45 protein-coding genes, 4 pseudogenes and 1 riboswitch (1 of these 50 cut by a window edge) are annotated in these 56425 nt (G+C 73.7%); of the genes and pseudogenes, 21 read left to right on the top strand and 28 right to left on the bottom strand.

The genetic code is table 11. The annotated features are described in order from the left end of the window. The 3 genes from ACJ6WD_RS20095 to ACJ6WD_RS20085 all read right to left on the bottom strand — a co-directional run. Window positions 1-154, bottom strand: the start of a protein-coding gene (locus ACJ6WD_RS20095; protein ID WP_233657500.1) for an NAD(P)/FAD-dependent oxidoreductase. 1241 nt of this gene lie to the left of the window's left edge; only the first 154 of its 1395 coding nucleotides appear in the window; the start codon lies at window positions 152-154; the stop codon falls past the left edge of the window. After that, the gene (locus ACJ6WD_RS20090) at window positions 144-377 is read right to left on the bottom strand and encodes a ferredoxin (RefSeq protein ID WP_020929174.1); all 234 of its coding nucleotides are present in this window, start codon (window positions 375-377) and stop codon (window positions 144-146) included. The genes ACJ6WD_RS20095 and ACJ6WD_RS20090 overlap by 11 nt, the downstream gene beginning before the upstream one ends. A 238-nt stretch (window positions 378-615) precedes the next feature. Continuing rightward, a complete protein-coding gene (locus ACJ6WD_RS20085; RefSeq protein ID WP_331246369.1) occupies window positions 616-3339 on the bottom strand; it encodes a SpoIIE family protein phosphatase in 2724 nt (907 codons plus the stop codon). A 573-nt stretch (window positions 3340-3912) separates the two neighbouring features. Here ACJ6WD_RS20085 and ACJ6WD_RS20080 point away from each other — a divergent pair. Beyond that, entirely contained in the window at window positions 3913-5142 is a 1230-nt protein-coding gene (locus ACJ6WD_RS20080) for a cytochrome P450 (protein WP_233657498.1), read from the top strand. Window positions 5143-5204: 62 nt separating this feature from the next. Here ACJ6WD_RS20080 and ACJ6WD_RS20075 read toward each other — a convergent pair whose 3' ends face one another. Then, the gene (locus ACJ6WD_RS20075) at window positions 5205-6731 is read right to left on the bottom strand and encodes a glycoside hydrolase family 3 N-terminal domain-containing protein (RefSeq protein WP_407616278.1); all 1527 of its coding nucleotides are present in this window, start codon (window positions 6729-6731) and stop codon (window positions 5205-5207) included. Window positions 6732-7307: 576 nt separating this feature from the next. Between ACJ6WD_RS20075 and ACJ6WD_RS20070 the strand changes: the two genes are divergently transcribed. The 5 genes from ACJ6WD_RS20070 to ACJ6WD_RS20050 are packed head-to-tail and all read left to right on the top strand — an operon-like array spanning window position 7308 to window position 12726. Next, on the top strand, window positions 7308-8372 hold the full coding sequence (locus ACJ6WD_RS20070; RefSeq protein ID WP_407616277.1) for a phytanoyl-CoA dioxygenase family protein: 1065 nt from the start codon (window positions 7308-7310) through the stop codon (window positions 8370-8372). Next, a complete protein-coding gene (locus ACJ6WD_RS20065; protein WP_407616276.1) occupies window positions 8354-9685 on the top strand; it encodes a DUF6271 family protein in 1332 nt (443 codons plus the stop codon). The genes ACJ6WD_RS20070 and ACJ6WD_RS20065 overlap by 19 nt, the downstream gene beginning before the upstream one ends. Then, the gene (locus ACJ6WD_RS20060; protein ID WP_233657494.1) at window positions 9682-10920 is read left to right on the top strand and encodes a type III PLP-dependent enzyme; all 1239 of its coding nucleotides are present in this window, start codon (window positions 9682-9684) and stop codon (window positions 10918-10920) included. Before ACJ6WD_RS20065 ends, ACJ6WD_RS20060 begins: the two co-directional genes overlap by 4 nt. Beyond that, window positions 10921-11529 (top strand): GNAT family N-acetyltransferase, encoded by a 609-nt coding sequence (locus ACJ6WD_RS20055; protein WP_233657493.1) that lies wholly within the window; start codon window positions 10921-10923, stop codon window positions 11527-11529. It abuts the gene before it with no gap. Window positions 11530-11535: 6 nt separating this feature from the next. After that, window positions 11536-12726, top strand: coding sequence for an MFS transporter (locus ACJ6WD_RS20050; protein ID WP_233657492.1), 1191 nt, complete (start codon window positions 11536-11538; stop codon window positions 12724-12726). A 72-nt stretch (window positions 12727-12798) separates the two neighbouring features. Here ACJ6WD_RS20050 and ACJ6WD_RS20045 read toward each other — a convergent pair whose 3' ends face one another. The 4 genes from ACJ6WD_RS20045 to ACJ6WD_RS20030 all read right to left on the bottom strand — a co-directional run bounded on the left by ACJ6WD_RS20045 (window position 12799) and on the right by ACJ6WD_RS20030 (window position 19495). Beyond that, entirely contained in the window at window positions 12799-14322 is a 1524-nt protein-coding gene (locus tag ACJ6WD_RS20045) for a glycosyl hydrolase family 18 protein (RefSeq protein WP_407616275.1), read from the bottom strand. Window positions 14323-14603: 281 nt separating this feature from the next. After that, window positions 14604-15839 carry a cytochrome P450 gene (locus ACJ6WD_RS20040; protein WP_376447264.1) on the bottom strand — a complete coding sequence of 412 codons (1236 nt, stop codon included), beginning with the start codon at window positions 15837-15839 and terminating at the stop codon, window positions 14604-14606. A gap of 408 nt (window positions 15840-16247) precedes the next feature. Continuing rightward, complete coding sequence (locus ACJ6WD_RS20035; RefSeq protein ID WP_407616274.1) at window positions 16248-17885, bottom strand: amidohydrolase; 1638 nt, start codon at window positions 17883-17885, stop codon at window positions 16248-16250. Window positions 17886-17986: 101 nt separating this feature from the next. Next, complete coding sequence (locus ACJ6WD_RS20030; protein ID WP_407616273.1) at window positions 17987-19495, bottom strand: APC family permease; 1509 nt, start codon at window positions 19493-19495, stop codon at window positions 17987-17989. Window positions 19496-19603: 108 nt separating this feature from the next. Between ACJ6WD_RS20030 and ACJ6WD_RS20025 the strand changes: the two genes are divergently transcribed. Further along, a complete protein-coding gene (locus ACJ6WD_RS20025) occupies window positions 19604-20326 on the top strand; it encodes a TetR/AcrR family transcriptional regulator (protein WP_233657488.1) in 723 nt (240 codons plus the stop codon). Between the two features lie 50 nt (window positions 20327-20376). Here the strand turns inward: ACJ6WD_RS20025 and ACJ6WD_RS20020 are convergent, their stop codons facing one another. Together ACJ6WD_RS20020 and ACJ6WD_RS20015 are read right to left on the bottom strand one after the other, a co-directional pair. After that, window positions 20377-21816: a S53 family peptidase gene (locus ACJ6WD_RS20020; protein WP_331246379.1), complete on the bottom strand. Its 1440-nt coding sequence runs from the start codon at window positions 21814-21816 to the stop codon at window positions 20377-20379. Window positions 21817-21917: 101 nt separating this feature from the next. Further along, window positions 21918-23303 (bottom strand): FAD-dependent monooxygenase, encoded by a 1386-nt coding sequence (locus tag ACJ6WD_RS20015; protein WP_233657486.1) that lies wholly within the window; start codon window positions 23301-23303, stop codon window positions 21918-21920. Window positions 23304-23386: 83 nt separating this feature from the next. Between ACJ6WD_RS20015 and ACJ6WD_RS20010 the strand changes: the two genes are divergently transcribed. The 3 genes from ACJ6WD_RS20010 (at window position 23387) to ACJ6WD_RS20000 (ending at window position 26099) form a co-directional block, all read left to right on the top strand. Then, window positions 23387-23983 carry a TetR/AcrR family transcriptional regulator gene (locus ACJ6WD_RS20010; RefSeq protein WP_233657485.1) on the top strand — a complete coding sequence of 199 codons (597 nt, stop codon included), beginning with the start codon at window positions 23387-23389 and terminating at the stop codon, window positions 23981-23983. Window positions 23984-24182: 199 nt separating this feature from the next. Then, complete coding sequence (locus ACJ6WD_RS20005; protein WP_016578941.1) at window positions 24183-24386, top strand: cold-shock protein; 204 nt, start codon at window positions 24183-24185, stop codon at window positions 24384-24386. Between the two features lie 87 nt (window positions 24387-24473). Continuing rightward, window positions 24474-26099 carry a DEAD/DEAH box helicase gene (locus ACJ6WD_RS20000; protein ID WP_407616272.1) on the top strand — a complete coding sequence of 542 codons (1626 nt, stop codon included), beginning with the start codon at window positions 24474-24476 and terminating at the stop codon, window positions 26097-26099. 195 nt (window positions 26100-26294) lie between these two features. Here ACJ6WD_RS20000 and ACJ6WD_RS19995 read toward each other — a convergent pair whose 3' ends face one another. After that, on the bottom strand, window positions 26295-26783 hold the full coding sequence (locus tag ACJ6WD_RS19995) for a GNAT family N-acetyltransferase (protein ID WP_376446538.1): 489 nt from the start codon (window positions 26781-26783) through the stop codon (window positions 26295-26297). Window positions 26784-26883: 100 nt separating this feature from the next. On the opposite strand from ACJ6WD_RS19995, the gene ACJ6WD_RS19990 reads away from it, so the two are divergent. Further along, entirely contained in the window at window positions 26884-27783 is a 900-nt protein-coding gene (locus ACJ6WD_RS19990) for a GNAT family N-acetyltransferase (protein ID WP_407616271.1), read from the top strand. Here ACJ6WD_RS19990 and ACJ6WD_RS19985 read toward each other — a convergent pair. Further along, a pseudogene (locus tag ACJ6WD_RS19985) lies at window positions 27761-28243 on the bottom strand (MOSC domain-containing protein); the annotation flags it as partial. The gene ACJ6WD_RS19990 and the pseudogene ACJ6WD_RS19985 sit on opposite strands and share 23 nt — an antisense overlap. Before the next feature lie 58 nt (window positions 28244-28301). Further along, window positions 28302-28907 (bottom strand): TetR/AcrR family transcriptional regulator, encoded by a 606-nt coding sequence (locus ACJ6WD_RS19980; protein ID WP_331246384.1) that lies wholly within the window; start codon window positions 28905-28907, stop codon window positions 28302-28304. A gap of 58 nt (window positions 28908-28965) precedes the next feature. Between ACJ6WD_RS19980 and ACJ6WD_RS19975 the strand changes: the two genes are divergently transcribed. Both ACJ6WD_RS19975 and ACJ6WD_RS19970 read left to right on the top strand, forming a co-directional pair. After that, a complete protein-coding gene (locus tag ACJ6WD_RS19975; protein ID WP_233657480.1) occupies window positions 28966-29508 on the top strand; it encodes a GNAT family N-acetyltransferase in 543 nt (180 codons plus the stop codon). Window positions 29509-29672: 164 nt separating this feature from the next. Continuing rightward, window positions 29673-30035, top strand: coding sequence for a VOC family protein (locus ACJ6WD_RS19970; protein ID WP_233657479.1), 363 nt, complete (start codon window positions 29673-29675; stop codon window positions 30033-30035). Here ACJ6WD_RS19970 and ACJ6WD_RS19965 read toward each other — a convergent pair. Together ACJ6WD_RS19965 and ACJ6WD_RS19960 are read right to left on the bottom strand one after the other, a co-directional pair. After that, a pseudogene (locus ACJ6WD_RS19965) lies at window positions 30013-30904 on the bottom strand (IS5 family transposase). The gene ACJ6WD_RS19970 and the pseudogene ACJ6WD_RS19965 overlap by 23 nt on opposite strands. 19 nt (window positions 30905-30923) lie before the next feature. After that, complete coding sequence (locus tag ACJ6WD_RS19960; protein WP_331246385.1) at window positions 30924-32255, bottom strand: MFS transporter; 1332 nt, start codon at window positions 32253-32255, stop codon at window positions 30924-30926. A 371-nt stretch (window positions 32256-32626) separates the two neighbouring features. Between ACJ6WD_RS19960 and ACJ6WD_RS19955 the strand changes: the two genes are divergently transcribed. Further along, entirely contained in the window at window positions 32627-33913 is a 1287-nt protein-coding gene (locus ACJ6WD_RS19955) for an ATP-binding protein (protein ID WP_233657477.1), read from the top strand. Here ACJ6WD_RS19955 and ACJ6WD_RS19950 read toward each other — a convergent pair. From ACJ6WD_RS19950 to ACJ6WD_RS19940, 3 genes are read right to left on the bottom strand one after another with little or no spacing between them, the layout of a single operon-like run. Then, the gene (locus tag ACJ6WD_RS19950; RefSeq protein WP_407616270.1) at window positions 33891-36650 is read right to left on the bottom strand and encodes a molybdopterin-dependent oxidoreductase; all 2760 of its coding nucleotides are present in this window, start codon (window positions 36648-36650) and stop codon (window positions 33891-33893) included. The genes ACJ6WD_RS19955 and ACJ6WD_RS19950 overlap by 23 nt on opposite strands. Continuing rightward, a complete protein-coding gene (locus ACJ6WD_RS19945) occupies window positions 36647-37486 on the bottom strand; it encodes an FAD binding domain-containing protein (protein ID WP_407616269.1) in 840 nt (279 codons plus the stop codon). Before ACJ6WD_RS19945 ends, ACJ6WD_RS19950 begins: the two co-directional genes overlap by 4 nt. A 46-nt stretch (window positions 37487-37532) precedes the next feature. Beyond that, entirely contained in the window at window positions 37533-38099 is a 567-nt protein-coding gene (locus ACJ6WD_RS19940) for a nucleoside deaminase (RefSeq protein ID WP_376446520.1), read from the bottom strand. Between the two features lie 148 nt (window positions 38100-38247). Here ACJ6WD_RS19940 and ACJ6WD_RS19935 point away from each other — a divergent pair, with 148 nt between their 5' ends. Continuing rightward, complete coding sequence (locus tag ACJ6WD_RS19935; protein ID WP_233657473.1) at window positions 38248-39225, top strand: antibiotic biosynthesis monooxygenase; 978 nt, start codon at window positions 38248-38250, stop codon at window positions 39223-39225. A 145-nt stretch (window positions 39226-39370) separates the two neighbouring features. Here ACJ6WD_RS19935 and ACJ6WD_RS19930 read toward each other — a convergent pair whose 3' ends face one another. Beyond that, window positions 39371-40789, bottom strand: coding sequence for an amino acid permease (locus ACJ6WD_RS19930; RefSeq protein ID WP_233657472.1), 1419 nt, complete (start codon window positions 40787-40789; stop codon window positions 39371-39373). Between the two features lie 429 nt (window positions 40790-41218). Then, window positions 41219-41298: riboswitch (cobalamin riboswitch) on the top strand. 61 nt (window positions 41299-41359) lie between these two features. Between ACJ6WD_RS19930 and ACJ6WD_RS19925 the strand changes: the two genes are divergently transcribed. Both ACJ6WD_RS19925 and ACJ6WD_RS19920 read left to right on the top strand, forming a co-directional pair. Then, the gene (locus ACJ6WD_RS19925; RefSeq protein ID WP_233657471.1) at window positions 41360-41581 is read left to right on the top strand and encodes a CbtB-domain containing protein; all 222 of its coding nucleotides are present in this window, start codon (window positions 41360-41362) and stop codon (window positions 41579-41581) included. A gap of 19 nt (window positions 41582-41600) precedes the next feature. Then, entirely contained in the window at window positions 41601-42353 is a 753-nt protein-coding gene (locus tag ACJ6WD_RS19920; RefSeq protein WP_233657470.1) for a CbtA family protein, read from the top strand. A gap of 114 nt (window positions 42354-42467) precedes the next feature. Here ACJ6WD_RS19920 and ACJ6WD_RS19915 read toward each other — a convergent pair whose 3' ends face one another. Further along, the gene (locus ACJ6WD_RS19915; protein WP_407616268.1) at window positions 42468-43064 is read right to left on the bottom strand and encodes a histidine phosphatase family protein; all 597 of its coding nucleotides are present in this window, start codon (window positions 43062-43064) and stop codon (window positions 42468-42470) included. 125 nt (window positions 43065-43189) lie between these two features. After that, a pseudogene (locus ACJ6WD_RS19910) lies at window positions 43190-43360 on the bottom strand (Cro/Cl family transcriptional regulator); the annotation flags it as partial. A gap of 345 nt (window positions 43361-43705) precedes the next feature. Here ACJ6WD_RS19910 and ACJ6WD_RS19905 point away from each other — a divergent pair. After that, a complete protein-coding gene (locus ACJ6WD_RS19905; protein WP_233657468.1) occupies window positions 43706-44818 on the top strand; it encodes an ABC transporter substrate-binding protein in 1113 nt (370 codons plus the stop codon). 16 nt (window positions 44819-44834) lie between these two features. On the opposite strand, the pseudogene ACJ6WD_RS19900 reads toward ACJ6WD_RS19905, so the two are convergent. Beyond that, window positions 44835-45089: pseudogene (locus tag ACJ6WD_RS19900) on the bottom strand (5-methyltetrahydropteroyltriglutamate--homocysteine S-methyltransferase); the annotation flags it as partial. Between the two features lie 219 nt (window positions 45090-45308). Here ACJ6WD_RS19900 and ACJ6WD_RS19895 point away from each other — a divergent pair. Then, complete coding sequence (locus tag ACJ6WD_RS19895; protein WP_407616267.1) at window positions 45309-45815, top strand: nucleoside deaminase; 507 nt, start codon at window positions 45309-45311, stop codon at window positions 45813-45815. Window positions 45816-45867: 52 nt separating this feature from the next. On the opposite strand, the gene ACJ6WD_RS19890 is transcribed toward ACJ6WD_RS19895, so the two are convergent. The 4 genes from ACJ6WD_RS19890 to ACJ6WD_RS19875 form a co-directional block, all read right to left on the bottom strand. Beyond that, window positions 45868-47427 (bottom strand): serine/threonine-protein kinase, encoded by a 1560-nt coding sequence (locus tag ACJ6WD_RS19890; RefSeq protein ID WP_407616266.1) that lies wholly within the window; start codon window positions 47425-47427, stop codon window positions 45868-45870. Continuing rightward, window positions 47424-49031, bottom strand: a complete 1608-nt coding sequence (locus ACJ6WD_RS19885; RefSeq protein WP_331246392.1) for a serine/threonine-protein kinase — start codon at window positions 49029-49031, stop codon at window positions 47424-47426. The genes ACJ6WD_RS19890 and ACJ6WD_RS19885 overlap by 4 nt, the downstream gene beginning before the upstream one ends. A gap of 79 nt (window positions 49032-49110) precedes the next feature. After that, a complete protein-coding gene (locus ACJ6WD_RS19880) occupies window positions 49111-50046 on the bottom strand; it encodes a serine hydrolase (RefSeq protein WP_233657464.1) in 936 nt (311 codons plus the stop codon). Next, complete coding sequence (locus tag ACJ6WD_RS19875; protein WP_407616265.1) at window positions 50043-51044, bottom strand: LysR family transcriptional regulator; 1002 nt, start codon at window positions 51042-51044, stop codon at window positions 50043-50045. Before ACJ6WD_RS19875 ends, ACJ6WD_RS19880 begins: the two co-directional genes overlap by 4 nt. Window positions 51045-51190: 146 nt before the next feature. Between ACJ6WD_RS19875 and bla the strand changes: the two genes are divergently transcribed. After that, window positions 51191-52108: a class A beta-lactamase gene (bla, locus tag ACJ6WD_RS19870; RefSeq protein WP_407616264.1), complete on the top strand. Its 918-nt coding sequence runs from the start codon at window positions 51191-51193 to the stop codon at window positions 52106-52108. Window positions 52109-52150: 42 nt separating this feature from the next. Here bla and ACJ6WD_RS19865 read toward each other — a convergent pair whose 3' ends face one another. Then, complete coding sequence (locus ACJ6WD_RS19865) at window positions 52151-53881, bottom strand: SulP family inorganic anion transporter (RefSeq protein WP_407616263.1); 1731 nt, start codon at window positions 53879-53881, stop codon at window positions 52151-52153. Between the two features lie 449 nt (window positions 53882-54330). Continuing rightward, window positions 54331-54909, bottom strand: a complete 579-nt coding sequence (locus tag ACJ6WD_RS19860; protein WP_233657460.1) for a TetR/AcrR family transcriptional regulator — start codon at window positions 54907-54909, stop codon at window positions 54331-54333. Between the two features lie 322 nt (window positions 54910-55231). Between ACJ6WD_RS19860 and ACJ6WD_RS19855 the strand changes: the two genes are divergently transcribed. Next, window positions 55232-56272 (top strand): ornithine cyclodeaminase family protein, encoded by a 1041-nt coding sequence (locus tag ACJ6WD_RS19855; protein ID WP_407616262.1) that lies wholly within the window; start codon window positions 55232-55234, stop codon window positions 56270-56272. Window positions 56273-56425 lie beyond the last annotated feature (153 nt).

Here is a 56425-nt window from a genome sequence, read left to right as displayed (position 1 = left end):
ACGGCTCGTGGGGCTCGTCGCCGACCAGGGTGAGCGTGCCCGCGAAGCCCTCCGCGCGCAGCGCCTCGGCGGCCCGCAGACCGGCCAGCGACGCACCGACGACGACGATCCGCCCCTCGCGCCGGAACGCCTCCAGGTACCCGTCAATCGTCACGGGACCCACCCGCCTCCGCCGCGCCGTCCAGGTCCGCGTAGTCGAGGGTGATGGCCTTCACGGGGCAGGCGTCCGCGGCTCTGCGCACGTGCTCCCGCTGGGAGTCGTCGGCCTGCGGGTCGTACATCAGCGCCTCGTCCCCGTGCATGGTGAACACGTCCGGCGCGAGGAAGGCGCACTGGGCGTACCCCTGGCACCGGTTGAGATCGACCACAAGCCTCATGAACTCTCCGCTCTCCGCGACGTGATCGGCGCACGGCGGCCGTGCGCGCGGGTGCACCACCGGATCGAGGCCGGCCCCGGTCCAGGATGGGGAGCCCGCCGGCGCGTCGCACGCCCGCCCGGCCGTCGGGGTGAGTCAGCGGCCGGCACGGGACACCGGGGCGTCCCCGGGACCGCCGGCGCCCTCGGCAGGTACGGCTTCGGGGCGCGGGTGGTGGTGCCGGCCGCGGGCCGAGGGGCTACGGAGCGGGCTGCGGGCCCTCGGACCCCGCAGGCTCCTCCGCGCCGTTCGCCGGCAGCGGCTGTTCCGCCCAGATGACCTTGCCCTGCGGGGTGTAGCGGGTGCCCCACCGCTCGGTGAGCTGGGCCACCAGGAACAGGCCGCGCCCGCCCTCGTCGGTCGTCGCCGCGTACCGCAGGTGGGGCGAGGTGTTGCTGCCGTCGGCCACCTCGCAGACCAGGCTGCGGTCGCGGAGCAACCGGGCCCGTACCGGTGGTGAGCCGTACCGGAGCGCGTTGGTGACCAGCTCGCTGATCACGACCTCGGTCGCGAAGGCGAGGTCGTCCAGGCCCCACTCGGCGAGCTTGGCGGAGATGCTGGAACGCATCCCGGCGACGGCCGCGGGGTCGAACGGCACGTCCCAGGAGGCGACGCGGTCCGGGCCAAGCACCCGGGTGCGGGCGATCAGCAGCGCCACGTCGTCGCGCGGGCGTTCCGGGAGCAGGCGGTCCAGGACCGCCCGGCAGTTCTCCTCCGGGGACCGGCCCGGCCGGGACAGCGCCCCGCGCAGCATCTCCATGCCCACGTCGAAGTCCCGGGTGCGCTCCTCGACCAGCCCGTCGGTGTACAGCACGATCTGGGTGCCCTCGGGCAGGTGCAGTTCCGTGGTCTCGAACGGCACGTCGCCCAGTCCCAGGGGCGGGCAGGCCGGCAGCTCCGGGAACTCCACGGTGCCGTCGGGGTGGACCAGCGCCGGCGGCGGGTGGCCGGCCCGGGCCATGCCGCAGCGCCGGGAGACCGGGTCGTAGATCGCGTACAGGCAGGTGGCGCCGGTGATGTTGGTGTCGCTGCCGGTCTCGGCCTCCTCCTGGTCGATCTGGTCGACGAGGTCGTTGAGGTGGCCCAGCAGCTCGTCGGGGGTGAGGTCGAGGGTGGAGAAGGTGTGCACCGCGGTGCGCAGCCGGCCCATGGTGGCCGCGGCGTGCAGGCCGTGGCCGACGACGTCGCCGACGACCAGCGCGACCCGGCTGCCGGAGAGCGGGATGACGTCGAACCAGTCACCGCTCACCCCCGACTGGGCGGGCAGGTAGCGGTGGGCCACCTCCATGGCGCTCTGCTCGGGCAGGGTGCGCGGCAGCAGACTGCGTTGCAGGGTCACCGCCAGGGCGTGTTCGCGCGTGTACCGGCGGGCGTTGTCGATGCTCAGTGCGGCGCGCGCGACCAGTTCCTCGGCCAGCGACCGGTCCTCCTCGTCGAACGGTTCCGAGCCCTGGGCGCGCCAGAAGTTGGCCATGCCCAGGATGTTGCCGCGGGCCCGCAGCGGCGTGGTGATCAGCGAGTGGATGCCGCACGCCAGGACCTGCCGGGCCCGGTCGGGGTCCTGGAGCTGCCAGGTGGGGGTGGTCGACAGGTCCGGAACGACCTGGGAGCGGCCGCTGGCCATCCCGCGGGCCTGGGGCGTGCCGTCCACGAACGTGATGGGGGTGCCGGCGGGCAGGAACGGGTGGTCGGCGCGGACGCCGTGCGCGGCGGTGCGGCGCATCTGCTGGGCGCCGCTGCCGGTCGGCTCGTCGCCGTGCAGGACCGGGGCCACCAGGTCGACGGTGACGTAGTCGGCGAACCGCGGGACGGCGACGTCGGCGAGTTCCTCGGCGGTCCGGGCCACGTCGAGGGTGGTGCCGACGCTCACCCCGGCCTCGTAGAGCAGCCGCAGGCGCTCGTGGGCGACCTCGGCGCGGCCGGACAGCAGCCGCAGCTCCGTGGAGTCGCGGAGGGTGGTGACCGTGCCCATGCCGGCGGCGTGCCGGTCGGTGGGCCGCTGGTTCACCGCGAGGAGCCGGCCGCCCGTCTGATGGATCTCGTCGGTGGCGGACCGGCCCGACGCCAGGAGGCCGGCCAGTCCCGGGGCGAGGCCGGGCAGCTGGGACACCGCCCGGCCCTCGGCGTCGTCGGGCAGCGCCAGCAGCCGCCTGGCCTCGTCGTTGGCCAGCAGCAGCCGGCCTTCGGCGCTGGTGATGACCACGCCCTCCCGCACGGCGTGCAGCACCGCCTCGTGGTGCTCGTACATGCGGCTCATCTCGACGGACCCCAGGCCGCGGGTCTGGCGCCGCAGCCTGGTGGTGATCACCGCCGTGGCGGCCGTGGCGAGGGCCAGCGCCGCACCGCTGATGATGAAGATCACCGGGAGGTGGCCGGCGATCGCGCGGCTCACGCTCGCCACCTTCATCCCCGCGGCGACCAGGCCCACCACCGTGCCGTGGGAGTCGTCGACGGGCACGATGGCCTGCACTTCGTGGCCGAGCGGCCCGGACACGCTCTCGACGTGCACCTGGCCGGCCAGCGAGGGGCCGATGGTGCCGACGAACGGCTTGCCGATCTCCTGCGGGATCGGGTGGGTGTAGCGGATTCCGTGGGTGTTCATCACGACGATGAAGTCGACGCCGGCGCGTTTGCGGGCCGCCTCGGTGAGGGGTTGCAGGATCTTCGACGGGTCCGGGGAGCGGAGTGCGCCCTGGACACCAGGGGAGTGGGCGAACGTCTCCGCGACCGCCACCGAGCGGCTGCGCGCCTCCTCCTCGGCGTCGTGCCGGGACGTCAGCAGCAGCGCCGCCAGCGTGCCCAGGACGAGCAGGAGGCCGACGGTGAGTTGGAGCAGGAAGACCTGCCCCGCGAGACTCTGCGGGCGTCGTTCGGTCAGTGACCGTACTGTTGCGCGCCGGTATCGGCCGGACCCTGCGGCCATGTTGCTATTTCTAACACTCCCCGGGCGGGCTCGCCGCCCTGCCGCCCCTCGTGTACGCCGTCGGCGCCGTTCAGCCACCCGGGCACGCACCCCGACCGGTCGGCCACCCCCGGTGACCGCGGGGCGGCGGCCGACCGCTCACCGCGGGTTTCCCGGGTGGGGGCGGACGCGCGCCGCCGGCACGGTGCCGTCGCGGTGGCGGGCGGGCCGGCTGTGGCGGCTGGCGACGGCGCGGTGCGTCCGGATGTCGCACTCGGCCGGGCCGGAAGGGGGGACGGGTCCGTTCCGTTTGCGCCGTACGGACGGCGTCGGACCGGGCGGGGCGACGCCGACGGTCCCCGGGGTGCCCGCGCGGCCCCGCGACGCCCGCCGGGCAGGCCGCGAGGGGTGCGCCGCCGCCTCCGTCGACGGCTGCGCGTCCGGGACGGCCGGCCCGGACGAGGGCGTCCGCCCGCGCGACGTCGCCGGAGCCCGGGCAGGGGCCGATGCGGCGGAATCACCGGATCCCCGCAGTGAATCCTCGTGATAGTGGACGTCCGGCATGCCACCACAGGTACGGCGAGGAGAGCCCCAGTGAGCGACCTTGCGTCATTCGACGTGACGAACCCGTTGTTCAAGGCCAACCCCCATGATTTCTACGCCGGGTTACGGGAGTCGGGCCCCGCGCACATGGTGCACCTCCCGGGCTACGGGGACGTCTGGCTCGTCACCGGCTACGCGGACGCCCGGGCCGCGCTCGCCGACCCGGGCCTTTCCAAGGCCCCGGCCAATGTGCCGGCGAGCCTGCGGAACGCCATGGTGGAAGCCGGCGAACGGGACGGCTTCCAGCTCATGGCCCACATGCTCAACAGCGATCCGCCCGACCACACCCGGCTGCGCAAGCTGGTGGTCCGGACGTTCACCGCCCGGCGGGTGCGCGCACTACGGCCCCGCATCCAGGAAATCACCGACGCGCTCCTCGACGAGGTGGTGGCGAAGGGCAGCGCCGATCTGATGGACGACCTGGCGTTCCCGCTGCCGATCACGGTCATCTGCGAACTGCTCGGTGTACCGGCGGAGGACCGCGACGACTTCCGGCGCTGGACGTCGATCCTGGTCTCCGAGGACGAGGCGCTGCGCCCGCAACTCCAGGACACCTTCGCGCAACTGAACGCCTACCTGACCGATCTGGTGCGGCACAAGCACGCCGCCCCGGACGACGGGCTGCTCTCCGCACTGGTCTCGGTGGCGGAGGACGGCGACTCGCTCGACGACGACGAAGTGGTCTGGATGGCCTTCCTGCTGCTCGTCGCCGGTCACGAGACCACCGAGAACCTCATCGGCAACGGCATGCTCGCGCTCCTGAGCAACCCCGAGCAGCTCGCCGCCCTGCGCGCCGACGCGTCGCTGCTCCCCACGGCGGTCGAGGAGATGCTGCGCTATGAAGGGCCGGTGGAGACGACCACGTGGCGCTTCACGACCAGGCCGGTCGAGATCGGCGGCGTGACGATCCCGGCGGACCAGACAGTGGTGGTCGTGCTGGCCTCCGCCAACCGTGATCCGTCCCGCTTCGCCGACCCCGGTCGCTTCGACATCTCCCGCGAGGACAACCAGCACGTGGCGTTCGGCCACGGCATCCACTACTGCCTGGGAGCCCCCTTGGCCCGCCTGGAGGGGCAGATCGCCATCGGAACCGTCCTACGGCGGCTGCCCGACGTGCGGCTCGCCGTGGACGAGGGGGACCTCCGGTGGCGGCTCGGAATCGTCATGCGCGGGCTGCACAACCTCCCCGTGCGCTTCACTCCCAGCGGGCCGGAACACTGATTCCGCAGCCGTCTTCGCCGGCCTCCTCCCGAACTCCGCTGCCCGACGGCAACCGGGACCGGCTACGCGGTGCGGCCCGTGTGGCCGAGGGCCAGGACTTCCGCCGCGGCGACGCCGGAGGCGGCGGTGGCACCGTGTGTGAAGATCCGGACGGCTCCGGGGAGGGCGTCGCTCGGCAGGCCCATCTCGACCACGACGGCATCGGGACGGGCCGTGGTGAGAGCGGCGAGGGCACGGCCCATCCACGCGTGCCGGGCGGCGTCGCGGACGACGACGACCAGCGGACGGCCGGCCGCGGGCGCCAGCGCGAGGTCCGTCAACGTGCCGGGCCGGTCGTCGAGTTGCTGGTGCGGAAGGCGGACGGAGGTGGTGCCGGGCAGCCGTTCGCGCAGCGGTGCGGCGACGCCCCACGGCGTTTCGTCGCCGATGGCGAGGTTGGTCGAGGGCACCAGCTCCACCACGTGCGGTGCGGCGGCCAGGGGCAGGACGTCGTCCGCCGGGCCGCGGGTCCGCAGGGCGCGGCGGGCGGCGACGAAGCCGATGTCGCGCTGGACGGGGTCGAGCGGGGCCCGCTGCCCCAACTGGTGCGACCACGTGGCGAACGCCCGGACGCGGTCGGCGGCTTCGGCCAGGCGTTCCGCGGCGAGTTCGCCCCGGCTGGCGGCGTCGACGAGCGCGGCGGTGAGCAGCGCGGTGGTGGACTCCTCGGCGTGCTCACCACCGACGCAGACCGCATCGGCGCCGGCGGCGACGGCCATGACCGCGGCGCCGCCGAGGCCGTACCGGTCGGCGACCGCCCCCATCTCGATGGCGTCGGTGACGATCAGGCCGTCGAAGCCGATCTCCTTGCGCAGGAGGTCGTTCAGGAGGCGGGAGCTGAGGGTGGCCGGCAGGTCCGGGTCGTGGGCCGGCACCAGGAGGTGACCGCTCATCACCGCGCCGACGCCCGCTTCGACGGCGGCCCGGAACGGGGGCAGTGCCTGGGCGGCGATCTCGTCGAGGTCGGCGTCGTAGGTGGGCAGGCCGTGGTGGGAGTCGACCGCGACGTCCCCGTGGCCGGGGAAGTGCTTGGCGCAGGCGGCGACCCCGGCCGCCTGGAGCCCCCGGACCCACGCGGCGGCGTGCCGGGCGACCAGTGCGGTGTCGGCGCCGAACGAGCGGACCCCGATGATGGGGTTGTCGGGGTTGGAGTTGACGTCCACGCTCGGCGCGTAGTCGAGGCTGATGCCGGCGGCGCGCAGCTGGCGGCCCAGGTCGCCGGCGACGGCCGCGGTGAGTTCGAGGTCGTCCACGGTGCCGAGGGCGAGGTTGCCGGGCCGGGTGGCGCCGGTCGCGGACTCGATGCGGGTGACGTCGCCGGCTTCCTCGTCGATGGCGACGATCAACTCGGGGTTCTCGGCGCGGAGTTGTGCGGTCAGGCGGGCGACCTGTGCGGTCGAGACGATGTTGCGGGAGAAGAGCACGACGGAGGACAGGCCGTCGTTGATGGCGCGCAGTACCCAGTCCGGTGCCTCGGTGCCGACGAATCCCGGCTGGAGGACGGAGAGTGCGAGTCGTCGCAACTCCTTGCTGTGCTTGCTGGAGGTCATCGACGGGGCCTTCCGGGTCGTGGCGACGCATCGATCGGAGCGTTGGTACAGACCAGCGGATGTTGGCCTAGTCCAATCCGGGATGTCAAGGGAGCGCCCGTGCCTTCTCGTTCGGTCGGCTTCTCGCGGCGGATCCGCGGCCTCCGGTAACTCCAGCCTTGACATGGCGAGTTGGTCTAGTCCACTTTGTTGGGGCGTGAGTGAAGCAAGTGACCCACGGTGCCTGAGGGGCGGAAGTGACCGTTCCGGGCGGGCGCACGGGCCGGTGCTGCACTCGCGGAGACCACCACTCCGACGCGGGTGACCGGCGGGTGCGCGGACGCGCACCCCACCACTTCTGGCCGCCCCACCCTGCTCACCTCCGGCAACGACACCCGCCGCAGCGCGGACCGACTCCCCACCGACGGCGCCCCCGCCGGCCCCGTGCCCCGACGCGGCACGGGCGCCGCACCGCGCGAAGACCGTGCACCGCTGCCGGCCGCACGGCCCGGGCACCGACCCGACACGTCCCACGCCGTCGGACCCGGGCAGGCGCGGCCGCGCCGGCACCCACCGACACGAACCTTGGAGCGCTGCATGCCAGCGACTGACGAGTACTTGCACCGAGCCGCCTCGGACGTGCCCTACTTCAGCGCGGACGGCGAGACCTACCTGGCCCGCACCCCCCTGCGCGAACTCCGCAAGACGCGGGAGCTGCGGGTGCTGTCCGAGGAGCAGTTCGCCTTCTGGCAGACCTACGGCTACGTCGTCGTCGAGCAGGCGATCCCGGCGGACGCGGCCCGACGCCTGCTGGACTTCGCCTGGGACTTCCAGGGACTCGACCCCGACCACCCGGAAACCTGGTACGAGGAGCGCGAGTTCCGCTCGGAACTGGAACGGGACCTGCACGTCTACGGGTTCGTCGAGGCGTACCACCACCAAGCCCTCTGGGACAGCCGCCAGACCCGGCGGGTCTACGACGCGTTCGTCGACGTGTGGGACTGCGAAGAGCTCTGGGTGACCCTGGACCGGCTCAACCTCAACCCGCCCAACATCAAGAACCGCGACCGCGGGCTCATCGCACCGACCGAGCGCGGCTTCGACATCGCACTGCACTGGGACGTCGACACCTCGCTCGGGGTGCTGCCCCAACGGGTCCAGGGCATCATCGCCCTGAACGACACCGACGCCGACTGCGGCGGATTCCAGTGCGCGCCCGAACTGTTCCGCCGGTTCGAGCGCTGGCGGGCCCTGCAACCGGCCGACCGCGACCCGCTCCGCCCCGCCTTCGACCGCGCCGAACTCCCCGTCGTCCGACCCGAACTGGCCGCCGGCGACCTGCTGATCTGGAACGGCCTGCTGGCCCACGGGGTCGCCGCCAACACCTCGCGCGACAAGGTGCGCGCGGTCCAGTACCTCGCCATGATGCCGGCGCTCGCCTCGCACCACACGCTCACCGACTCCCGGATCGACTCCTGGCGGCACCTGCGGACCCCGGACTGGAACGCCACGCTCGTCGGCGACGCCACCCGGCACGAGTCCCTCAGGTACGGCACGCCCGACCTGACCGCACTGGGCGCCAGGCTCCTGGGCCTGGAGCCGTGGCACGGGCGGGAGCCCGCGGAGCCCAGGGGAGCACGCGCATGCGCAGAATCTGCCTGACCCTGCCCACCAACCGGGCCTGCACCGCCATGATCCGGGCCATCGGCGCGGAGGCCGCCCACGCGGCCGGGCACTTCGACGTCGAGGTCCACCTGGTGGTCCTGGACTCCTGCACCGCCCCGGTCTTCGCCCAACACGCCCGGGCACTCGGGGAACTGCCCGCGGTGCCGAACGTCGTCGTGCACCACCTGGACGAGGCCGCCCAGCGCGACTTCCTGTGGCAGGTGGTCGGCGACGCCGGCGTCACCAAGCCGGAACTGGTGCTGGACCTGATGCTCCCGGCCGACCCCTCCTACGGCGCCTGCACCAACCGTGCGTTCCTGATCGCCGCCGCCCTGGGGTGCCGGTCGGTCCACCGCCGGGACTCGGACAGCCGCTACCAGACCCTGGACGGCGCGCCGGTCTTCCCCATCCACCACGAACTCCGCTCGCTCGGCAAGCGCGCCGACGACGCCGCACCGGGCGTCACCCACAACGCCCTGGACCCGCTCCACGCCCACAAACCCGTGGCCATGGTGGGCAGTTCCTTCGTCGGCGAACTGTCCGTCGACGTTGACGAGATCCGCCGGGCCGACCCCGCCGTCTACAGCGACGTGGTCGGACTGTGGGCGCCCGGTGACTGGTCGGCCCAGGCCAGGCAAGAGCTCGTCGACGAGTCCTTCCGGGGCGCCGGGACGGAGCCGTTCCGCCAGGACCACTCCGTACTGACCCTGGTCGATCCCCTGCGGGTGGACATGTGCAACATCAGCTTCCACCACGTGCACGAACGGGTGCCGCTGCCGCCCGCCACCAACACCATCGGCAGCGACTACTTCCTCATCCACCTGGTGCACGACGCCACGCTGCCCGGCGTCCTCCACAACCGCAACATCGTGAACTTCCACACCGGCGAACGCCGGACCGGCCCGGGCTTCCTGGCCTACCAGACACGGTTCGCCAAGTTCTTCCTCTCCATGCTCTACTTCCACTTCGTCTACGACCGGATGGCCCGCGCCAACCAGGCCCTGCTCGACGACGACCAGCAGGTCCGCGCCGCCGCGATCGCCGCCTTCGTCCGGGAGAGCACCGAACTGGACCCGGCGGAGAACGTCCAGCGGCTCGACGTCCTCGACGCCTCCTACCGCAAACTGGGCGGGAAGTACGCCGCGTTCGCCGACGTCCTGGCCTCCCGCCGGGACCAGCTGCTCCACGAAGCCCGCCAGGACATGGCCGACTTCGCCCTGCTCATCGAGGCATGGGCGGCGCTGGTGGCGGCGAGCCGGGCCGCCGGGCCGCGGTGGCCCGCCCCGCAACCGGACCGGGCGGGCCGATGAGCCACCACAACCCGGCCCTGCACGCCGCACTGGCCGCCGCTTCCGAGGACCAGATCGTCCTCGACCTGGCCGGCATCGCCGACAACCACGCCACCCTGCAACGGGAGCTGCCCGGCGTGGCCGTCCGCTTCGCCATGAAGGCCTGTCCGATGGACGCCGTCCTCGCCTGCCTGGCGGAGCGGGGAGCGGGCGTCGACGCGGCCAGTCCGCGCGAGATCGCCCAAGCGCTGCGCGCCGGCGTGCCGATCGAGCGGATCCACTACGGCAACACCGTCAAGTCCGACCGGGACCTCGCCGAAGCCCACCGGCTCGGCGTCCGGGACTTCGCGACGGACAGCCTGGAGGACGTGGCGGCCGTCGCCGCCCACGCCCCCGGCGCCCGGGTGTTCTGCCGGTTGGCCACCGACGGGGACGGCGCGCTGTGGGGGCTCAGCAACAAGTACGGCTGCTCGCCCGCCGACGCGGTGCGGGTGCTGGCCGCGGCGCGGGACGCCGGACTGGTCCCGAACGGCCTGTCCTTCCACGTGGGTTCGCAGCAGATGACCGCGGACGCCTGGCGCCGGGCCCTCGACCGAACGGCCGAGACCTTGGTGGCCCTGCGCCGCCGCGGGCTGTCCGTGGCACGGGTCAACCTCGGCGGCGGCCTGCCGGCCCTGGGCTACGCGGACCGGCGCGGGCGCCCCCTCGACCCGCCCGTCGACAAGATCTTCGCGGTGATCCGGGAGGGCCTCGAACGTCTCCCGGAGGTCTGTGGACACCCCCTGGAGTTCCTGGTGGAACCGGGGCGCTACCTCGTCGCGGACCACGGCGCCGTGCGCGCACACGTGGCCCGGCTGACCACCCGCGAGCAGCCGGACGGCACCCGGCAGCGCTGGCTGTACCTGAGCGTGGGGAAGTTCAACGGCCTCTACGAGATGGACCAGTTGCAGTACCGGCTGGTCTTCCCCGGGCACGCCGGCACGGCCCGGCTGCCCGCCGTCGTGGCGGGCCCCACCTGCGACGGCGACGACGCCTTCGCCTCGGACGGCGGCCTGGTCGAGGTGCCCGCGGACCTCGCGTCCGGCGACCCGGTCTGGGTGCTGTCCTGCGGCGCCTACGCCATCAGCTACCTGACGCAGGGCTTCAACGGCTTCCGCCCGCTGCCCGCGGCCTGGATCCACGGCGAGGCCCCCGGGCGGGCCCGGCGGCCGGCCGCGGTGCCGCACCTCCGACCGGCCGCGGGAGGTGCCCGGTAGGTGAGCCACCACGCCCGCATCCGGCAGATCACGGACGACGACTGGGGCGGCATCGCCGCGCTGGAGTCCCGGGCCTACGCCGCGCTCGGCCTCTCGGAGGAGCCGGCCGCGCTGCGGTCCCGGGGCCACGCCTCGCCGGACACCTGCTTCGTGCTCGACCTCCCACACGGCCTGGCCGGCTACCTGTTGGCGCTGCCCTACCCGATGTTCCACTACCCGGACCTGGTCCGCGCGGAGGGCGTCGCAGCGGGGCACGCCGAAGGCCCGGCGGCCGGGACCGTCGTCCCGTCGCGCAACCTCCACCTGCACGACCTCGTCATCGCCGAACCGCTCCGCGGCCGGGGGCTCGCCGCGCGGCTGCTGCGCCACCTGACGGCCACGGCGCGGGCCGGCGGCTACGAGCAGCTCTCCCTCGTCGCGGTCGCCGGCAGCGGGACCTTCTGGGCCGCGCACGGGTTCGTCCGGCATCCCGGGGTGGTCCCGCCCGGTGAGTACGGCGGGCAGGCCGTCTACATGTCCAGGCCGGTGCGGGGCGACCGCACCGCGGCCCCGAAACCGGCCGGCGCGACGTCGCACGGTCCGGCACCACACCACCACGAAGGGGAATGATTTCCGGTGTTCCGCGTGCACGATCCCTTCCTGCGGGCGCAGTTGGCGATCGCCGCGCTGTTCTGCTCGCTGGGATTCCAGTACGCCACCTGGGCGTCCCGGATCCCCGCGATCAAGGCACAGCTCGGCCTGACCGCCGCCGAAGTGGGGGTGCTGCTGATGGCCACCGGAGTGGGCGCGGCGGTGTCGTTCCCCCTGGTCACGCTGTTGATGAACCGACTGGGAGCGAGGCGCCTGGCGCTGCTGTCCGCGCTCTGCCTGGCGCTGCTGCTGTTCGCGTTGGCGGCGGCCCCCAACTACCCGACGGCGTTGGTGGTCATGGGCGTCGATGGCGTGCTGGTGGGCGCGCTGAACGTCGCGATGAACGCCCAGGGCGCCGCGCTCGAAGCCAGGCACCGGCGCCACGCGATGGCCAAACTACATGCGACCTTCAGCGCCGGGTCCCTGGCGGCCGCGGTCCTGGCCTCGGCGGTGACCGCGGTGACCCCGGCCGTGACCGCGCACTTCGCGGTGGCCGCGGCGGTCCTGCTGCTGTTGGTGGGCTGCGCCGGGCCGGGCCTGCTGACCGAGGAGCAGCCGGCGGCGGCCCCCAAGGAACGGCAGGGCCGCCGCCGGTGGGCGCTGCCGTCCCGCCTGACGCTGTGGATGTGTTGCGCCATGGCCTTCGGCACGGTGACCGAGGGCGCCATGAACGACTGGTCCGCGCTGTACCTGAAGGACGTCGCCAAGGCGTCGGCCCAACTGGCGCCGATGGGCATCGCCGTGGTCTCCGGGGTGATGGTGCTGGCCCGGCTGTTCGCCGACGGCTGGCGCGGCCGCTGGGGGGACGGGACCGTCGTCCGCGCCGGCAGCGCACTGGCCGGGGTCGGGTTGGCCCTGGCCCTGTTGAGCGGCGGCGCGGTACCGGCCCTGATCGGCTTCGCCTGCGTCGGCCTGGGCATCGCGGCCGTCACCCCGTGCGTGTACGTGGCCGCGGCCGGCCAGGGCGCCCGGGCGCTGACGCTGGTCGCCGCGATGGGCACGCTCGGCCTGCTGGCCGGGCCGCCGTTCATCGGGTTCCTCGCCAACGCCGTCGGCCTGGCGTGGGGGATGGCGGCGGTCGCCGCCTCGGCGCTCGTCGTCACGCTGTGCGGCACGCGGATCCGCTGGCCGTCCCGCAGCACGCCGGCCGCCGCGGCCGCCGGAGAACCCGCCTGACGCCGCTGCGCCGCAGCCGCCGTCACCCCCGTCGAGGGGGGACGGCGGCTGCGGGCCGGGTCGGCCGGTGCCTCAGCAGGCGCCGAGGTCCTGCCAGACGCCCCCGTCACCGGAGGCGCCGGGCTCCTCACCCGTGGTCCACCACTTCGCCTTCCAGGTGTGCCCCTTGTACGAGACCTGCTGCCCGCCGGTGTAGACCGTGCCGCTGGTCCACGGGCTGGCCGTGCACTGGCTGCCGCTCCCGCCGGTGACGGTCAGCGCGAACGCCGTGCTGTGGCTGCCGGACGGGCCGGTGCCGGTGACGGTGAGGTGGTACGTCCCCGAAGCCGTCGCCGCGGTGGTGCTCACGGTCAGCGTCGAGGAGCCGCCTGCCGAGACCGCGGCGGGACTCAGTGCGGCGGTCGCCCCCTTGGGCGCCCCGGTGACCGTGAGCCGCACCGACTGCGCCGCGCCGGCCGTGACCGCGGTGCGCACCGTCGCGGTGGCCCGGCCGCCGGCGGCCACCGAGCCGCTGACGGGATCCGCGGTCAGTGAGAAGTCGTCGGCCGGCGCGGTGGCGCCGCGGGTGAACGGCTCGAAGACGTGGCTGAAGTCCCAGGTGTTCTGCGGGATGCTGGAGCAGGTGTCGCCGGACGGGGCGCCGGGACAGCTGCCGTTGTCCCGTTGCAACGCCCAGAACGACAGGGTGTTGACGCCCTTGGCCACCGCCCAGTCGTAGACCGCTTGCGCGTTGGCGAGGGAGAAGGTCTCGGCCGGGCCGAAGTCGTCGACGCCGGGCATCTCGATGATGCCGATCATGCCCCACAACTGGGCCGGGCTCTTGTCCGGGTAGAGCGGCGCGAGCTGGTCGTACAGCCCTTGGGCCGCGGTCCTGGTGTCCTTGGCCATGTCGTGGCCGGCGTTGTCGTAGTAGTCGAACGTCATGATGTTGGCGACGTCGACCCGGGCGCCGTTGCGCACCGCGCTCTGTAGTACGGCGAGTCCGCTGTCGGTGAGCCCGTGGGTCGTCGTCGGCAGGGTGTAGGAGATCTCGACGGTGCGGCCGTTGGCCTTCGCCCAGTCCTGGACGAGCTTGATGGCCTGGTTCCGGCGGTCGACGGCGGCGGAGTCGTCCAGCGAGTCGGCCTCGATGTCCATGTCGAGCCGGCTCACGTCGTACGTCGTGAGGACCTTCTCGTACGTGGCGGCGATCTGGTTGACGTCGGTGCAGCTGTCGGCGATCTCGGTGCCGGTGGTGTCCGCGGTGTACCCGCCGAAGGAGGGGATGACGTCACCCCCGTTCGCCTTGATCGTCTTGATGTCGTCGCCGAAGGAGGCCGGGGAGACCGGGGTGTCGGTGCTGCCGTTCCAATAGGCGGTGCAGGAGCCCTTGGCGGCGGTCTGGAGGAACGCCATCGTCAGGTGCTTGGCGCCGGACTGGGCGGAGAGCGCGGCGGGGCTCTCGCCCGTCCACGACTCGAAGTAGGGCGCGAACACATGGGCCGGTAACGGGGTGGCCGCGTGGGCCGCACCGCCGCCCAGGGCGGTCAGGCCGGCCGTGGCCACGGCGGTGACGGTTGCGGTGAGGACTGCTCGGAGGGTGCGCCTGCGTCTCATGGATGTCCCGAGGGTGAGGAGGGTGGGCCGCCAAGTCCCTTTGCCGGCAGCGGCGTTGCCTCTGGGATAGCCCCGAGATCAGGAGCATGTCAATGGACTGGACCAAGATAGGACTAGACCAATTCGCGGTGCCGGTCGCCACCGCCCTGCCCAGTGCGGACCCGCCGCGCTGGACCACGTCCGAGGGCCTCCGACGGCGCCGCCGACTGCCCTCGGCCGCGCCGGCCGCGCGCCACCGGTGCGCGCGGTCCGACCCGGGCCCGTCCTCGGCAGCGTCCGCCTCAGGCCCCCGCCTCCGGGCCGACGAGGGCGGGCAGGCTCACGTGGCCGTTGGTGAGGAACGACGGCAGGGGGACGAGCGCGTCGGCCGGCACCGCGAGGCGCAGCTCCGGGAAGCGGGCGGTGAGCATCCGCAGCGCCGTGGTGGCTTCCAGACGGGCCAGCGTGGCGCCCAGGCAGAGGTGGACGCCGTGACCGAACGAGAGGTGGGTCTTGTCGGGGCGGGTGGGGTCGAACCGGTCCGCGTCCGGCCCGTGCAGCGCGGGATGCCGGTTGGCCGCGGAGTACGCGGCGAGGATCGCCTGCCCCTTGCGGATGACGATGCCGTCCGCCACCGGGATGTCGGTGGTGGCGAACCGCATCGGCAGGAGCGGAACCGGCGCCTGCCAGCGCAGCGTCTCCTCGACCACGTCGCCCCAGGGCAGCGCGCCGGACCGGGCGGCGGCGAGGTGTTCGGGATGGCTGAGCAGCGCGACCAGGGCCTGGTCGATGAGGTTCACGGTGGTCTCGTACCCGGCGCTGATCACCAACAGCAGGGTGTCCCGCACCTCCTGGGGGGTGAGGCCGTGCCCCTGGCCCTCGGGGGCGCGGGCCTGGAGGAGGCGGGTGGTGAGGTCGTCGCCGGGTCGCTCCTGCTTCAGGGCGAGCAAGGCGTCCAGGGCGGCGTAGAGGTCCCGGGCGTTGGCGGCGGCCGCCTGCGCGGTGACGTCGGTGGCGAAGACGCCGTTGACGGCGCGGCGGAAGTCCGCCAGCAGGTGTGCGGGCAGGCCCATCAGGTGCGTGATGACGCGGATCGGCAGCGGAGCGGCGAACCGCTCGCGCAGATCCACCGCCTCGCCCGGCCGCGCGGTGGCGAGGTCGTCCAGCAGCTCCCGGGTGAAGCGCTCGATGTCCGGCTCCAGCGCGGTGATGGTCCGGGCCGCGAACGCGGGGGCGATCAGCAGCCGCAGGCGACGGTGCTCGGCGCCGTACGCGGTGAACATGTTCTCGACCGCCACCCACAGGTTCAGCGGCCAGTCGGCGGTCCGGTCGGGGAAGCGGTCCCAGTGCCGGTGCGGGTCCTTGGACACCCGGTCGTCCAGGAGCAGGCTCCGCAACAGCGCGGGGTCGGTGACGGCCCAGGCTTCCTCCCCGAGCACGTCGACCCGGGCCATCGGGCCGCGGGCCCGTAAGGAGGCGTCCTCGGCCTGGCGGTCGCGGCCGGCCGGGTCGAGGACGTGGGGGGACTGCTGAGGCATGACCTGCTCTCCTTCAGGACGGTGGCCGCGGAGGCGGAGCACGGGGGCGGGAGTGCAGGGGGAGTACGGCGCGGCCGGGGCGAACCCGTGGGGTGTGCGGAATCCGGGCACCGCGTCCGGGCAGTGGGGGGTGGGGCGGATTCCGAGTCCGCGATGACGGTGGTCGAGTCCTGGAAGGCACGGGCACCCTGCCCTATGGCTACCCGCGGAACGCGCCCGGCGGCACCCCCGGCGCCGCCCCGGCCGCACTCGACCGGAAGCGGTGCGCGAAGGCCGTTCCGAGCGGGGTGGGAGTGGGGGTTGGGGCCATCGGGGGACCGGTTGGGGCGCGCGGGACGGGGGCGGCGCCGGGCGCCCGCCGCGACGGATGCGGATCGGCCACCGGCGCCGCCGGGCGCGCCCGCGGGGTCAGTCGGCGGTGTACACCCGCCGCCCGCCCACGTACGTCTCCAGCACGGTGGCCCGGGCGATCTCCTCCGGTGGCGCGGTGAAGACGTCGCGGTCGAGGACCACCAGGTCGGCGAGGTGGCCGACGCGGAGCGTGCCGGCGTCGTCGAGTCCGTTGACGTGTGCGGAGCCGGCCGTGTACGCGGCGACCGCGGTGCCGAGGTCCAGGCGCTGTTCCGGCAGGAACACCCGCTCGTCGGCGGTGTCCGGCTCCTTGCGGTTGACCGCGACGTGCAGGCCGGCGAGCGGGTCGGGGCTGCTGACGGGCCAGTCGCTGCCGGCCGCGAGAGTGGCGCCGGCGCGCAGCAGGGAGCCGAACGGGTACTGCCAGCCGGCCCGTTCGGGGCCGAGGAAGGGGATCGTCAGCTCGTCCATCTGGGGTTCGTGGGCGGCCCACAGCGGTTGGATGTTGGCGATGGCGCCGAGCCGGGCGAACCGCGGCAGGTCGTCGGGGTGGACGACCTGGAGGTGGGCGAGGTGGTGCCGGGTGGCGCGCCGGCCGTTGGCGCTGCGGGCCGCCTCGACGGCGTCCAGGGCCTCGCGGACCGCACGGTCGCCGAGGGCGTGGAAGTGCACCTGGAAGTCCAACGCGTCCAGCGCGGTGACGTGCCCGCGCAGCGCCACCGGATCGACGAAGCTCATTCCGGTGTTCGTGGTCGCACAGCCGCAGGAGTCCAGGTAGGGGCTGGTCATGGCGGCGGTGAAGTTCTCCGCGATGCCGTCCTGCATGATCTTCACCGCTTGGGCCCGGAACCGGTCGTGGCTCAACTCGGCCCGCCGGGCGACCAGTTCGGGAATCTGCTCCGCGCCGCGTGCCCGGTCCCACCAGAGCGCCCCGGTGACCCTGGCGGTCAGGCTGCCGTCCCGGGCGGCGGTCAGATAGGCGTCCGAGGGGTCGCACTGGCCGTGGAAGGAACCGAGCAGCGCGTCCTGCCAGGCGGTGATGCCGAGGGAGTGCAGCAGTTCCTGCGCGCGCAGCAGTCCGGCCAGGCGGTCCGCGGCGGTGCGTTGCGGCACCAGCCGGGCGATCAGGCCGGTCGCGCCCTCCTGGAGGACGCCGCTCGGCGTGCCGTCGGGCTCGCGCTCGATCCGGCCGTCGGCGGGGTCGGGGGAGTCCTTGGTGAGGCCGGCCAGTTCGAGTGCGCGGGTGTTGACCCAGGCGCCGTGGTGGTCGCGGTTGGGCAGGTAGACGGGGCGGTCCGGCACGACCGAGTCGAGCAGCTGGCGGGTGGGCAGGCCGCCGGCGAAGCTCTCCAACGACCAGCCGCCACCGGTGATCCAGGCATGTGCGGGGTGCGCGTCGGCGAACTCGCGGATTCGCCGCAGGTACTCGTCGACGCCGACGGTCCCGGTGAGGTCGCACTCGGCGAGCTCCAGGCCGCCGAAAACGGCGTGGATGTGCGCGTCCTGGAAGCCGGACAGCAGCAACTTGCCGGTGAGGTCGACGACTTCGGTGGCGGGACCGATCAGCTCCCGCACGTCGTCGTGGCCGACGGCCGTGATGCGTTCGCCCGTCACGGCGAGACTGCTCGCCCGGGTGCGGGCGGGGTCTTGGGTGTGGATGGGGCCGCCGGTGAAGACGAGGTCGGCTGGGGTCATGGGAGTTCTCCCGTCGGGTCGGGGTCCGCGCACGATCCGCGGAGGCGGGGGACGGATACCGGGTTCGGAGGGAAGGGGCGAACGGAGGGCCGGCGGGCCGGTCAGTCACCCGGTGGCGCCGTGTCCCCGGCGGGGCGCGGCAGGAAGTAGGGTGCCCGCCGCCGCCAGCGGGCCCACGCCGCGAACGGCAGACCGGAGACGAGCATCAGGGCGACCACCGCCAACTCGAACCAGCCGTTGTCCGCGGCGAGCGCGAAGTGGTCCGTCGACCGGTAGAAGCCCCAGGCGAGGTACCCGCCGACGGCCAGCAGGACGAGCGCGCCCAGCAGCGGGGCCACGACCACCCGCAGCGCCTCGCCGGGCGCGGTGCGCAGCAGCGCGCGAAAGCGCACCGCCGCCGCGATCGCGGTGAGCGCGTAGTACAGCGCGACGACGATGCCGATGGCGTTCACCGCGGCGGATATCAGTGCGCCGACGGTGGGGATGACCAGCGACACCAGGGCCAGGACGGCGGCGATCGCGGTGATGAGCAGGGTGCCGGCGGCCGGGGTCCGGTGACGGGGGTGGAGCCGGGTCCACACCCGGCCCACGGTGCCGTCGCGGCCCATCGCGTACATACCGCGCGCGGTGGGGATGACCGCGGCCTGGAGGGACGCCGCGGCCGAGAAGGTCAGGGCGATCAACGGCAGCGCGGCGAGCGGCTGGTGGGCCAGCTTCGTGCCGAAGTACGTCAGCCCGTGCGCCCCGTTGTCGGCCAGTTCGCCCAACGGAAGGACCCGTTGGAAGGCCGTGCCGGCGAAGACGAACAGCAGCATCATGAGGGTGAGGGAGAGGAAGCCGCCGCGGGAGGCGTCGCGTGCGGTGCGCACCTCCTCGCCGACGCTGAAGACCGATTCGAAACCCCAGTAGCAGAACACCGCCAGCACCATGCCCTGGGCCAGCGCCTGGAGCGAGGGGATGGCGAACGGGTCGAACCACTCCGGCGACAGCGGCTGGTCGCCGGCGAACAGGCCGTAGCCGCAGAAGGCCAGCAGCACCGCGTACTCGAAGACCAACAGGTACTGCTGGAGCCGGGCGGCCAGGTCGAGTCCCCGCACGGCGATCAGGGCCGCGGCGAACAGGACGGCCAGCCCGATCAGGGTCGACTGGAGAGTGGAGTCGGGATCGAGGCTCAGCCCGCCGACGCGGTGGACGGCGGCCTCGCCGAGGAGTTGCAGGACGGCCGACCCGGTCACCGCGGTGGTGTAGGCCATGAAGACGACCGTGCCGACGACGTTCACCCAACCCGTCAGGAAGCCCAACCAGGGGTTGAGGAGCCGGCCCACCCACCGGTAGCTGCTGCCGGCGTCGGGTTCGACGCGGTTCAGGCGCCCGTACGCGCCGGCGATGGCCAGCACCGGCAGGAACGCCACCAGCATGATCGCCGGCAGGTGCAGCCCGACGACCCCGGCCATCAGCCCCAGGCCGATGCCGATGCTGGAGGTGGCCGCGGTGCTGGACGCGGCGATCACCAGCGCCCCGCCGACCCCGACGGACCTGCGCATGCCGGCCGGATCGGACCCGCCGGCCGACTCCGGCCGGGCGCTCGTGTCCTTGACCTTGGTTGTCAACGGATCACCGCCGTGTTCATGAGGAATCCGACCGGGCGGCCGGTTGGCTCGACATGAAAGCCGCCGGGCACTTCTCACGTCAATGACGTTGTCGTAAGGTCCGGGGCCATGGCAGAACGAGTGGTGCCCGAGCCGCAGCGGCGACGCCGACGACCGACCAGACAAGGCGTCGTGCTCTCCCGTCAGTTGATCGTCGAGACCGCGCTGCGCCTGGTCGGCCAGCACGGCGCCGAGGCCCTGACGGTGCGGCGGTTGGGCGCCGCGCTCGGCGCCGACCCCAGCGCCGTCTACCGGTACTTCCGCAACACCGACGACCTGCTCCTCGCCCTCGCCGACGAACTGATCGGACGCGCCCAGCACGGCTGGCGGCCCACCGGTGACTGGCGCGCCGACCTGCGCGAGATCGGCCTGCGCATCCACCGCGCGTACCAGGCACACCCCCAGGCGGCACTGCTGGCGGCCCACCGGACCACCGGGCGCAGCCACGAGATCCGCGCCGTCGAGGCGATCCTGGGAGTCCTGCGCGCGGCCGGTTTCCCGGACCCGGAGGCGGTCCGGATCTACCACGCCTTCGTCGACCAGAGCCTGGGCTTCGCCGCCCTCGACGCCGCCGCCCTGGCCCTGCCGCCCGCCGCACGGGCCGCCGACGACGAGGTCTGGCAGGCCGCCTACGGACGCCTGGCGGCCGACACCCACCCCCACATCGCGGCCACCGCACCCCTGTTGGCGGCCGACATGCGCCGCAGCGGCTACCCGTACGCGCTGGACCTGCTGCTGGCGGCCGCGGCGGCGCGCCTACCGCGACCGGACGGGCGACCCCCACGGCCCTGAGCGGGCCGATCGCCGCCCGGATTCCGGGGAGTTGGGCGGGGGCGCGCCGCTCAGCGCCTCGGTCGGACCCGTGCGGCCAGTTGCGGCACCAGGACGGAGGCGTCGACCGTGCCGAGCCCGGAAGCCAGGTCGTAGCCCGGGGTTGCCTGGAACCCGTAGGGGCCGTTGTCCCCTTCGGTGATGTCGACGACCCCGCCGTGCGGATCGCCGGCGAGGGCGTAGAGCGCCTCGTGGAGGGCGCCGAGCCGACGGCCGGCCTCCTGGTTGGCGAGGGCGACCAGCGCCGCGAACATGGGGGCGGCCTCGCTGGTGCCGCCCACCGGCAGCCAGCCCGCGCCCGCCGGGAGGAACCCCTGGTAGACGAGGGTGCCGCCGGACGCGGAGCCGTCCATGGAGATGTCCGGGGTACCGCGGCGCTCGCCCACCACGTCCGCCACCCGGTCCTGGTAGCGGGGGCGGGCGAAGGTCTGCGAGGGGCCGCCGCCGGTGGCGCCGGCCCGGTCGTGCCAGACGGTGTCCGGACCGGTGCGCCGGCCCTCGGCGTCGAGGTGCAGACGGGAGCCGCCCAGAGCGAGCACGCTGGGGTCGGAGGCCGGCCAGGAGACGGACCGGACGCGCTCGCGGCCCGGGCCGACGGGCGGCGCGGCACCGAAGTCGCCCGTGCTGGCGGTCAGCGTGGTGCCGCTCGCGACGACCTCGGCCAGCGCCGGGCTGAACGCGAGCAGGCCGTCGGCGGGCGCCTGGCTGTCGCCGGCGGCGGTGTACTCCTCGATGCCGTAGCTGATCGAGATCGCGTCGGGGCGGTGGTTGCGGACGCTCTGGGCGATCCCGTCGAGGATCAGGGCGGCGCCGACCGCCGCCGCCCGCCGGGTGTCCTGGGCGGACGGGGTGGTGGGTGTTCCGGGGGAGGGCGAGGCGTACGCGTGCTCGGGCAGGCCGATCTGGGTGACGACGATCTTCGCGTCCGGCGCCAGCATGTGCACCATCTGCGTGTCGAGCGTGGTCTCCAGGGCGGCGCCCGCCATCCGCGCGTTCTGCGCGTCGAACGGCGCGATGTGTCCGGCCGGCGCGTACCGGTCGACCGTCAGGTCCGGCAGGGGCAGTTTCATGGTCGTGCTGAACGTCTCCAGGTCCGCCCGCAGCGTGTCGGGCACGACCTCCTCCCAGACCACGACCGTCCGGCCCTTGCCGGTGATGCCGGCGGCGTCGAGCTTGTCGACGCCGTACGCCCGGCGCACCGCGTCGGCGGCGTAACAGGCGGAGCCGAGCACCCGGCGGCAGACGGCCTGGGTCGGGACGTGTTTGAACGGCTGGGCCGTGGCGGTCGGCGCGGCCGACATCGAGGAGGCGGCACGCGCCGCCGCCGACGACACCGTCCCGGTGCGTCCGGCACCGGCACCGCCCGCGCAGGCCGGGAGGGCGGCGATCAGGGCCGCGACCGACGCGGCGGCGAGGCGACGGCGCAGGGGCAGCGAGCTCGGAATGATCACACCTCGATCATGACCAGTGGCTGCTCCCGGCGCCCCTCGCACTGGTCCGTCGGTGCCGCGCCGCGCCGCGTCCGGTCCATGGGAGCCCCCGGGGACAGGCGTCAGTGCCGCCGGCCCACGTGGCCGTCGGGGCGCACGTGCACGGAGGTGCCCGCCGAGGCGTCGTACGCGCGGTGGGCATGCCCGTGGGTGTCGACGACGTGCGGGCCGGACGGGGACTGGCCGGGGCGCAGCACCGCGAAGGCGTGCGGCGCGTCCGGGGCGGCGACGCCGAACGTCAGGTGGGTGGCGTGCGGGCCGCGGTAGAGGTCGAAGAGCCGGACGGGCCGGCCGTCGGCGTCGGTGACGGGGGCGTCCGGCGCGCGGTCACCGGCCACGAGGCTTCCCTCGGTCGTCCGGTAGCTCACGTCCAACTGGCGGGTGTTCGCCCCGCGTTCGTGGGCGTCCTCGGCGCCGTCCCGGTGCTTCTGGAGCAGTCGGGAGCTGATCGCGAGGACCCGTTCGGCGGTCGCGCGCCGTTCTGCCTGGTAGCTGTCGAGCAGGTCGGGCGCGCCGTCGGCCAGTTTCCAGCCGAGGTTGTAGGCGTCCTGCACACCGGTGTTGAGGCCCTGGCCGCCGGTGGGCGGATGGACGTGCGCGGCGTCGCCGGCGAGGAAGACCCGACCGCTGCGGAAGCGCTCGGCCAGGCGGATGTTCGGCCGCCAGACGGTCGACCAGGCGAGCCGGCCCAGCCGGACCCCCGCACCCATGGCGTCCAGCTTGCCCTGGAGGGTCTCCACCGAGGCTTCGTCGTCGTCCTCGCAGAGCGGCGCGTTGAACTGGAACAACCCCGGGGTGCTGGGCAGCGGGCTCAGGCCGACGCCGGACCAGGGGGCGTCGGCGCGGGCGAACCAGTAGCCCCAGTCGTGGTCCAGGGCGTCGGCGGTCACGTCGCCGAGCAGCATCCGCACGCTCTCGTCCGTCGTTCCCCGGAACGGGATGCCCAGGGCCTTGCGGACGGTGCTGCGCCCGCCGTCGGCGCCCACCAGGTAGGCGGCGCGGACGGTCTCGCCGTTGGAGAGGCGGACCGTCACGCCGTCCGCGTCCTGGGTGAAGTCGACCAGTGCGGTGCCGAGCTCGACGCGGGTGCCGAACGCGGCGAGGCGGTCCCGCAGGATGCGCTCGGTCTGCGACTGGCCGAGGACCCAGGCATTGGGGTAGGGCACGTCGGGGGTGGGGTCGAGGAGCGCGGCCGTCCGCCGGTCCGTGACGTGCGCCCCGTCGAGGTGCACGCGGACCGTCGGCACCACCCGTCCCTGCTGGAGGACCGCGTCGAGCACGCCCAGGTCCTCGAAGACTTCCAGGGTGCGGGGCTGGAGGCCGTCGCCCCGCGAGCCGTCGAAGTGCGCGTCCGCCTGGTCGACGACGCGCACGGCGAGTCCCCGTCGTGCCAGGTCGATGCCCAAGGTCAGTCCGGTGGGACCGGCGCCGGCGATGATCACGTCCATGGTCGAACCTCGTTTCTGAATCTCGATTCAGTGAATGTGAATTCAGTATGTTGGTTGGTACTGTTCCCCGTCAAGGAGGTGCCGTGAAGCGCAAGGAGAGAGCGGCGGAGACCGAGGCCGCCCTGAAGGCCGCCGCCAAGCGGGTGTTCGCCGAACGCGGCTACCTCAACACGAAGATCACGGACATCACCGCCGAGGCCGGACGCGCGGCGGGCTCCTTCTACAACCACTTCGCCGGCAAGGAAGCCCTGCTCGAAGCGCTCATGGCCGACATGGCGGCCGACGGCGACTCGTGGGCCGCCGCCCCCGGGCACCGGCCGGACTTCACCGATCCGCAGGCGGTCCGCGAACACGTCGCGGTGTACGTCCGCCGCTACCGCGAGCACGCCGTGACGCTGCGCGCCATGCGGGAGGCGGCCCTGGTCAACGAGGGCTTCGCGGCCACCGTCGATCGCTTCGCGGCGAGCGAGACGGCCGACCTGCTCGGTCACGTCGCCCACGTCGCCGAGGCGGGGCGCCGGCTACCCGCCGCTCCGGAGACCGCCCTGCGCATGGCGTTCTCGATGGTCCACGCTTTTCTCCAGGCCCGGCAGCAGCAGGCCGACCCGGCCACCGAGGAGGAGACGGTCGAGGCGCTGACCCGTTTCGTCTACCGCGGTCTCAACGGCCGCGACTATTGAGCGCCGCCGACCCCCGTCACCAGGCACTCAGTGCACCTGACGCCCCTCGCCGACCGCCGAGCTGTGCTACGGTTGAGAAGTTGCAGTTGTGGTACCCATGAACCCATGTGCGCCTGACGGGAATGTTTCTCCTTCAGGCGCCTTGTTTGTTTTTCCGGCATCTCCGGATGGGTCCTTTGTTTACCAGAAGGAGAAAGTCATGGCACAGGGAACCGTGAAGTGGTTCAACGCCGAAAAGGGTTTCGGCTTCATTCAGCAGGACGGCGGCGGCCCGGACGTCTTCGCCCACTACTCGAACATTCAGTCCCAGGGCTTCCGTGAGCTCCAGGAGGGCCAGCGGGTCTCCTTCGACGTCACGCAGGGTCAGAAGGGCCCCCAGGCGGAGAACATCGTCCCCGCCTGAGTGCCGGACGCGTATCCGCTAGCCGGGGTCCGCACCGCAGTGGTGCGGACCCCGGTTTGCGCTGTTTTCAGGAAGGCACATAACCGCATGTCCCGCAGGTCCCAGAAGTCGAATCGGCGCGCCGCGTCGCCCGCGTCGTCCGCACCGTCGTCGAGGGAGTTCCGGCTGCCGGAAAACACGACACCCGCACTTCCCGCCGTCGAGGACTTCGCCGGCCTGGACATGCCCGCGGGGCTGCTGAAGACCCTCACCGCACAGGGCGTGACCACCCCGTTCCCCATTCAGGCCGCCACGCTGCCCAACTCGCTCGCCGGCCGCGACCTGTTGGGACGCGGACGCACCGGGTCCGGCAAGACCCTCGCGTTCGGATTGGCGCTGCTGGCCCGCACGGCCGGACAGCGGGCGGAGTCCAAGGCCCCGCTGGCCCTCGTACTGGTGCCCACCCGTGAACTCGCGCAGCAGGTGACGGACGCGCTGACCCCCTACGCGACCGCGGTGAACCTCCGCCTGGCGACCGTGGTCGGCGGGCTGTCCATCACCAAGCAGGCCAGCACGCTCCGCCGTGGCGTCGAGGTGCTCGTGGCGACCCCGGGCAGGCTCAACGACCTGGTGGAGCGCGGCGACTGCGTGCTGGACGGCGTCCGCATCACGGTGCTGGACGAGGCCGACCAGATGACCGACATGGGCTTCCTGCCGCAGATCACCAAGCTGCTCCAGCACGTGCGGTCCGACGGGCAGCGCATGCTCTTCTCGGCCACCCTGGACCGCAACATCGACCGCCTGGTGCAGCGGTTCCTGACCGACCCGGTGGTGCACTCCGTGGACCCCTCCGCGGGCGCGGTGACCACCATGGAGCACCACGTGTTCCACGTCCAGGACGAGACCGACAAGAAGGCCGTCACGACGCGCATCGCGGCCCGCGACGGCCGGGTCATCCTCTTCCTCGACACCAAGCGGTCCGCTGACCGGCTCGCCAAGCGGCTCCTGGCCGTCGGTGTCCGAGCGGCGGCCCTGCACGGCGGCCGTTCCCAGCCGCAGCGCAACCGCACCCTGGAACAGTTCAAGAACGGCCAGGTCACCGCGTTGGTGGCGACCAACGTCGCGGCCCGCGGCATCCACGTCGACGATCTCGACCTGGTCGTGAACGTCGATCCGCCCACCGACCACAAGGACTACGTCCACCGCGGCGGTCGCACCGCGCGCGCCGGCGGCTCCGGCAGCGTGGTCACCCTGGTCCTGCCCGCCCAGAAGCGGGAGGTCACCCGGCTCATGTCGGACGCCGGCATCCGTCCCCGGACGGCCCGCATCACGTCCAGCGACGCGGAACTGGCCACCATCACCGGTGCCCGGGAGCCCTCCGGCGTGGCCGTCGTCCTCGAAGTTCCCCAGCAGGCGGCACCGTCCGCGGCCCGCTCGGACCGGAAGCCCGGCACCGAGGGCGCTCGGCGGTCCGGCCGTCGACGCCGCAGCGGTGGCGGGACCGGAACCGGAACCGGAGCGGCGGCGACCGCTGCCGGCGCGAGTGCGGGACGCCGGGGCCGTCGGGGCGCGGCCGGAGCGGCCGTGGGCGGCGCAGCCAGCGGCGGCGGCGCCACCAACGGCGGCCGCGGTTCCACCCGCCGCAAGGCGGGCGGCGGGGCCACCGGCGGTGCGGGTGGCGCGGGCGGCCGCGGTGCCGACCGGCGGGGTGGCCGCCGTCCCGCCGCTTCCTGAGTTCCGTCACGGGGGACGCTGAGCGCCTCCCCGCCCGGTCGCCCGGCTGGTGCGCACGTCCCGGCCGTCACGACGGAGCACCTCACCGCGATGCCGAACGGTCCCCGGGGCGACGGTGGTTGACGGTGCGCCGAGACGTCCGGAACCGGCCCGCCACGCGCCTGCGCGTGGCGGGCCGCTTCGTCGGGGCGGGGCTCACCCGGTCGGTTCGGTGCGGGCCATGGCGAACTCCCGGCGGGGTTCGCCCGGGCGCACCGGCTGCACCCGCCCGGTGCGCTGGAAGCCGTGCCGGGCGTAGAGCCGCTCCGCGCGGTCGTTCTCCTCGGCGACCCGGAGCTCGACCCGGGGGCAACCGTGGTCCTTCGCCCACCGCAACGCCGCCCGCACCAGGAGATCCCCCACCCCGCGTCCGCGGCCGTCGGGGTGCACCCACATCGACACCAGTTCCGCACGGCCCGCCTCGACCGGCACGATGCCGATCAGCCCGTACGTCCGATCGCCGTCCTGCGCGACGAACTGGTTGCGCCGGGCGAGGCGTTCGCGCCACCTGTCCTCCGTGAACGCCTGCTCCGACTCCCACGTGGCGCCGAACGCCTCCGGGGCGTCCGCGAGCGCGGCCAGGCGAACGGTGCGGTACAGAGCCCAGTCCTCGACCGCGAGGGGGCGCACGGAGAGCGTCGTCATGCGCGAGACCCTGACGCCCACGGCGATCGTGCGCAAGGGACAGGGGTGACGGCGCGCGGCGGACTGGTCCCGGCATCCATCCTCTGACTAAGGTCAGAGGATGGATGCGACGCAGATCGACCAGGTGCGGCGCTTCAACCGCGCCGTCACGGAACGCGTGGGCGTGCTGCACGACCGCTACCTCGGGCGGGACCGGCCCATCGGCGAGGCCCGGTTGCTGTGGGAGATCGGCGAGCAGGGGCAGGACGTGCGGTGGTTGCGCGAGCGCCTGGGACTGGACTCCGGGTACGTCAGCCGGTTGTTGCGGTCGTTGGAGGGTGACGGCCTGGTGACGGTGCAGCCGCAGCCCAGGGACCGGCGGGTGCGCACCGTCCGGCTCACCGAGGCCGGCCGTGCGGAACGCGCCCTGGTGGACCGCCGCAGCGACGAGTTGGCCGGCTCCCTGCTCGAACCGCTCAACGCCGTCCAGCGCGACCGGCTGGTGACCGCGATGGCGGAGGTCAACCGGTTGCTGACCGCCGCGACGGTCGTGTTGCACCCCGTGGCCCCGGACCACCCCGATGCCCAGTACTGCTTGCAGTCCTACTTCGGAGAGTTGCGGGAGCGGTTCGCTTCGGGCTTCGACCCGGTGCGCAGCCTGCTCCCCGATGCGGGTGAACTCCAGCCCCCGCAGGGCCTGTTGCTGGTCGCCCGGCTGCACGGCGAACCGGTCGGCTGCGCCGGCCTGAAGCTGCCGCCCGGCGCACCGGCCGAGATCAAGCGCATGTGGGTCGCGCCGCAGGCCCGGGGGCTGGGCCTGGGGCGCAGGTTCGTGGCCGAACTGGTGGCGCAGGCCGCCCGGCACGGCTGCGACGTGCTGCGCCTGGACACCAACGAGGCACTCTCCGCCGCGATCGGCCTCTATCGCTCCTGCGGCTTCGAGGAGGTCGCCGCCTTCAACGACGAGCCCTACGCGCACCACTGGTTCGAGAAGCGGATCACCGGAGCGCCGCCCGGGTGAGGGCCTCCTGGTGCGCCAGCACCTTCGTCCGGGCCTCGGCCGGTAGGGGAGGGCCCGCGTCGAGGAGGCGGGGCAGCAGTTCGCGTCGGGTGGTCAGGGCGTGGAACATCAGCGCGACGGTGACGTCGTGGTCGGGCCGGTGCTCGACGCGCACCGGGTCGCCGGCGCGGATCTGGCCGGGCGTCAGGTCCCGCAGGTACGCGCCGGGTACCGCGGCCCGGGTGAGGAGTTTGACCCGGCCGGGTTCGTCGAACCAGCCTTGGAAAGTGCGGCAGGGGACCCGTGGTGACGTGACCTCCAGCAGCAACTCCCCTCCGACGCGCCAGCGTTCGCCGATGCGGGCGTCGGTGACTTCCAGGCCGGTGGTGGTGAGGTTCTCGCCGAAGACGCCGTTGGGGCGGTGAGGCTCCGCCCCACGTTCACGGTCAGCAGCGTTGCGGTCTGCGCGCTCATGAGCGAAAGAGTGAGGCGTGTGAATGGCGGCGGCCACTACTTTTAGTCGTTGTCCAAAAGTATTTCTAGTTCAAGTCGGGGGTGCGGAGGGCCGCCAGGAAGCCGTCGACCGCCGCGGTCTGGGCCTGGGCGGGGAAGCGGTCCGGGTCGAACAGGGCCTGGACGGTCAGGCCGTGGGCGAACGCGACCACTGTCGCGGAGAGTTGGTCGAGATCGGCGTCGGCGGGGAGCTCGTCCAGGGTGCGGGCGGCGGCCAGGTGGGGGCGGAGCGCGGCGCGGATGCGGGCGTAGCGGTCGGCCTGGTCGGCGTGCAGGCCCGGGTCGGTCAGGGCCTGGTCCCAGGAGCCGACCCAGATCCGGTTGCGGGCGGTGTTCTCCTCGCCGATCGGCAGCAGGTCCAGGAGGGCGGCGCGGAGGGCGGCGAGCCCTGGTCGGGGGTGCGGGCGGCGGGGGCGCTCCGCGCCGTCCTTCTCCAACAGTTCGAGGGCGTGCGCGATCAGGGCCCGTTTGGTCGGGAAGTAGTGCATGACCAGGCCGGTGGAGACGTCCAACTCGGCCGCCACGGCGCGCAGGGTCAGGCCGCCGAAGCCCTTGGCGGCCAATATGCGCCACACCGCTTGGGAGACGCGCTCGCGGCGGGATGCGTGATCGACGGGGGCGGGAGGAGGCATGGGGATTAGAGTACGTACCGAACGCTTGTTACGTACCGTGGATGCAGACGGAGGACCCATGTTCGCCTTGCCGCTCGATGACGGCGCCCAACTGCGGCCCCTGGAGCCCTGGCAGGCGCCGGAGTTCCTGGCCCACATAGAGCGTGCGCGGCCGACCGTGGACCCCTGGATCCCGTGGGCGACCCGCAGCACCGACCTGGTGACCGCGCTCACCGTCCTCCAGGGCTACGCGGACGGCCAAGCCAAGGACGGCGCCCGCATCTATGGCATCTGGTTGGACGGGGTGCTGGTCGGCGGCGTGATGTTCACGCAGTTCGACGCGGCGCTGGGAGTCTGCGAGATCGGCTGCTGGTTGGAGTCGGCGGGGGAGGGACGCGGTCTGGTGCACCGCGCCAGCCGACTGCTGATCGACTGGGCCTTCCGGGAGCGCGGGATGAGCCGCGTGGAGTGGCGGACGACGCCCACCAACAAGCGCAGCGTCGCGGCGGCGCGCCGGCTCGGCATGCGTCGCGACGGGGTGCTGCGCCAGCAGTTCCCGTACCGGGGCGTCCGGCAGGACACGGAGATCTGGTCCGTCCTGGCGGACGAGTGGGACGGGTGAGCGGCCGGGACCATCGCCCCGCACCTCGCCACCCGCTCCGCCCCGGACCGCAGTCGACTCCGCGCCGCGTGACGCGCCGTGCGGCCCGCCGTCCCCGCTGGGGAACTCCTGGGGCCTCTCGTTTGGATCAAGCTGTTGGAGCGGCCCTCGGCTACAGTGCGAGTATGACGATCCGTCGCATCATGCCCAGCGTCGTCACCCAGGACATCGAAGAGAGCCGAAGCTTTTACAGCGATTTCCTGGGCATGGACGTGCGCATGGACGAGCCCGGCTTCTTGATGTTGGCCTCGCCCGGTAACCCGACGGCGCAGATGACCGTGGTCTCCCCTGCCGCAGACTCATGGGACCCGCATACCGCCCGTTCGACACTGGCGGTCGAAGTCGAGGACGTTGACGCCGCGTACGCCGCAGCCGAGCGCCAGGGGTACCAGGTGGTCTATCCCTTGACCACGGAACCATGGGGAATCCGACGTTTCTTTGTTCAGGCACCCGACGGAAGTGTCATCAACGTCCACAGTCACGTCTGAGGATGAAGGATCGGGCAGACCAGAGGAAAATACCGGCGATGTGGAGTCCGGCCAGGTAGACGGTGGCGGTCTTCTCGTATCGGGTGGCGATCCCACGCCACTGCTTCAGGCGGTTGATGCACCGTTCGACAGCGTTGCGCCGCTCGTAGGTCTCACGGTCGAACGCCGGTGGTCTGCCACCGCGGCTGCGCCGGCGTAGCCGGTGTCCGCGCTGGTCGGCGGGGACGGGGATCACTGCCTGGATACCACGCTTGCGCAGGTGCTCGCGGATCGCGCGCGAGGAGTACGCCTTGTCGGCCAGGACCAGGTCCGGCCTGGTACGAGGCCGTCCTCGCCGACGAGGAACGCGCAGACGGGCCATGACGTCGGTGAAGGCGGGCGCGTCACCGGCCTGTCCGGCGGTGAGGTGAAAGGCCAGTGGGCGGCAGCGGCCGTCGGCGGCGAGGTGGATCTTCGTGGTCAGTCCGCCGCGGGACCGGCCGATGGCATGGTCGTCAGGTTCGCCGGCCGGGGACCCTTTTTGCGGGCCCCGGCCGCGTGCTGGTGAGCCCGCACGTCGTGGAGTCCACCGACACGGCCCAGTTGAGGTCCCCGTCCGCGTCGGCCTGGGCCACCAGAGTGGTGAAGACCCGCTCCCACGCGCCGTCGACAGCCCACAGCCGCAGCCGGTTGTAGACACCTCGCCAGTTGCCGTACTTCTCCGGCAGGTGAACCCACTGCGTGCCGGTCTGGAACTTGAAGGCGATCGCGTCGATCACCTCACGATGGTCCCGCCAACGGCCACCCCGCTTCGGCGTCCGATCCGGGAGCAACGGCTCGATCCGCTCCCACTGCGCATCAGTCAACGACACACTCGGACCAACGACCAACTGATCCAAACGGAACTGCCTAGTCGCGCAAGGGCCGGCGGTGGTCGTCGCGGTGCAGCGTGGCCAGGGCCAGGGTGCCCAGGGCGCAGGTGACGATGACGTAGTAGGCGGGTACGTCGGGGTTGCCGGAGCGCCGGATCAGTTCGGTGACCAGCAGCCCGGCGCAGCCGGAGAACAGCGCGTTGGACAGCGCGTAGGCCACGCCGAGACCGGTGGTGCGGACCGGCGTGCGGAACGTCTCGGCGAGCATCGCCGGCCCCGGTCCGGCCAGCAGACCCACCAGCGCGCCGGCGACGGCCACCGCCCCGCACGTCAACCACAGGGGCGCGGAGCGCTGTTGGACGAGGTGGAGCAGGGGCAGTGCGCACACCGCCGAGAGCGCGGCACCGGTCACCATCACCGCGCGCCGGCCCACCCGGTCGCTCAGCGCGCCCGCGGGGAGGATCGCGGCGGCGAAGCCGAGGTTGGCGATGACCGTGGTGAGCAGGGACCGGGCCGGACTCGCCCCGACGGTGTTCTGGAGGTAGGACGGCAGCACCACCAGGAACGTGTAACCCGCCGCCGACCAGGCCACCAGGCGCCCGCACCCCAGGACGACCGCCCGGGCCGTGCTCCGCAGCGGCGGCCGGGGCGCGGGCGGGGCGCCGTCACCGCCCGCGCGATCCGGCGCGGTGCGGCGGAACGCCGGGGACTCGGGCAGGCCCAGGCGCAGCAGCAGGGCGAGGGCCCCCATCGGCAGGGCCGCCAGGAACGGCAGCCGCCAGCCCCACGCCGCGACCTGCGCCGCCGACAGCACGGTCGTCACCAGGGTCGCCGCGGCCGCGCCGCCGAGCAGTCCGAGCGCGACGGTGAAGGACTGCCACGCGCCGTACCGCCCCCGTTTCCCGTCGGGCGCGCACTCGGTCATCAGGGCGACGGCGCCACCGAACTCCCCGCCCGCCGAGAGGCCCTGGACGATCCGCAGCGCGGTCAGCAACCAGGGGGCGGCCGCGCCCGCCGTGGCGTACGTAGGCAGCGCCCCGATCAGCGCCGTCGCGCCGGTCATCGTCACCACCGCCGCGATCAGCACCGGCCGGCGGCCGAAGCGGTCGCCGGCCCGGCCGAGGAGGAACGCGCCCAGCGGTCGGAAGAAGAAGGCCAGCGCGAACGTCGCATACGTCTTGACCAGGGCCTCCGCGGCTCCGCCGCCTTGCGGGGTGAAGAAGTTGGCGGCGACGACGGTGGCGAAGTAGGCGTAGACGCCGAACTCGTACCACTCGATGAAGTTGCCCACCGCGCCCGCGGCGACGGCCCGGGCCCCGGGCGCGGTCCGGCCGGGTGCCCGGCGCGGTTCGTCTGTGGAGGTCGTCATGTCCGGCAGTCTTCCCACCGACCGGGTCCGGGTCGCCGGTGCCGGACGGTCGGCCCGGCCCGAGGACCCGGCGGGTGGTGGCACAGCACTGCGCACCGCCACCGAACCGAGCGGTCCGCATGCACAGCGTGGCGAGCGGGCGGAGCTGCCGCCCGCCGGGTCCGAGGTCCCCCGCCCGCCCCTCGCGGGACACCGCGCGGCGGGTGACAATCGACGCACGGCGCCCGTGCGGCGCCCCCGCTCCACACCGAGCGGGCAGGGAGGACGAGGGGCCGCCCACGGTGCGGCCACCGCTTCCCGACCGTGCGGGCGGCACAGGCCCGACGTGTCGGGGCGTGCCCCTCGGCACCGGTCCGGAGAGGTGACGTGCGATGTCTCCATGGCGGGTCCGTGCGCTGGAGGAGAGCGATCTGGACCAGGTGGTGCGCATCTGGGAAGAAGCACCGGACGCCACCGTCGACCTCGCGGTGAGCCTGGCGGAGGCGGTGAGCGCGCTGCACGCCGAAGCGCCGGCCGTGGTGGCCGTGGTGGGCGACCAGATCGTCGGCGCCGCGGTGTCCCTGGTGGCGCAGGAACGCGCCTGGATCCTGCGGATGGCGGTGGGCCAGCCGTGGCGGGGGCACGGCGTCGGGCAGGCGCTGCTGGCGGCCCTGGAGGACCGGTTGGGGCGGTCCGGGGTGCGCCGCATCGGGGCGCTGCTGCCGGACGAGGAGGCCGGCCAGCGGGCGTTCACCCGCGCCGGCTACGTGGCCCGACCGGACCTGCACTACGTCGAGAAGCAGCTGACCGCGGACTCCGCCGAGGCCACCTTGCTCGACCAACTCGGCGGGACCGTGCCGGACGCCGGCCTGTGGGACGGCATCGCCGGCATGAGCGCCGAGAAGGCGCTGATCGAGCGTCGGTTGGTGCTCCCGCTGGAGCACCCCGACGTCGCCGGCGAGTACCGCCTGGTGCCGCCCCGCGCCGTGGTGCTCTTCGGGCCGCCCGGCACCGGCAAGACCACCTTCGCGCGGGCGGTCGCCTCCCGGCTGCGCTGGCCGTTCATCGAGGTGTTCCCCTACCAGCTCGCCGACGACGCGCACGGCGTCGCGGCCGGACTCCGCCGGCTCTTCGCCCGCGTCGAGCACCTGGAGCAGGCCGTGCTGTTCTTCGACGAGGCCGAGGAGATCGCCTCCGAGCGGCACGACCCGACGACGCTGGCGCACCGGGTCACCAACGAACTCCTCAAGCTCATCCCGCAGTTCCGGCGCGGTGAGCGCCGGCTGCTGATCTGCGCCACCAACGCGGTGCGCTCCCTCGACCCGGCCTTCCTGCGTCCGGGCCGCTTCGACTACCTCATCCCCGTCGGGCCGCCCGACCCCCAGGCCCGGCGCGCCATCTGGATCCGCTACATCGGCCCGGACCGCGCGGCCGGCCTCGAACTCGACGCGCTGGTCGAGGCCAGCGACCGGTTCACGCCCGCGGACATCGAGTACGCGGCGCGCACCGCCGCGCAGAGCGCCTTCGAACGCCACCTGGCCTCCGGGCCGGACGAGGGCGCCGATCCGACCCGGCTCACCGGCGACTACCTCCAGGCGATCGCGCACACCCGTACGTCGCTGACCGAGGACGACATCCGCGCCTTCGACCGGGACCTCAGGACCGCCGCCCGAGTGTGAGGTACTCCCGCGCGGTGGTGGTCGCGCGGGCGGCGGCGAGGGCCAGGCAGACGCGGTCGCGGGTCAGCGGCAGCACGCCGAAGCGGATGCCGGTGGCGTCCCGCACCGCGTTGGCCAGCGCGGGGGCGACCGGGGTGAACGGGCTCTCGCTCATCGACTTGGCGCCCAGCGGCCCGAGGGCGTCCGCGGTGTCGGCGAAGTACACCTCGGTCCGCGGCACGTCACCGAACGCCGGGACGTGGTAGGTGCGGAAGGACGTGGTGACGAGGTGCCCGTCGTCGTCCCACAGCAGCGACTCGTACAGGGCCGCGCCGACGGCCTGCGCGACGCCGCCCTCGATCTGGCCGCGGCACTGCAGCGGATTGACGACCCGGCCGGCGTCGGCCGCGTGGACGCTCCGCAGGATCCTGATCTCGCCGGTGCCGGTGTGCACCGCGACCCGGAAGCCCTGCACGTCGAACGCGACGGAACGGGGCGAGCCCTCGCTCGTGGCGGTCGCGGACAGTTCGGGGCCGGTGGCCCGGGACCGCGTCGCGAGGTCGGCGAGCGGGACGCGGGCCTCGCCGCAGCGCACGTGGTCGTCGGCCGGCGCGCAGGCGGCCGGCTCGACGCGGGCGTAGCGCGCCCCGGCCGCGATGATGCGGGTCCGCAGTTCCTCGGCGGCCCGGGTCGCCGCCAGCCCCGCGACCACGATCCCGGTGGAGCCGAACGCGCCGGTGTCGTGGTCGAGGCGGTCGGTGTCGGCGTGCACGATCCGGATCCGTTCGGGACGGGTCCCGAGTACGTCCGCGACGAGTTGCCGGTGCGCGGTGGTGGTGCCGCTGCCGAACTCGGCGGTGCCGACGGTGAGTTCGTAGTGTCCGTCGGCGCGCAGGGTGATCCTGGCCTCGGCGTGGTGTCCGCGCGGCGGGATCGTGTCGATCATGCCCAGCGCGATGCCCTGCCCGACCCGCCAGTCCGCGCCCGCCGGCGGGCGCGCGCCGGCGTCGCGGCGCAGCGCCGAGCGGACCAGGTCCAGGCACTGGTCCAGGCCGTAGCTGCCGATCTCGACGTCGTCGGGTGCGGCATCGAAGCTCAGCATCGGATCGCCGGGCCGGATCACGTTGCGCTCGCGGAAGGCGATCGGGTCCGTCCCGAGCGCGCGGGCCAGTTCGTCCATGGCCGACTCGACGGCGAAGATCGTCTGGCTGAGTCCGTAGCCGCGGTACGCCCCGGAGGGCACGGTGTTGGTGTAGACGGCGTAGCCGTCGACCTTCTTGTTCGGGCAGCGGTAGACGGCGATCGACTCGTTGCAGCCGTGGATCACGGCGGTGGCGTGGTTGCCGTACGCGCCGGTGTTGGCGACGGCCCGCAGTTGCAGTGCGGTGAGGGTGCCGTCCCGCCGGGCCGCGGCCTTGACCCGCACGCTGACGGGGTGCCGGACGGCGGTGGCGGTGAACTCCTCCTCGCGCGTCAACTCCAACTGCACCGGCCGGCCGGTGCGCAGGGCCGCCAACGCGACGACGTCCTCGGTGAACATCTCCTGCTTGGCGCCGAAGCCGCCGCCGACCCGGCCGCACAGCACCCGGACCCGGTCCTTGGGCAGCGCGAAGAGGGTGCACAGGGCGTCCCGGGTGAGGAACGGCACCTGACTGCTGGTCCGGACGGTGAGCCGGCCGGCGGCGTCCAGCCAGGCGAGCGAGGCGTGGCTCTCCAGGTGCGCGTGCTGGAGGCGGTGGCTGACGTAGGTGTCCTCGTGGATGACATCGGCCGCCGCGAAGGCCGCTTCGACGTCGCCCAGGTCGCCGTGCACCTCGGCGGCGATGTTGCGGTCGGCGTCCGCGATGTACTGATCGGGCCCCTTGTCGCCGTGCAGCACCGGGGAGCCGGGCGTCATGGCCACCTCGGGGTCGAACACGTCGGGCAACACCTCGTAGGTGACGGCCAGTTGGCGGCATCCTTCTTCCGCGGCGGCCACGCTGTCGGCCACCACCGCCGCGACCCGCTGCCCGGCGAAGCGGACCACGTCGTCGAAGAGCCGGGTGTCGGCCGGGTCGAGGGTGGCGTCCTCGTGCCGTCCCGTGGAGTACCGGCGGGCCGGCGCGTCCTCGTGGGTGAACACGGCCCGCACCCCCGGCACCGCACGCGCGGCGCTGGTGTCGATCGCGGTGATCCGGGCGTGCGCGTGCGGCGCGTGCACCAACTTCGCGTGCAGCAGGCCCTCGACGGAGACGTCCAGGGCGTAGCGGGCCGTGCCCGTCACCACCTGCGGGCCGGCCGGCGCGGGCAGGTTCCGCCCCACCGACTCCCCTTCGGCAGCGTCGTCGACCCGTACGACCCCGTGGACGGCGTCCTCGATCGCCCGGTACCCGGTGCACCGGCACAGGTTGCCCTTCAACGCCTCGGGGAGGTTGCGCCGTTGCTCGGGATCGAGCGCGGCCGCCGTCATGATCAGGCCCGCCGTGCAGAAGCCGCACTGGAATCCCTGCGCGGCCAGGAAGTCCCGCTGCACCGGATGCAACGCGGCGTCGCCGGCGAGCCCTTCGACCGTCGTCACCCGGCGGCCGGCGGCGCGGAACGCCGGGAAGAGGCAACTGTGCACCGGCTCGCCGTCGACGTGCACGGTGCACGCCCCGCAGTCCCCGGCGTCACAGCCCCTCTTCACCCCGAACCAGCCCAGCTCGCGCAGGTAGCTGCGCAGACACTGCCCGGGCCGCGGTTCCCCGGTGAAGACCCGGCCGTTGACCTCGCACCTCATCGTGCTCCCTCCTCCCGCGGCCGGGCCAACTCGGCGCGGATCTCCTCGGCGAACCGGACGGTCATGAGCCGCCGCCAGGCAGGCGCGCCGTGCACGTCGTGGTGGTAGAGCCACGGCGGAACGGCCCGTTCCAGCGCGGTGAGCAGCTCCGCCGCCCCGGGAAGCCCGGGGAAGGCCAGTCGGACCGGGCGGACGGTGGCGGCGGTGACGGTCAGCGTGAACGCGCCGTCGTCGGGCGAACGCCGCCCGATGAGCAGCGCCGCGGAACGGCCGTGCGGGGTCAGCGAGATCCGGCGGAAGGCGGTGCGGCAGCGCAGTGCAGCGGCCGGCAGGGTGACCGCGCGCAGCAGTTCGCCGGGGGCCAGCACGTTGCGCTGCGGGCCGGTGACGAAGTCGAGGGCGGCGACCTGCCGCGCACCGCCGTCGGGCCGCCAGAGGGTGCAGACCCCGTCGAGCGCCGTGGCCAGCGAGATCATCGGGCCCGCGGGCAGCGACAGGCACAGGTTGCCGCCCACGGTGGCCTCGTTCCACACCTTGAACGAACCCAGCAGCGCCCGTCGGCACTGACCGATCAGCGGGGCCGCCGCCCATTCCGCCGGCGGGTCGATCCGGCCGAGTCGGGCCAGCGTGCAGGTGGCCGCCAGCTCCAGTCCGGCTGCGTCGATCCGGAACGGTGGCCAGTCGAACCCCCGCAGGTCGATGAGGCGGCGGAGGTGGGGTTGGGGTGCGGAGAACAGCCAGGTGCCGCCGGCCAGCCAGGCGTCGCCGGGCCGCCAGGTCGCCTGGGCCGCGCGGGTGGGTGCCGCCACGACCGCGGTGACGGTGTTGAGGTCCATCCGGTACCCCCAGGCAGGCGGTGGGAAGGCGGGGCGCGGCAGGCGGTCAGTACGGGTGGCGGTTCGGCTTGTCGGTCCACGCCTGGTAGGAGCGGGCGCCCAACTCCGGGTACACCTGGGCGATGGTGATGCTCCGTTCTTCCGGGGCCTTGCGGAAGTCCTCGTACTGGAAGGCGTCGCTGAAGCCGATCTCCTCCGTGGCCTGCCAGTCGCAGCTGAAGTAGACGGCGTCGATCCGCGACCAGTAGATGGCGCTCATGCACATCGGGCAGGGGGCGCCGCTGGTGTAGATCGAGCAGCCCTGGAGCATCCGCGCACGCTCCGGCAGCCGGTCCGGCGAACCCTCAGGGCGGGGCACCAACTCCAACGTGTACGAGTTCTGGTGCTCCTCGGAGACGGTGGGCGCCTCGGGGTTGAGGAACTGGACCGCCTTGCGGATGGCCTCCACCTCGCCGTGTGCGGTCGGATCCGCCGTCAGCAGTACGCGGTTCTGGCCGCGCGCGATGATTTCGTCGCCCCGGGTGATCACCGCACCGAACGGGCCGCCCCAGCCCTCTTCGACGGATTCGGTCGCCAACGCGACCGCTTCGGCCATGAATTCTCTGTGCCCCATGACCGGTGCCTCCGATCAGAGCGTCGCGTCCGGTCCCCGATGAGCGGAAGAACCTTGGCGGTTCAACCTCGGAGGTTCAACCTCGGCGGTTCACCAAGAGGAAGGGGGTTTGTCACCTTATGACCCTTTGTGGATTAGTCTAGTAAGGGTGAGTTGCCCTGCAAGCCGTGGCTCCCGCAGCGACGTCGCGACCGTCGTGATCTCGCAGAGGGTCCGGGCGGGCCGGGAGGACGACTACCGCCGCTGGCAGGAGCGCACCAGCGAGGCGGTGCGCGCGTTCCCCGGGTTCGAGGGGACGGAGGTCTACCCACCGGCCTCCCCGGACTCCGCGGCCGAGAACGAATGGGTCGTCGTCTTCCGGTTCGCCCACCTCGACCAGCTGTCGGCCTGGCTGGATTCCGAGGCGCGCCGGGTCCTGATCGAGCAGGGGCGCGACCTCTTCGAGGAGCCGCCCGCGCAGGAGGTCCTCGTCGGCGGCACTCCGGTCCAGGACTCCGTGACCGCGGTGATCTCCCACGAGGTACGACCCGACCAGGAACAGGACTTCGTGCGGTGGCAGGCCCGGGTACTGGCGGCCCAACGGGCCTTCCCCGGCTTCATGGGATCGGAGCTGTTCCGCCCGGTGCAGGGCGTCCAGGGCAAGTGGGTTGCAGTCTTCCGGTTCGACCACCGCCGCCACCTCGACGCCTGGCTCGCCTCCGCCGAGCGCACCCGACTCCTCGACGAGGGCCGCGCCTTCTTCGTCTCCTACGACGTGCGCAAGGTCGGTTCGGCGTTCGGCAGTTGGTTCCGCTTCGACTCGCGCGCCGAGGAGGGCGCACCGCCCAACTGGAAGCAGGCCATGTGCGTGCTCCTGGCGCTCTATCCCACCGTCCAGGTCCTGAACCTCACCGCGGGTTCCCGCTTCGACGCGCTCGGCGTGCCCGGATACCTCAGCCTGTTCCTCTCGAACGTGCTGAGCGTCGCCATCCTGACCTGGCTGCTCCTGCCGTTGATCAACCGGGCCCTCGCCTTCTGGCTGGTGCCCGACCGGGCGCGGCCCCTGCGCACCGAGGTGGCGGGCGGCGTGCTGGTCGCCCTGTGCTGGGTGGTGTTCCTGGTGGTCTTCGCCCTGACCACCGGCTGAGGCGCGCGCCGGGGCCCTCCGGCGCCCGTGGCGCCGCCCCCCCCGGGTGCGCCGCGGGCCGGGCCGGTGCCGTGCGGACGCGCGGCGGCCCGCTCGTGGATGCTGTCCACGGGCGGGCCGCCGCGGGTGCCGGTCGCGGTGGCGACTACGGCTGGGGGGTACTGAGAGCGCGCCGGTCGCGCCGCTGCTTGAGGCGGTCGGCGCCGATCAGTGCCGCCACCACGACGGCCGTGCCGAGGAGCTGGTGACGGCCGTCCGAGGAGGTGGCCATCACCGCGAAGACGCCGAGGATGGCCGCCAGCGCCACCCACGTCAGATACGGGAAGCCCCACATCCGCACCAACAGCAGCTCGGGCGTCTCGCGCTCCAGGCGGCGGCGCATCTTCAGCTGGGTGAGGCAGACGATGGACCAGACGACCAGCACCGAGCAGCCGGCGATGTTCAGCAGCCAGGCGAACACCGTGGTCGGCCAGATGATGCCGGCGATCACGGCCGCGAAGCCGAACAGGCAGGACGCCACCACGGCGGCGGCCGGCACGCCGTTGGTCACCTTGCTCAGGAACCGCGGGCCCTGACCCCGGGTGACCAGCGAGTACGCCATGCGGGACGAGCCGTAGATGTTGGCGTTCATCGCGGAGAGCAGCGCCACCAGCACCACGACCTGCATGATCGTGCCGGCGGCCGGGATGCCCAGTCGGTCGAGCACGGTGACGTAGGGGCCGGCCGTGGCGACCTTCGGGTCGTTCCACGGGACCAGGGTGACCACCACGGCCATGGAGCCGATGTAGAAGACGGCGATGCGCCAGACGGCGGTGCGGACCGCGCGGACCACGTTGCGGCGCGGCTCGTCGGACTCCGCAGCGGCGATGGTGACCGTCTCCAACCCGGCGAACCCGGAGATGGTGGTCAGCAGCCCGGCGGCGAGGCCGGCGGCGCCGGTCGGGAAGAAGCCGCCGTGGTCGGTGAGGTTGCCGGCGCCGGGGGAGTTCCCGAACACGCCGAGGATGCCGAGCACGCCCAGCACCAGGAACGCCACGATCACGGTGACCTTGATGGTGGAGAACCAGAACTCGAACTCGCCGAAGTTCTTGACCGCGGTCAGGTTGCTGGCGCAGAAGAACACCATGAAGACCGCGACCCAGCCGTAGGCAGGCAGGAACGGCACCCAGGAGTGCATGATGGCGCCCGCCGCGGTCGCCTCGGCGGCCACGCCGGCGCACAGCATCAGCCAGTACATCCAGCCCGAGGTGGTGCCGGCCCAGGTACCGAGTTCGGCCTCGGAGTGCACCGAGAACGAGCCGGTGGACGGGCGGGCCGCGGACATCTCCCCGAGCATCCGCATGATCAGCATGACCAGTGCGCCGGTGGCCGCGAAGAGGAGGACGATGGCCGGTCCGGCGGTGGCGATGCCGACCCCGGATCCCACGAAGAGTCCCGCGCCGATGACGCCGCCGAGCGCGATCATCGACAAGTGGCGCTGTTTGAGGCCGTGGGACAACGGGGGTGCAGGGTCCTGCACGGCCCGCGGGGAGTCCTGGGGCGACCGGGTGGTACTCCGAGTCATGGGCGTGCCCGTCCATTGCTTGAGACGATCATTGAGCCCACGAGTCTGCGTCGACACGGTGCGTGAGCGCCGTGAATGTTCGCTATTCGGACGCCGTGTTCACGCGTGGTGAATATGCGGACACGGGACCGGACGGGCATCCTCCGGTTCGCGCTCGCCCGGTGCGGGTCAAGAGGGCGCCGCGGCACGGCCGTTCGCCTCGGGACGGGCCGCGAGGCGCCCTCGTCCGCCGACGAGCCGCGGAAGCGGCCCACGCGGCGCCGCGCCGCCGCCGGTGCCGGCACCGCGCCCACCCCGCCCCACCCGCCGCTGACCTGCACGCCCGCGGGCCGCGCCGCCTGCCCGGGGACCGGGCACACGTCGGCGGCCCGGTCTTGGCCATGCCCCTGTCACGCGGTACCGTCTCCTCGATATCGACGACGGCGAGGCGGAACCCGGTGGGAATCCGGGACGGTCGCGCCACTGTGAACGAGACGCCCCCGCGCGCCGGGAGCGTCCGTGAGTCAGACCCGCAGCCGCCGTCCAGTGCACCACCGAGATGGGACGCGAACTCCCAGAGGAGGCCCTGCCATGGCGCAGTCCGTCGCCCAGCCGACCGCCACCACCCCCGCCGTACCCGCCACGCTGCCGCTCAAGGCGATAGCTCCCTGGGCGGTCTTCTTCGGCATCCTGATGCTCGTCCTGCTGTACTTCGTCGGCGCCGAGCAGGGCGCCACCTCCGTGTTCAACGGCACGGACGTCCACGAGTGGGTGCACGACGCCCGCCACCTGCTCGGCTTCCCCTGCCACTGACGCGAGGGACGCCGCACTCATGAACTCCGCAACAGTGAGAAACCTCCTCGTGCGAGGCATGCTCGCCGGCCTCGCCGCCGGTGTGCTCGCCCTCGTCGTCGCCTACGTCCTCGGCGAACCCAGCGTCAACAGCGCCATCAGCTTCGAGGACGCCCACTCCCACGAGCACGAGATGGAAGTCGTCTCCCGCTCCCTGCAGTCCACCGCCGGCCTCGCCACCGGCGTCCTGGTCTACGGAGTGGCCTTCGGCGGCATCGCCGCGCTCGCCTTCTGCTTCGCGCTCGGCCGCGTCGGCCGCTTCGGCCCGCGCGCCACCGCCCTGCTGCTGTCCGGCTGCGCGCTGCTCGCCGTCTACGTCGTGCCGTTCCTGAAGTACCCGGCCAACCCGCCGTCCGTCGGCGACCCCGACACGATCGGCCAACGCACCACCCTCTACTTCCTGATGATGCTGCTCGGCGTGCTGCTGGCGATCGGCGCCACCCTCCTGGGCAAGCGGCTCGCACCCCGCCTGGGCACCTGGTGGGCGACCGTCGTCGCGGTGGCCGCCTTCGCCGTGGCGGTCGGGCTGGCGTACGCCTTCCTCCCGGTCATCAACGAGGTGCCGGAGGGCTTCCCGGCCGCGCTGTTGTGGCGGTTCCGCCTGGGCGCCCTGGCCATCCAGACCGCCCTGTGGGGCGCGTTCGGCCTGGCCTTCGGCGAACTGGCCGAACGCCTGCTGCACCCCCGGCCCGCGACGGCCGCACCCGGGGCGGCGGTTGCCGCCCCGCAGTGACGCCGCCCGTACCGAGAGGGCCCTTCGACACCGTCCGAGGGCCCTCTGGCGTTCCCGGGCAGCCGGGCAGCCGGGCAGCCGGGCAGCCGGACGGGCGGTCACCCACCACGGGCGTCAGGGCGCGTCCGCTGCGCCGGGAGTGCCCAGGGTGCGTCCGAGGCGGAGGTTCCACCGCCCGGACCGGCCGCTGAGCTCGGTCGCCGTGAGCGGAGGCACGTCCACTCGCCAGAACGCGGCCTCGGGAGCCCCCAACACGCCGACCACCACGGCCCGGACGACCTCCGGTTCGACGACCGCGAGCGTCCGCCCGTCCTGCCCGCCGCAGTCGGCCAACCACCGCGCCACCCGCGCGCACAGGTCCCGCACCGACTCGCCGCCGTGCGGTGCCGCGCCCGGATCGGCCAGCCACAGCGCCACCGCCGCGGGCTCCGCGGCCGCCACCTCGTCCAGCGTCCGCCCCCGCCAACGGCCCACGTCCCACACCGCCAGTTCCGCCGCCGGGCCCGACGGGCCGGCGAGGCCGAGCGCCGCGGCGGTCTCCCGGCAGCGCACGGTGGGAGAGACGTGGACCCGGTCGGCGGCGGGCAGCGAGCCGGCCGCCGAGGCCGCCCGGGCCGCGCCGGCGGCGTCGAGCGAGGCCCCGTCGTCGAAGCGGGCCCGCCGCAACGCCGGGTTGCTCGCGGGGGAGATGAGGATGACACGGCTGGTCACGCGGGCGTTCCTCCTGCTTCCGGCACGGGACGACGGCCTTCCTCCGACGGGCGCCGGCCCTCCACCGGATACGGCACGTACGTGCGCCGGTCCGGGGCGATGGCGAGCCGGCCGCCGGCCGGGCCCGCGAGGCGCAGCAGCACCGGAGCGGTCAGCGGGCGCCGGCTCTGCTCGATCTGGTCGGCGTAGCCGGTGGAGCTGCCGAGCGCGCGGGCCATCTCGACCTGGTTCATCGCGTGCTCGCGCCGCAGCTTCGCGTGCGCGTAGACCTTCCGCTCGGTCGGTCGCCGGGCCACCGCACACCCCCTCCTCGCCCGGCCGTTCGCTGCCTGGGCGGGGGCAAAAATAGCATGCGCGGGATGCGCGGGATGCGGCGATCCACCGCCGGCAACGGTACGGAATCCGCAGGCCGGCACGGTGGTCGGGGCGCTGCCCGGCTGTTGACCGACCGGTTCCCGTTTCCGGTCGCATCAAGTCGCATTAATGGGTTGCCGGTCGACGAGGGCCGTGGATGCAATGACCGGCATGATCCTCCAGGTGCGCCCGGGGCGGCGCGAGGGCACGAGCGCGCGGTGCCGCGCCCTGCGACCCCGCGCTCCGGGCGCCCTGCCGCCGCCTCGTCGTTCGGGAGAAGCAGACGCATGAACACGCCACCCGCTCCAACCGGAGCACCACCGACCGGCGGGGAACCCGTCCGGATCGGCGCCCTCGCCCCGCTCACCCCGCCCGGCTGGACCGAAGCGGGCCACCACTTGCTCGCCGGCATCGAGGCGGCCGTACGCGACGTCAATGACGCCGGCGGGATCGTCGGGCGGCCACTGGAACTGCTGGTCCGGGACACCGCGGCCGATCCGCAGCGGGCCGCGGCGGCCGTCGAGGAGTTGGCGCGCCTGGGGGTGGCTGCCGTGGTGGGGGAGTACCACAGCGTCGTGGCCCGGACCGCGGCCGTCAGGGCCGACGCGCTCGGGCTGCCGTTCCTCTGCTCGTCGGCGGTGCTCGACGCCCTCACCGACGGGCCGACGCCATGGGTCGCGCGCCTCGCCCCGCCGCAGTCCCGCGGCTGGCGGAGCTACGCGGACTTCCTGCTCGGCGCGGGCCACCGGCGCGTCGCCGTGGCAGCCGTGCCGAGCGTCTACTGGACGTCCGGGGCCCGCATCCTGCGGGACCACCTCGCGCCGCGCGGCGGTGACGTCGTCACGCTCGACGCGAGCACGCTCGCCCCAACGGAGCTGTGCGACGCGCTCGTCGACGACGGTGCGACGGCCCTGCTGCTCCTGGTCGGCCATCCGGAACCGGCGGTGTCGATCGTCCGGGCCGTCCGCCGGGACCAGCGGCTCGCCGGGCTCCTGATGGGCGCTCCGGCCGGGCAACCGGAGTTCGCCTCGTGGGCCGCGTCGCTCGGCGACGACGGCGCCGGCATCCCGTTCCTGCGCTACCTGCCCGAGCGCCTCGGACCGTTCGGTGCGCGCGTGGCGGCGGCCCTGCACGAGCGGCTGGCCGAGCCGCCCTCCTTCGTGGCCTTCGAGGGCTACGACACGGTCACCGTCCTCGCCGAAGTGCTGCGCTCGCACGGCCAGGACCGGGCGCGCATCGCCGAAGCCTGGCCGCGCGTCGAGGTCGAGGGCACCCGCGGCCCGATCCGGTTCGCCCGCACGCCGGGCATCGGCGTGTGGCAAGGGGACGGGGCACCGGTCCAGGTCGTCGACCGGGATCCGGCGGAGCCCGCCCGCTTCCGGATCCGCCACACCGGCTGACGGCGCGCGCAGGCCGGTTGACCCACAGGCGTTCCGCGGGGATGGCCCGCAGTCCGGTGCGCAGGAGGTCTGCGGCCTCCTGCGCGCTCGGGACGCGGGGGGAGTGGATGTCGTAGACCCCGGGCCCCGCCTCGCGCGGGTAGCCGTGGGCGGCGAGTTCGCGGGCGACCTGCATGTGGGAGCGGGTGGCTTCCAGGCTGATGACGTCGGCGTCGAGGTCGTCGATGGCCTGGACGATGTCGCCGAACTCGGCATAGCGCATGTGGGTCCCGCCTGGCGGACGGGGCGAACCAACTGCGCCGGTCAGCCTACGGCGCGGGCCCGCGAACCGCCGCGAGCCGTCCGGAACGCGGAAGGTGAGATGGGGCAACCGGGGTACGGGTTTACCGCGGACCCGGGGTGGGAAGCGCGGCAGACGCGGTGCCCGACCGGCCCACGGCCGGGCGGCCCGCCGCCCGCCGCACCCCGCACACCCCGAGGAGTTCCCGGCATGACCGCCGCCCCGCACCGCACCGACCCGACCGCCAGCCCTGCCGACGTCGCGCTGCTGCACACCGCCGTCGCCGTGGCCCGCCGTGCCCGCGCGGCCGGCAACCACCCGTTCGGCGCGCTGCTCACCGGTCCCGACGGGGCGATCCTGCTGGAGGCCGAGAACACCGTCACCACCGAACGCGACGCCACCGGCCACGCCGAGACCAACCTCGTCCGCCTGGCCACCGCCCGGTACGACGCCGACTTCCTGCGCGCCTGCACCCTCTACACCAGCACCGAACCCTGCGCGATGTGCGCGGGCGCGATCTACTGGGGCAACGTCGGCCGCGTCGTCTACGCGCTCGGCGAGGACGGGCTGCGGGCCATGACCGGCGCCGACGAGAAGAACCCCACCATGGCCCTGCCCTGCCGCGACGTCTTCGCGGCGGGACAGCGTCCCCTGGAGGTCGTCGGCCCCGTCGACCTCCCCGAGGCGCGCGCGGTCCACGCCGGCTTCTGGGACTGACCCCGCGGCGCGCCCCGGCCGCGGGACCCCACGGCCGGGGCGCCGGGGCGGCTCAGGACGCCCGCGGCGGCATGGCCGCCAGCGCCGCCCTCGCGAGGTCCCTGGCCTCCGCCTCGCAGGCGGGGTGCTGGGCGCGGACCAGGTAGGCCCGCACCACGAGGTTGCCGTCGCGGACGTTGAGCTGGCAGCTGGGTTGGGCGGTGCCGGTCGTCCAGTACGCCTCGTCGCCGAAGCCGAGCCCGGTCTGGGAGAACCCGGACTTCGCGCCGTCGGCGAAGTCCTGCTGCTGCCGCGCGGTGCCGCTCCCGTCGGGGCGCGTGCGGCTCAGCTCCCACGAGACGTCGGCGCTGGGGGAGTAGTTCCAGCCGTCCGCCTGCGGCTGGTCCCGGTCGAACCAGGAGCACTCGGTCTTCGCGCTGTCCCCCTGTTCCTGGTAGACGTCCTTGTCCTTGCGCCGCTCGGTGCGCAGCGGAAGCTTGACCACGGCCTCCGAGCACACCGGCATCGTCACGTACTTGTCCGGGGCGGCGCCGGCATCGCCGCCGCCGTTCAGCAGCAGGTAGCCGCCGGTGGCGAGAGCCGCCGCCAGTACGCCGGCCGCCGCCACCCACGCCGCGGTGCGCCGGCGCCGCGGCGGCGCGACCGGCGCGGCGTGCGCGGTGAGGACGGCCGTGCGCGGGGCGACGGGACCGGTGTCCCCCAGCAGTGCCGTGCGCTCGGGGTCGCCGTCGAGCAGACCCGCGATCCGGGCCCGTTGCACGTCGACCATGCGGTGCACGGCGGGCGGCCACGGTCGGTCCGTCGGGGCCACCGGGCCCAGGAGGGCGAGGAGTTCGGCCGGTGCGGGCCGGTCGGCCGGCTCCTTGGCCAGGCAGCGGGTGACGATCGGGTGCAGCGCCGGGGGCAGGCCGCTCAGGTCGGGTTCGGTGTGGACGACGTTGTAGAGCGTCTGGAGGGCGGACGGGCCGGCGAACGGGCTGCGGCCGGTCGCCGCCAGCACGAGCACCGCGCCGAGTGAGAACACGTCGCTGGCCCCGGTCAGTTCCCGGCTCTGCGCCTGCTCGGGCGACATGAAGGGGGGCGAGCCGACCACCCAGCCGGTGCCGGTGAGTTCGGTGGCGTCGGCGGACTCCGCGGCCCGCGCGATGCCGAAGTCGATCACTCGGGCGCCGTCCTCGGCGAGCAGGACGTTCTCCGGTTTGAGGTCGCGGTGGACGAGCCCGGCCCGGTGGATCTCGTCCAGTGCCGTCGCCAGGCCCACCGCCAGTCGGTGCAGGGCGTCCTCCGGCAGCGGTCCGGTGCCCTCCACGGCCGCGCCCAGCGACGGCCCGGCCACGAACACCGAGGCGAGCCAGGGGAGTTCGGCGTCCGCGTCGGCGTCGAGGACGGCCGCGGTGTACGCGCCGGAGACCTTCCGCGACGCCGCCACCTCCCGCCGGAAGCGGGTCCGGAAGCCGTCGTCGGCGGCGTGCCGGGCGTGCACCAGCTTCACCGCGGCCGGCCGGCCGTCGGGTGCGACCCCGAGCAGGACGCGGCCCATGCCGCCCCGGCCGAGTTCGGTGAGCAGGACGTAGGGGCCGGCCTGTGCCGGCAGGGGCGCCGTGGTGCTCACAGGGCCTTCACCGCCGCGACGCCCTGGCGGGCCATGTCCTTGGCGAGCCCCTCACAGGCGCCCTTCGGGTAGTGGACGCCCTTGACCGCGACGAAGAGGTACAGGTTGACGTCCCGGGCGTACAGCACGCAGTCGTTCTCGCTGGATTCGTCGAGCCACATGCCCTCCTCCACGAAGCCCAGTCCGGTGTCCCGCGGGGTCTTCGAGCCCATGTACATGCCCTCGTAGTGTTCCTTGGACTGTTCGGCGCCGGTGGGGCCGCCGGCGCGGGAGCGGTAGAGGTCCCAGGAGAAGTCGATCTGGTCGCCGGAGCGGGTGGTCCACACGCAACGCGTCGACGGGTGGCTGTGCCCGTCGCCGTCGGACTGCTGCCACACGCCCGGCACGTTGCCCCCGGGGCGGCCGAAGCCGGCCGGTGCCGTCATGCTGCGGCCGGCCTGCGCGCAGGTCGGGACGGTCTTGGTGTACTTGTCCGACACCTTGGCGAGCGGCACCGAGCCGGGCGTGGGCACCGGCTCCGGGAAGAACGAGTGGTAGACGTCGGTCGGGCCGAGCGCGAGGACGGTGGCCACCGCCGTTGTGAGCGCCACGGCACCCACGATCGCGCCGAGCAGCCACCCGGGGCGCCGGCGCAGCACGGACGCCCGGGGCGTCGCCGGGGCCGGGGTGGGCACGGTGGCGGGCGGTGCGGGTGGTGCAGGCGGGGACAGTGGTTCGGCGGTGGCCGTGAGCCGCGTCGCCCAGTCCCGGCGCTCCGCGATCCGCTCGTAGACGGTCTTCGGCCAGGGGCGTGCGGCGGGCGCCAGCGGGCCGATCAGCGCGCGGAGTTGGGCCGGGGTCGGCCGCGCGGCCGGGTCCTTCGCCAGGCACGGTTCGACGAGCGGGCGCAGCCGCGCCGGAACGGACTCCAGGTCGGGGAGGTCGTGGGCGACGGCGTGCAGCAGCGCGAGCGGCGAGTCGCCGGCGAACGGGCTCCGGCCCGTACTGGCCGTGACCAGCGTGACGCCGAGCGAGAACACGTCGCTCGCCGGGCCCGGTTGCGCGCCCCGGACCTGCTCGGGCGACATGTAAGCCGGCGAGCCGATCAGCGCGCCGGTGCGGGTCAGCTTGGTCTCGTGGTCGGCCGCCCGGGCTATCCCGAAGTCGACGACCCGCACGCCGTCCTCCGTCAGGAGCACGTTGGACGGCTTCAGGTCCCGGTGCACCAGTCCGGCCCGGTGGATGTCGTCCAGTGCCTGGGCGAGGCCGGCGGCGAGCAGCCGCACCGCCTCCTCAGGCAGCGGTCCGCCCGCCTCCAACGCCTCGTCCAGCGTGGGCCCCGGTAGGAAGAGCGAGGCCAGCCAGGGCGTCGACGCGTCCGGGTCGGCGTCGACGACCGGCGCGGTGTAGGCGCCGGAGACCCGCCGGGACGCGTCCACCTCGCGCCGGAACCGCGACCGGAAGCCGGGGTCCTCCGCGAGATCGGCGTGCACCCGCTTGACGGCCACCAGCCGCCCGTCCGGCGCCACGCCGAGCAGTACCTGCCCCATGCCGCCCTGCCCGAGCACCCCGACCGTCCGGAACGGTCCCACGTGCGTCGGGCCGTCCACTCCCAGCATCCGCATGCTGAACCCGCCCTCCCCCTGAACACGGGGATCTTACTCAGAGCGCGGCGGACGCCCGCCGCCCACGTCGGGCCGGGCGTCAGCGCCGCAGTGCCTCGAAGGCGCGCCGGGCGCCCCAGCCGATGGCGAGGTCGATGTCGGGTGCGAGGTTGGCCCGGCGGTCGGACCGGGTGAGGGCGGCCATCGCCACCCGGTCGCCGGCCTCGGACTCCACCACCCCGATCTCGTGCCGCAGGTGCAGGAAGGTGCCCGTCTTGCCGCTCACCCGCAGGGTGTCCGCCTGGAGTTCGCTCGCCAGCCGGTGGCGGAAGAGCTGCCGTCCCATCATGCGGCGCAGCTCCGCACAGGCGTCGGGACGGGCCACGTCGTCCCGCCACACCCGTTGCAGCAGGTCGACCAGGCCGGTGGCGGTGCCGGCGTTGGCGTGCGCCGGGTCCAGCGTCTCGATGCTGTGCCGCCCCGAGCGGTCGTCGCGGATCGCCAACTCCAGCGCGAGCGAGAAGTCGTTGCCGGCGGCGCCGGCGGCACACTCGAACATGCGGTTCAGCCGGTGCCGCACGCGGATGCCGGTGCAGCCCCACGCGCGCAGCCGGGCGTCGACCTCCGCGGCCGGCACGAGGTCGAAGACCGCGTCGGCGGCGGCGTTGTCGCTCACCGTCAGCATCGACAGCAGCAGGTCGCCGACGGCGACGGTGGCCGGGTGCCGGAACGCCGCCAGGCCGGTGGGCCCGACGCTGCTCGTGGCGGGATCGACGACCACCGGCCGTGCCGCGTCGAGCTCCCCGGTCGCGATCCGGTCGAGCGCGACGAGGGCCAGCGGAACCTTGGCCACCGAGGCGAGCGGCACCGACGCGTCGACGTCGAAGCCGAGTTGCTCACCGGTGTCGACGTGCCGGGCGAGGAACGCCCCCCGGACGCCGACGGCCGCCCACTCCGCGGCGATCGTCTCGGCGACGTCGAGGAGTTCCGCGTCGTCGGCGACGCAGACCGGTCGGGGGGCCGGGCCGGCGCTCATCCGCGGGCCGCCAAACGAGACGGCCCGTCCTCGGCCGCGGACCCGGCGGCCGGCGCGGCCGGCTCGGCGCCGACCGCGGCCGCCAACAACGCGGCCAACCAGTGCGGCACCCGCGCCGCCTCCGGGTCCCGGCGCGCGGCGCGCAGCTCGTACCCCCGGTGCAGCGCGGCGTCGCCCAGCGGTGCCCAACTCGCCCCGTGCCGACGGGCGAACGGCTCGGTGCACAGCAGCGTCAGCTGTCCGGCCAGGGTCTCGGCGAGCGCGCTCGCCATCGGTCCGGCCGGCCGGACCGTGCTCTCCGGCAGCCCCGCCCGCGCGACGGCCCGGCGCAGCCGGTCCTGGGCGTACGGGGCGTGGTCCTCCACCGTGGTGAGGACCGGCACGGCCGCCGGGCGGCCGTGCCGGGCACCGGTCCCGCGCCGCGGCCGCAGGTCCTCCAGGTGCACCGCCCGGCGGCGCGCCCGCGGCCGGCCCGTCGCGGACTCCGGCCGCCCGCCGCCGGCTGCCTCCGCGGGCGCGGACGCCAGACCGAGCGGTACCCGCAGCGCGGCGTTCTCCGGCGGCACCCGCACGAGCGCGTACGCCAACGACGCATCGGCCAGGCCCGCCTCGCGTTCGTCCGGCGGGAGCTCCCGCACGGCGAACGTCGTGCCGTGCTCGGCGCCCGCGCGGATCACCCGTGCCAGCGCGGCCGGACCGCAGTCCGCCGGCACGCCGACCGCGCGCACCGCCGACTGCCGGGCCGACCGGGCCACGTGCCGCAGCCGCTGGGCCCGGTCCAGCACGTCGCGGGCGTACGGCAGCAGGAGGACGCCCAGTTCGGTGGTCGCGACCTGACGCCGCGAACGGTCGAACAGCTGGCCCTCGAAGTGGGCTTCCAGCGTCTTGATGCGCCGGCTGAGGAGCGGTTGGGCGATGCCGAGGCGTTCGGCGGCGCGCGAGAAGCTCGCCTCGTCGACGGCCGCGACGTACGCCTCCAGGTGTGCGAGGAGGTCCACCCCGCAGTCATACCAATAAGTTATGACGCATTCAAAGTTCACTCTTGGACATGGGTGGAGCTCTGCTGCTTCGCTGTGCGTCACCGGAGCCCCGCGCGAACGGGGCTCCGCGGACCGCACCACGACGAACCGGGAGACCTCCGCGCATGACCCGTGCCACCCCGCTGCCCCGACGCGGCCTGCTCAAGGCCGGCCTCGCCGCCTCCACCGCCGTGCTCGCCGCCACCGCCGCGCCGTCCGTCGCCTCGGCCGCCACCTCCCGCCAACTGCGCAACTTCGAGGGCGAGTTGCAGGACCTCGAACGGCGGTACGCGGCGCGCCTGGGCGTCTACGCCCGCAACGCCCGCACCGGCCAGGTCGTCGCCCACCGGGCACGCGAGCGGTTCGCGATGTGCTCGACCTTCAAGTCGGTCGCGGCCGCCGCGGTCCTCCGCGACCACGCGCGGTGCGCACCGCTGGACAAGGTGATCCACTACCCGCCGACGGACCTCCTCGCGAACTCCCCGAGGACCGCGGAGCACGTGGACACCGGCATGGCGGTGGGCGACCTGTGCGCCGCCGCCATCCAGTACAGCGACAACACCGCGGGCAACCTCCTGCTGCGGCAGATCGGCGGCCCCGCCGGCCTCACCCGGTTCTTCCGTTCGATCGGCGACCGGGAGAGCCGGCTCGACCGCTGGGAGACCGAACTCAACGACGCCGTACCCGGCGACCTGCGCGACACCACCACCCCGGAGGCGCTCGGCACGAGCTACGGGCGCCTGACGGTGGGGCGGGCCCTCGACCCCGCCGCTCGCGAGCACCTCGTGACCTGGCTGAAGGGCAACACCACCAGCGGGGAACGCTTCCGCGCCGGCCTGCCGCACGACTGGGTCGTGGCCGACAAGACGGGCACCGGTGACTACGCCTCCGCCAACGACGTCGGCGTCGCCTGGACGACCAGGCAGACGCCGATCGTGCTGGCCGTGCTGACGTCGAAGGACACCAAGGACGCACCCGTGGACAACGCGCTCATCGCGGACGCGGCGCGGATCGTCGCGCGCGCCCTCGCCCCCGGCGAGTGACGCCCCGGCGGACGCCGCGCGCTCCCACCGGCCCCGGGCTCCTCAGACCTGCGGGTGCGAGGAGGGCCCTTCCTGGGCGGCGGGCGTGACCGGGTGCAACTGCGCCCGGGCGTGGGCGACGGCCTCGGCGACGGTCGTACAGAGCGCGCCCGGCGGCAGTTTGCCCCGTACGCCCAGGGCGTCGAGGTGCGCGCGGTGCGGATCCGAGACCCCGGACAGGTGGACCACGGCGCCCCGCCGGAGGTGGTGGTCGATGACGTCGGCCAGCGTCAGGATGGCCGTGGTGTCCAGACCGGTGACCCGTTCGAGGTCGAGGACCACCGCCCGGCCCCGCGCCGCGAACACCGGCCGCAGCACCCGCTCGGCAGTGGTGAACAGCAGCGGGCCGGCGAAGCGGTGCACCGCGATCTGGGCGTCCGGTGCGGCCGGCGCCGGCCCGGTCCCGGTGTGCGGGGCGTTTTGGACCGGCACCCACACCTGATCGACGCGGGCGGACGCGGCCACCGTGCGCAGCGCCAGGACCACCGCCAGGGCGGTCCCGGTGAGCACCGCCGTGACGAGGTCGACGGTCAGGGTGAGCGCCCCGGTGAGCGCGGCGATCGCGGCCTGCCCGCGCCCGACCCGACCGAGGGCGCGCAGCGCGGCGACGTCGATCATGCGGGTCGCCGTGGCGATCAGGACGCCGGCCAGCGCCGCCAGCGGCACCGCGGACACCAGGGGAGCGGCGACGAGGACGACGAGCGCCACCACGGCGGCGCTCGTCAGCGCCGCCAGTTGGGAGACCGCCCCGGAGCGGACGTTGATGGCGGTGCGGCAGACGGTGCCGGTGGCGGCCACCCCGCCGAAGAACGGGACGGCCAGGTTGGCCAGGCCCTGGCCGAACAGGACGCGTTGGCCGTCGTGGCGTTCCCGGCCGCTCAGCGCGTCCGCCGCGGCCGCGGTCATCAGCGACTCCAACGCCACCAGGACCGTGACCGTCACCGCCGTGGGCAGCAGTGCGAGGACCTCCCCGGGAACCAGGAAGCCCGGGGAGGGCGTCGGCAGGCTGGTCGGCAGGTGCCCGATCCGGGCCAGCGGGAGCCGGGCGACCTCGGCGACGACGGTGGCCACGGCGACCGCCAGCAGCGGGAACGGGACGGCCGGTCGGAGCCGGGCCCCGCACAGGCAGACCAGCAACGTGCCCACCGTGATGCCCAGCGCCGGCCAGTTCGGATCGGAGCAGAAGGCACGCAGGGCGCCGAGCGCGCTGGCCGCGACGGCCTCGCCGTGCGGAACGTGCCGACCCAGCGCCGGCGGCACCTGCTGCGCGATGATCACGACGGCCGCACCGAGGATGAAGCCCTTCACGACCGGCGTGGGCACGCACCGCATGTACCGGCTGGCCCGCCCCAACGAGAGCCCGAGGAGCAGCAGCCCGGTGAGCAGTCCGGTGGTGAGCACGCCGGGCGTTCCGTGTGCCGCGGCGATCGGTGCGAGCACCACGGCCATCACGCCGCTCGGCCCGGTGATCTGGAGGCGGGCGCCGCCGAACACGGCGGCCAGGCAGCCGGCGACCACGGCGGTGACCAGCCCCGCCCGGGCGCCCAGTCCGGACGCCACCCCGAACCCGATGGACAGCGGCAGGGCCGCCACCGCGACGGTCAGTCCGGCGAAGACGTCCTTGCGCGGGGCCCGGCGCAGCGCTGCGAGATCCGCCCGGTCCGGCAGGAGTTGGGAGATCCTGCGCCGGCCCACCCGGACCAGACGCGTCGGCCGCCCCCGACCGGGGTTCATCGGGTGCCTGCCGAGGCGACCGAGCGGTCCGGCACGGCTCTTCTGCTGCCTCTTCGACGCTCCACTGTCGTTCCCACCCTTTCCCGAAATGCGCCGCCGGATGTCCATGCGGGAAAAGGAAATCCTCGACATGGCTGGCCGGAACGCGAAACACCCGATGCGGAAGTGGCGTGAATGCGCACATCCGTTAGGGTTGACCGTCCAGGCCACACGGCATGGTTGCCGTGATCTCCAGGCGGCGGAGTGTCACTCACGCTGGCATATGCGTTACGACGCGACAAGTGGGAATTGAGGTTCGGGAATTACTCCCGGAGCGGGAATCCCCGACCACTCGACGTTCTCCGGAAAATCCTCTTCCGATAGCACATCGATATCATGTGAAGTGCGCAATCACGCGAAGTGCGAAAGGCGACCGGGGAATTGCGGGACGGGGCGGCCCGGGGTCCCGGTCATCGCCCCGCGTCCGGTTCCCGTGCGGGCAGGCCGCGCAGCAGCACGTCGAGGAAGAGCTCGAAGCGCGGGGCGGCGTGGCCGAGTTCGAGCGGATTCTCCTGGGCGGCGAGCCAGCTGACGACCGAGGTGATGAAGACGTACCAGCTCTGCTCGGCCAGGTCGGGGCGGACCCCGGCGTTGGTGAAGGCGGTGACGACCTCCGTCCGCAACCGGCCGAAGGAAGCCGCGGTGTGGCGGTGCGGTCGGGAGATGCGGGTGGCGTAGCCGGGCACGGCGAGGAAGTGGTGGTGCATGGCCCGTGCCACGTCGCCGAGCCACGGGCGCCAGCGGCGCCGGGGCGGGCCGTCGGTGGGCAGGATGCGCTCGATCATGACCTCGCTGATGAGGTCGAACAGTTCCTCGCGGTTCTTGACCCAGCGGTAGAGCGCCGAGTGGGACACCGTCAGGCGGGCGGCGAGCTCCCGCATGGTCAGCGCGTCGAGGTTCCCGGTCGAGAGCGCGGCATCGACGATCCGCTCGCGGCTGAGCTGGGCGGGGCGTCCCGGGCGGTTTCGCGTGGTCGCGGCGTCATCCATGGTCAGGACTGTAACGAGACCCCTGTCCGGGACGGACCGCGGTGCGGGCCCGTGCCGACCCGCCCTGCATTAGTGACCAGTGGTCACAAACCCGTGTTACGCTCGCGACGGGTCCAAGGCACCAACCCGCCCCGCCACCGGCGCCGCCCGAGCACGGATCGACGACAGACACTCAAGTCACCGCCCTTCCAGGGCTGTTGGAAGCGAGGCGGTGAGGAATCCCGCGGACCCGGCGCCGTCGCGGACGCTCCCGGCCGGGCCGAGCCCGACCGCAGCGCCGCTGACGACGCCGCACGGTCCCCTTCGTCCCGTGAGGAGAAGCATGGAACTGCACCAGGTCCCGTCCGTGGACGGCGACGCGCATCCGGACGGTCCGACCCTGTTGCTGAGCGATGACGACGTGCGGCGGTCCTGCGACATGGCAGCGGTCGTCGACGCCGTCGAGGCCGCGCTCCGCGACGCCCCCGGGCCGCAGTTGGCGTTGCCGCCGCGGTCCTACGCGGCGGTCGAGGGCACCTTCCTCCGGGTGATGCCGGCCATCATGGGCCGCGCCGGGGTGCTCGGGCTCAAGATGCTCCACGGCTCGTTCGAGCGGGGCGTCCGCTACCTCGTGGTCCTCTGCGACCTGAAGACCGGCGCGGTCACCGGCGTGCTCGACGCCGCCTACCTGACGGCCGCCCGCACCGGGGCCACCTCGGGCGTGGCGACCAGGCACCTGGCCCGCGAGGACGCCGAGACCGTCGGCGTCCTGGGGGCCGGTCTCGAAGCGGAGACCAATCTGGCGGCGGTGGCCGCCGTGCGCCCGGTCGCCCGGGTCAAGGTGTTCAGCCCGCGGCCGGCCCGGCGCGCGGACTTCGCCGCGCGGATGGGCGCCGCCCTCGGCCTCGACGTGGTGCCGGTCGACACCGCACGGGCCGCGGTCACCGGCGCGGACGTGGTGGTCGCGGCGACCAACACCGGTGCCGGCGGCCCGGTCGCCCTGCACGGCGAGTGGATCGAGCCCGGGCAGCACGTCGTGTCGATCGGCTCGACCATGCCCTCCCGCCGGGAGAGCGACGTCGCCACCTTCGCCCGGGCCGACGCCGTCGTCTTCGACGCCCCCGCGGGCACGGTCGCCGCGGAATCGGGCGACGTCCTCGCCTGGCGCGAGCGCGACGACGCCGCCGCCACGGCCGTGCCCACCCTGACCCAACTGCTGGCCGGGGAGGTTCCGGGCCGTCGGCGGGCCGACGACGTCACCGTGTTCAAGTCGATCGGCGCCGCCACCCAGGACCTCGCCGCCGCCGTCGCGGTGTGCGAGCGGGCCCGGGCCCGGGCGATCGGGACTCCGGTGCGCGGCCTCGCGGACCTCAAGACGTTCTGAGCCGTCGGCGACCCGGCAGCGGACGGGGCCGCACCTCGCCGAGAGGTGCGGCCCCGCTTCGCCCTGCGCCGACGCTGCCGGTCGGTCAGGAGAACAGCTTGGTGTAGATGTTCCAGCCGGTGCCGATCTGGACGCGTGCCTGGTAGGGGCTGG

Origin of the sequence: Streptomyces sp. VTCC 41912 (assembly GCF_045799175.1) — a bacterium.
GTDB classification, from domain to species: Bacteria; Actinomycetota; Actinomycetes; order Streptomycetales; family Streptomycetaceae; genus Streptomyces; species Streptomyces albulus_C.
This window is presented reverse-complemented; position numbering and strand designations above follow the sequence as displayed.

Excerpts from the sequence above, each read along its gene's own strand:
- ACJ6WD_RS20090 (WP_020929174.1), bottom strand. The coding sequence starts at position 377 with ATGAGGCTTGTGGTCGATCTCAACCGGTGCCAGGGGTACGCCCAGTGC.
- ACJ6WD_RS20085 (WP_331246369.1), bottom strand. The coding sequence starts at position 3,339 with ATGGCCGCAGGGTCCGGCCGATACCGGCGCGCAACAGTACGGTCACTG.
- ACJ6WD_RS20075 (WP_407616278.1), bottom strand. The coding sequence starts at position 6,731 with ATGACCTCCAGCAAGCACAGCAAGGAGTTGCGACGACTCGCACTCTCC.
- ACJ6WD_RS20070 (WP_407616277.1), top strand. The coding sequence starts at position 7,308 with ATGCCAGCGACTGACGAGTACTTGCACCGAGCCGCCTCGGACGTGCCC.
- ACJ6WD_RS20065 (WP_407616276.1), top strand. The coding sequence starts at position 8,354 with ATGCGCAGAATCTGCCTGACCCTGCCCACCAACCGGGCCTGCACCGCC.
- ACJ6WD_RS20060 (WP_233657494.1), top strand. The coding sequence starts at position 9,682 with ATGAGCCACCACAACCCGGCCCTGCACGCCGCACTGGCCGCCGCTTCC.
- ACJ6WD_RS20045 (WP_407616275.1), bottom strand. The coding sequence starts at position 14,322 with ATGAGACGCAGGCGCACCCTCCGAGCAGTCCTCACCGCAACCGTCACC.
- ACJ6WD_RS20040 (WP_376447264.1), bottom strand. The coding sequence starts at position 15,839 with ATGCCTCAGCAGTCCCCCCACGTCCTCGACCCGGCCGGCCGCGACCGC.
- ACJ6WD_RS20035 (WP_407616274.1), bottom strand. The coding sequence starts at position 17,885 with ATGACCCCAGCCGACCTCGTCTTCACCGGCGGCCCCATCCACACCCAA.
- ACJ6WD_RS20025 (WP_233657488.1), top strand. The coding sequence starts at position 19,604 with ATGGCAGAACGAGTGGTGCCCGAGCCGCAGCGGCGACGCCGACGACCG.
- ACJ6WD_RS20015 (WP_233657486.1), bottom strand. The coding sequence starts at position 23,303 with ATGGACGTGATCATCGCCGGCGCCGGTCCCACCGGACTGACCTTGGGC.
- ACJ6WD_RS20005 (WP_016578941.1), top strand. The coding sequence starts at position 24,183 with ATGGCACAGGGAACCGTGAAGTGGTTCAACGCCGAAAAGGGTTTCGGC.
- ACJ6WD_RS20000 (WP_407616272.1), top strand. The coding sequence starts at position 24,474 with ATGTCCCGCAGGTCCCAGAAGTCGAATCGGCGCGCCGCGTCGCCCGCG.
- ACJ6WD_RS19995 (WP_376446538.1), bottom strand. The coding sequence starts at position 26,783 with ATGACGACGCTCTCCGTGCGCCCCCTCGCGGTCGAGGACTGGGCTCTG.
- ACJ6WD_RS19990 (WP_407616271.1), top strand. The coding sequence starts at position 26,884 with ATGGATGCGACGCAGATCGACCAGGTGCGGCGCTTCAACCGCGCCGTC.
- ACJ6WD_RS19980 (WP_331246384.1), bottom strand. The coding sequence starts at position 28,907 with ATGCCTCCTCCCGCCCCCGTCGATCACGCATCCCGCCGCGAGCGCGTC.
- ACJ6WD_RS19975 (WP_233657480.1), top strand. The coding sequence starts at position 28,966 with ATGTTCGCCTTGCCGCTCGATGACGGCGCCCAACTGCGGCCCCTGGAG.
- ACJ6WD_RS19970 (WP_233657479.1), top strand. The coding sequence starts at position 29,673 with ATGACGATCCGTCGCATCATGCCCAGCGTCGTCACCCAGGACATCGAA.
- ACJ6WD_RS19960 (WP_331246385.1), bottom strand. The coding sequence starts at position 32,255 with ATGACGACCTCCACAGACGAACCGCGCCGGGCACCCGGCCGGACCGCG.
- ACJ6WD_RS19955 (WP_233657477.1), top strand. The coding sequence starts at position 32,627 with ATGTCTCCATGGCGGGTCCGTGCGCTGGAGGAGAGCGATCTGGACCAG.
- ACJ6WD_RS19950 (WP_407616270.1), bottom strand. The coding sequence starts at position 36,650 with ATGAGGTGCGAGGTCAACGGCCGGGTCTTCACCGGGGAACCGCGGCCC.
- ACJ6WD_RS19945 (WP_407616269.1), bottom strand. The coding sequence starts at position 37,486 with ATGGACCTCAACACCGTCACCGCGGTCGTGGCGGCACCCACCCGCGCG.
- ACJ6WD_RS19940 (WP_376446520.1), bottom strand. The coding sequence starts at position 38,099 with ATGGGGCACAGAGAATTCATGGCCGAAGCGGTCGCGTTGGCGACCGAA.
- ACJ6WD_RS19930 (WP_233657472.1), bottom strand. The coding sequence starts at position 40,789 with ATGACTCGGAGTACCACCCGGTCGCCCCAGGACTCCCCGCGGGCCGTG.
- ACJ6WD_RS19925 (WP_233657471.1), top strand. The coding sequence starts at position 41,360 with ATGGCGCAGTCCGTCGCCCAGCCGACCGCCACCACCCCCGCCGTACCC.
- ACJ6WD_RS19920 (WP_233657470.1), top strand. The coding sequence starts at position 41,601 with ATGAACTCCGCAACAGTGAGAAACCTCCTCGTGCGAGGCATGCTCGCC.
- ACJ6WD_RS19905 (WP_233657468.1), top strand. The coding sequence starts at position 43,706 with ATGAACACGCCACCCGCTCCAACCGGAGCACCACCGACCGGCGGGGAA.
- ACJ6WD_RS19895 (WP_407616267.1), top strand. The coding sequence starts at position 45,309 with ATGACCGCCGCCCCGCACCGCACCGACCCGACCGCCAGCCCTGCCGAC.
- ACJ6WD_RS19885 (WP_331246392.1), bottom strand. The coding sequence starts at position 49,031 with ATGCGGATGCTGGGAGTGGACGGCCCGACGCACGTGGGACCGTTCCGG.
- ACJ6WD_RS19880 (WP_233657464.1), bottom strand. The coding sequence starts at position 50,046 with ATGAGCGCCGGCCCGGCCCCCCGACCGGTCTGCGTCGCCGACGACGCG.
- bla (WP_407616264.1), top strand. The coding sequence starts at position 51,191 with ATGACCCGTGCCACCCCGCTGCCCCGACGCGGCCTGCTCAAGGCCGGC.
- ACJ6WD_RS19865 (WP_407616263.1), bottom strand. The coding sequence starts at position 53,881 with ATGAACCCCGGTCGGGGGCGGCCGACGCGTCTGGTCCGGGTGGGCCGG.
- ACJ6WD_RS19860 (WP_233657460.1), bottom strand. The coding sequence starts at position 54,909 with ATGGATGACGCCGCGACCACGCGAAACCGCCCGGGACGCCCCGCCCAG.
- ACJ6WD_RS19855 (WP_407616262.1), top strand. The coding sequence starts at position 55,232 with ATGGAACTGCACCAGGTCCCGTCCGTGGACGGCGACGCGCATCCGGAC.